General features: G+C 62.9%; 56 protein-coding genes, 1 pseudogene and 1 riboswitch (2 of these 58 only partly in view). Of the genes and pseudogenes, 27 read left to right on the top strand and 30 right to left on the bottom strand.

The annotated features are described in order from the left end of the window. The 5 genes from AYK65_RS30000 to AYK65_RS30020 all read left to right on the top strand — a co-directional run. Positions 1–1,206, top strand: partial view of an alpha-ketoacid dehydrogenase subunit alpha/beta gene (locus AYK65_RS30000; protein WP_081162979.1) — the 3' portion only. Its footprint begins 873 nt before the window's first position; 1,206 of the gene's 2,079 nt are visible here — the last part of the coding sequence; its start codon lies beyond the left edge, outside the window; it ends in the stop codon at positions 1,204–1,206. A 2-nt stretch (positions 1,207–1,208) separates the two neighbouring features. Beyond that, positions 1,209–2,420: a dihydrolipoamide acetyltransferase family protein gene (locus AYK65_RS30005; RefSeq protein ID WP_081162981.1), complete on the top strand. Its 1,212-nt coding sequence runs from the start codon at positions 1,209–1,211 to the stop codon at positions 2,418–2,420. A gap of 66 nt (positions 2,421–2,486) precedes the next feature. Then, positions 2,487–2,747, top strand: coding sequence for an AbrB/MazE/SpoVT family DNA-binding domain-containing protein (locus AYK65_RS30010; protein ID WP_026614676.1), 261 nt, complete (start codon positions 2,487–2,489; stop codon positions 2,745–2,747). Beyond that, a complete protein-coding gene (locus AYK65_RS30015) occupies positions 2,744–3,148 on the top strand; it encodes a type II toxin-antitoxin system VapC family toxin (protein ID WP_026614677.1) in 405 nt (134 codons plus the stop codon). The genes AYK65_RS30010 and AYK65_RS30015 overlap by 4 nt, the downstream gene beginning before the upstream one ends. An 89-nt stretch (positions 3,149–3,237) precedes the next feature. Further along, positions 3,238–3,705 (top strand): SRPBCC family protein, encoded by a 468-nt coding sequence (locus AYK65_RS30020; protein ID WP_081162983.1) that lies wholly within the window; start codon positions 3,238–3,240, stop codon positions 3,703–3,705. Positions 3,706–3,838: 133 nt separating this feature from the next. Here the strand turns inward: AYK65_RS30020 and melA (AYK65_RS30025) are convergent, their stop codons facing one another. The 6 genes from melA (AYK65_RS30025) to melA (AYK65_RS30050) all read right to left on the bottom strand — a co-directional run bounded on the left by melA (AYK65_RS30025) (position 3,839) and on the right by melA (AYK65_RS30050) (position 12,913). Continuing rightward, a complete protein-coding gene (gene melA, locus AYK65_RS30025; RefSeq protein ID WP_026614679.1) occupies positions 3,839–5,212 on the bottom strand; it encodes an alpha-glucosidase/alpha-galactosidase in 1,374 nt (457 codons plus the stop codon). Positions 5,213–5,233: 21 nt separating this feature from the next. Continuing rightward, a complete protein-coding gene (locus AYK65_RS30030) occupies positions 5,234–6,904 on the bottom strand; it encodes an ABC transporter ATP-binding protein (protein ID WP_139793391.1) in 1,671 nt (556 codons plus the stop codon). An 11-nt stretch (positions 6,905–6,915) separates the two neighbouring features. Continuing rightward, complete coding sequence (locus AYK65_RS30035) at positions 6,916–8,043, bottom strand: ABC transporter permease (protein WP_026614681.1); 1,128 nt, start codon at positions 8,041–8,043, stop codon at positions 6,916–6,918. Beyond that, a complete protein-coding gene (locus AYK65_RS30040; protein WP_026614682.1) occupies positions 8,040–9,053 on the bottom strand; it encodes an ABC transporter permease in 1,014 nt (337 codons plus the stop codon). The genes AYK65_RS30035 and AYK65_RS30040 overlap by 4 nt, the downstream gene beginning before the upstream one ends. Before the next feature lie 118 nt (positions 9,054–9,171). Next, the gene (locus tag AYK65_RS30045; protein WP_081162985.1) at positions 9,172–11,253 is read right to left on the bottom strand and encodes an ABC transporter substrate-binding protein; all 2,082 of its coding nucleotides are present in this window, start codon (positions 11,251–11,253) and stop codon (positions 9,172–9,174) included. Between the two features lie 187 nt (positions 11,254–11,440). Then, positions 11,441–12,913 carry an alpha-glucosidase/alpha-galactosidase gene (gene melA / locus AYK65_RS30050; protein WP_026614684.1) on the bottom strand — a complete coding sequence of 491 codons (1,473 nt, stop codon included), beginning with the start codon at positions 12,911–12,913 and terminating at the stop codon, positions 11,441–11,443. Positions 12,914–13,110: 197 nt separating this feature from the next. On the opposite strand from melA (AYK65_RS30050), the gene AYK65_RS30055 reads away from it, so the two are divergent. Both AYK65_RS30055 and AYK65_RS30060 read left to right on the top strand, forming a co-directional pair. Then, complete coding sequence (locus tag AYK65_RS30055) at positions 13,111–14,046, top strand: AraC family transcriptional regulator (protein ID WP_081162987.1); 936 nt, start codon at positions 13,111–13,113, stop codon at positions 14,044–14,046. 68 nt (positions 14,047–14,114) lie between these two features. Then, positions 14,115–15,173, top strand: coding sequence for a LacI family DNA-binding transcriptional regulator (locus AYK65_RS30060; protein WP_046117550.1), 1,059 nt, complete (start codon positions 14,115–14,117; stop codon positions 15,171–15,173). Positions 15,174–15,226: 53 nt separating this feature from the next. On the opposite strand, the gene AYK65_RS30065 is transcribed toward AYK65_RS30060, so the two are convergent. Then, positions 15,227–15,640, bottom strand: a complete 414-nt coding sequence (locus AYK65_RS30065; protein WP_081162989.1) for a type II toxin-antitoxin system VapC family toxin — start codon at positions 15,638–15,640, stop codon at positions 15,227–15,229. Further along, entirely contained in the window at positions 15,637–15,885 is a 249-nt protein-coding gene (locus tag AYK65_RS30070; RefSeq protein WP_077068112.1) for a type II toxin-antitoxin system VapB family antitoxin, read from the bottom strand. Before AYK65_RS30070 ends, AYK65_RS30065 begins: the two co-directional genes overlap by 4 nt. 198 nt (positions 15,886–16,083) lie before the next feature. Here AYK65_RS30070 and AYK65_RS30075 point away from each other — a divergent pair, with 198 nt between their 5' ends. The 11 genes from AYK65_RS30075 (at position 16,084) to AYK65_RS30125 (ending at position 28,135) form a co-directional block, all read left to right on the top strand. After that, on the top strand, positions 16,084–17,358 hold the full coding sequence (locus AYK65_RS30075) for an ABC transporter substrate-binding protein (RefSeq protein ID WP_081162992.1): 1,275 nt from the start codon (positions 16,084–16,086) through the stop codon (positions 17,356–17,358). Positions 17,359–17,435: 77 nt separating this feature from the next. After that, a complete protein-coding gene (locus AYK65_RS30080; protein ID WP_081162994.1) occupies positions 17,436–18,335 on the top strand; it encodes a carbohydrate ABC transporter permease in 900 nt (299 codons plus the stop codon). After that, entirely contained in the window at positions 18,332–19,153 is an 822-nt protein-coding gene (locus AYK65_RS30085; RefSeq protein ID WP_046117546.1) for a carbohydrate ABC transporter permease, read from the top strand. Before AYK65_RS30080 ends, AYK65_RS30085 begins: the two co-directional genes overlap by 4 nt. Before the next feature lie 8 nt (positions 19,154–19,161). Further along, complete coding sequence (locus tag AYK65_RS30090) at positions 19,162–21,426, top strand: glycoside hydrolase family 2 protein (RefSeq protein ID WP_081163121.1); 2,265 nt, start codon at positions 19,162–19,164, stop codon at positions 21,424–21,426. Further along, a complete protein-coding gene (locus AYK65_RS30095) occupies positions 21,423–22,499 on the top strand; it encodes an ABC transporter ATP-binding protein (RefSeq protein ID WP_026614692.1) in 1,077 nt (358 codons plus the stop codon). The genes AYK65_RS30090 and AYK65_RS30095 overlap by 4 nt, the downstream gene beginning before the upstream one ends. 80 nt (positions 22,500–22,579) lie before the next feature. Next, on the top strand, positions 22,580–23,449 hold the full coding sequence (locus AYK65_RS30100; protein ID WP_081162996.1) for an alpha/beta fold hydrolase: 870 nt from the start codon (positions 22,580–22,582) through the stop codon (positions 23,447–23,449). Between the two features lie 90 nt (positions 23,450–23,539). Beyond that, a riboswitch (TPP riboswitch) is annotated at positions 23,540–23,651 on the top strand. 98 nt (positions 23,652–23,749) lie between these two features. Continuing rightward, the gene (gene thiC, locus AYK65_RS30105; protein ID WP_081162999.1) at positions 23,750–25,582 is read left to right on the top strand and encodes a phosphomethylpyrimidine synthase ThiC; all 1,833 of its coding nucleotides are present in this window, start codon (positions 23,750–23,752) and stop codon (positions 25,580–25,582) included. A 2-nt stretch (positions 25,583–25,584) separates the two neighbouring features. After that, positions 25,585–26,562, top strand: a complete 978-nt coding sequence (locus tag AYK65_RS30110) for an FAD-dependent oxidoreductase (protein ID WP_081163002.1) — start codon at positions 25,585–25,587, stop codon at positions 26,560–26,562. After that, positions 26,559–26,756 (top strand): sulfur carrier protein ThiS, encoded by a 198-nt coding sequence (thiS, locus tag AYK65_RS30115; RefSeq protein WP_026614696.1) that lies wholly within the window; start codon positions 26,559–26,561, stop codon positions 26,754–26,756. Before AYK65_RS30110 ends, thiS begins: the two co-directional genes overlap by 4 nt. A gap of 3 nt (positions 26,757–26,759) precedes the next feature. Beyond that, positions 26,760–27,533 carry a thiazole synthase gene (locus AYK65_RS30120; RefSeq protein WP_026614697.1) on the top strand — a complete coding sequence of 258 codons (774 nt, stop codon included), beginning with the start codon at positions 26,760–26,762 and terminating at the stop codon, positions 27,531–27,533. Next, complete coding sequence (locus AYK65_RS30125) at positions 27,530–28,135, top strand: thiamine phosphate synthase (RefSeq protein ID WP_046117541.1); 606 nt, start codon at positions 27,530–27,532, stop codon at positions 28,133–28,135. Before AYK65_RS30120 ends, AYK65_RS30125 begins: the two co-directional genes overlap by 4 nt. Positions 28,136–28,193: 58 nt before the next feature. Here AYK65_RS30125 and AYK65_RS30130 read toward each other — a convergent pair whose 3' ends face one another. After that, on the bottom strand, positions 28,194–29,399 hold the full coding sequence (locus AYK65_RS30130) for an MFS transporter (protein WP_081163006.1): 1,206 nt from the start codon (positions 29,397–29,399) through the stop codon (positions 28,194–28,196). A 74-nt stretch (positions 29,400–29,473) separates the two neighbouring features. Between AYK65_RS30130 and AYK65_RS30135 the strand changes: the two genes are divergently transcribed. After that, positions 29,474–30,472, top strand: coding sequence for an AraC family transcriptional regulator (locus AYK65_RS30135; protein ID WP_026614700.1), 999 nt, complete (start codon positions 29,474–29,476; stop codon positions 30,470–30,472). A 105-nt stretch (positions 30,473–30,577) separates the two neighbouring features. On the opposite strand, the gene AYK65_RS30140 is transcribed toward AYK65_RS30135, so the two are convergent. Then, complete coding sequence (locus AYK65_RS30140; RefSeq protein WP_081163008.1) at positions 30,578–31,639, bottom strand: saccharopine dehydrogenase family protein; 1,062 nt, start codon at positions 31,637–31,639, stop codon at positions 30,578–30,580. 102 nt (positions 31,640–31,741) lie between these two features. Between AYK65_RS30140 and AYK65_RS30145 the strand changes: the two genes are divergently transcribed. Next, positions 31,742–32,335, top strand: a complete 594-nt coding sequence (locus AYK65_RS30145; RefSeq protein ID WP_081163011.1) for a TetR/AcrR family transcriptional regulator — start codon at positions 31,742–31,744, stop codon at positions 32,333–32,335. Between the two features lie 255 nt (positions 32,336–32,590). Further along, positions 32,591–32,989, top strand: a complete 399-nt coding sequence (locus tag AYK65_RS30150; protein WP_081163122.1) for a RidA family protein — start codon at positions 32,591–32,593, stop codon at positions 32,987–32,989. A 24-nt stretch (positions 32,990–33,013) separates the two neighbouring features. Here the strand turns inward: AYK65_RS30150 and AYK65_RS30155 are convergent, their stop codons facing one another. The 8 genes from AYK65_RS30155 to AYK65_RS30190 all read right to left on the bottom strand — a co-directional run bounded on the left by AYK65_RS30155 (position 33,014) and on the right by AYK65_RS30190 (position 41,690). Then, positions 33,014–33,568 carry an OmpA family protein gene (locus AYK65_RS30155; RefSeq protein WP_081163013.1) on the bottom strand — a complete coding sequence of 185 codons (555 nt, stop codon included), beginning with the start codon at positions 33,566–33,568 and terminating at the stop codon, positions 33,014–33,016. Then, positions 33,565–34,239, bottom strand: a complete 675-nt coding sequence (locus AYK65_RS30160) for a L,D-transpeptidase (RefSeq protein WP_081163016.1) — start codon at positions 34,237–34,239, stop codon at positions 33,565–33,567. Before AYK65_RS30160 ends, AYK65_RS30155 begins: the two co-directional genes overlap by 4 nt. 305 nt (positions 34,240–34,544) lie before the next feature. Then, positions 34,545–35,630, bottom strand: a complete 1,086-nt coding sequence (locus AYK65_RS30165) for an ABC transporter ATP-binding protein (RefSeq protein WP_081163018.1) — start codon at positions 35,628–35,630, stop codon at positions 34,545–34,547. A gap of 12 nt (positions 35,631–35,642) precedes the next feature. Continuing rightward, positions 35,643–37,565 (bottom strand): glycoside hydrolase family 127 protein, encoded by a 1,923-nt coding sequence (locus tag AYK65_RS30170; RefSeq protein WP_081163021.1) that lies wholly within the window; start codon positions 37,563–37,565, stop codon positions 35,643–35,645. A gap of 24 nt (positions 37,566–37,589) precedes the next feature. Then, positions 37,590–38,453 (bottom strand): carbohydrate ABC transporter permease, encoded by an 864-nt coding sequence (locus AYK65_RS30175; protein WP_081163023.1) that lies wholly within the window; start codon positions 38,451–38,453, stop codon positions 37,590–37,592. Further along, a complete protein-coding gene (locus AYK65_RS30180) occupies positions 38,450–39,367 on the bottom strand; it encodes a carbohydrate ABC transporter permease (protein WP_081163026.1) in 918 nt (305 codons plus the stop codon). The genes AYK65_RS30175 and AYK65_RS30180 overlap by 4 nt, the downstream gene beginning before the upstream one ends. A gap of 77 nt (positions 39,368–39,444) precedes the next feature. After that, entirely contained in the window at positions 39,445–40,680 is a 1,236-nt protein-coding gene (locus tag AYK65_RS30185; RefSeq protein WP_081163027.1) for an ABC transporter substrate-binding protein, read from the bottom strand. Between the two features lie 50 nt (positions 40,681–40,730). Further along, complete coding sequence (locus AYK65_RS30190) at positions 40,731–41,690, bottom strand: LacI family DNA-binding transcriptional regulator (RefSeq protein WP_244560156.1); 960 nt, start codon at positions 41,688–41,690, stop codon at positions 40,731–40,733. A gap of 467 nt (positions 41,691–42,157) precedes the next feature. Here AYK65_RS30190 and AYK65_RS30195 point away from each other — a divergent pair, with 467 nt between their 5' ends. Beyond that, the gene (locus tag AYK65_RS30195) at positions 42,158–43,357 is read left to right on the top strand and encodes an MFS transporter (protein WP_081163029.1); all 1,200 of its coding nucleotides are present in this window, start codon (positions 42,158–42,160) and stop codon (positions 43,355–43,357) included. 103 nt (positions 43,358–43,460) lie between these two features. On the opposite strand, the gene AYK65_RS30200 is transcribed toward AYK65_RS30195, so the two are convergent. Next, positions 43,461–43,670, bottom strand: a complete 210-nt coding sequence (locus AYK65_RS30200) for a dodecin (RefSeq protein ID WP_026614712.1) — start codon at positions 43,668–43,670, stop codon at positions 43,461–43,463. Positions 43,671–43,977: 307 nt separating this feature from the next. Between AYK65_RS30200 and AYK65_RS30205 the strand changes: the two genes are divergently transcribed. The 3 genes from AYK65_RS30205 to AYK65_RS30215 all read left to right on the top strand — a co-directional run bounded on the left by AYK65_RS30205 (position 43,978) and on the right by AYK65_RS30215 (position 46,122). Further along, positions 43,978–44,550 (top strand): dioxygenase family protein, encoded by a 573-nt coding sequence (locus AYK65_RS30205; protein ID WP_046117536.1) that lies wholly within the window; start codon positions 43,978–43,980, stop codon positions 44,548–44,550. A gap of 89 nt (positions 44,551–44,639) precedes the next feature. Further along, complete coding sequence (locus tag AYK65_RS30210) at positions 44,640–45,572, top strand: PfkB family carbohydrate kinase (RefSeq protein ID WP_081163031.1); 933 nt, start codon at positions 44,640–44,642, stop codon at positions 45,570–45,572. A 100-nt stretch (positions 45,573–45,672) separates the two neighbouring features. After that, positions 45,673–46,122, top strand: coding sequence for a PPC domain-containing DNA-binding protein (locus tag AYK65_RS30215; protein ID WP_081163125.1), 450 nt, complete (start codon positions 45,673–45,675; stop codon positions 46,120–46,122). Positions 46,123–46,125: 3 nt separating this feature from the next. Here the strand turns inward: AYK65_RS30215 and AYK65_RS30220 are convergent, their stop codons facing one another. The 3 genes from AYK65_RS30220 to AYK65_RS32220 all read right to left on the bottom strand — a co-directional run bounded on the left by AYK65_RS30220 (position 46,126) and on the right by AYK65_RS32220 (position 47,192). Beyond that, on the bottom strand, positions 46,126–46,311 hold the full coding sequence (locus AYK65_RS30220; RefSeq protein WP_026614716.1) for a hypothetical protein: 186 nt from the start codon (positions 46,309–46,311) through the stop codon (positions 46,126–46,128). Between the two features lie 158 nt (positions 46,312–46,469). Further along, positions 46,470–46,877 (bottom strand): hypothetical protein, encoded by a 408-nt coding sequence (locus AYK65_RS30225; protein WP_081163032.1) that lies wholly within the window; start codon positions 46,875–46,877, stop codon positions 46,470–46,472. Between the two features lie 123 nt (positions 46,878–47,000). Next, on the bottom strand, positions 47,001–47,192 hold the full coding sequence (locus tag AYK65_RS32220) for a hypothetical protein (RefSeq protein ID WP_139793393.1): 192 nt from the start codon (positions 47,190–47,192) through the stop codon (positions 47,001–47,003). 144 nt (positions 47,193–47,336) lie between these two features. On the opposite strand from AYK65_RS32220, the gene AYK65_RS30230 reads away from it, so the two are divergent. Beyond that, a complete protein-coding gene (locus AYK65_RS30230) occupies positions 47,337–47,606 on the top strand; it encodes a hypothetical protein (protein WP_081163034.1) in 270 nt (89 codons plus the stop codon). Positions 47,607–47,711: 105 nt separating this feature from the next. Then, a pseudogene (locus AYK65_RS30235) lies at positions 47,712–47,964 on the top strand (hypothetical protein). Between the two features lie 55 nt (positions 47,965–48,019). Here AYK65_RS30235 and AYK65_RS30240 read toward each other — a convergent pair. From AYK65_RS30240 to AYK65_RS30275, 8 genes are all read right to left on the bottom strand, one after another. After that, on the bottom strand, positions 48,020–48,226 hold the full coding sequence (locus tag AYK65_RS30240; protein WP_081163035.1) for a hypothetical protein: 207 nt from the start codon (positions 48,224–48,226) through the stop codon (positions 48,020–48,022). A gap of 218 nt (positions 48,227–48,444) precedes the next feature. Beyond that, entirely contained in the window at positions 48,445–48,831 is a 387-nt protein-coding gene (locus AYK65_RS30245; RefSeq protein WP_026614720.1) for a hypothetical protein, read from the bottom strand. A 353-nt stretch (positions 48,832–49,184) separates the two neighbouring features. Continuing rightward, the gene (locus AYK65_RS30250) at positions 49,185–51,146 is read right to left on the bottom strand and encodes an elongation factor G (RefSeq protein ID WP_026614721.1); all 1,962 of its coding nucleotides are present in this window, start codon (positions 51,144–51,146) and stop codon (positions 49,185–49,187) included. Between the two features lie 220 nt (positions 51,147–51,366). Further along, positions 51,367–52,074, bottom strand: a complete 708-nt coding sequence (hutC, locus tag AYK65_RS30255; RefSeq protein ID WP_081163036.1) for a histidine utilization repressor — start codon at positions 52,072–52,074, stop codon at positions 51,367–51,369. A 249-nt stretch (positions 52,075–52,323) separates the two neighbouring features. After that, positions 52,324–52,803, bottom strand: a complete 480-nt coding sequence (locus tag AYK65_RS30260) for a DUF302 domain-containing protein (protein WP_026614723.1) — start codon at positions 52,801–52,803, stop codon at positions 52,324–52,326. A 36-nt stretch (positions 52,804–52,839) separates the two neighbouring features. Continuing rightward, the gene (locus AYK65_RS30265) at positions 52,840–54,102 is read right to left on the bottom strand and encodes an MFS transporter (RefSeq protein ID WP_026614724.1); all 1,263 of its coding nucleotides are present in this window, start codon (positions 54,100–54,102) and stop codon (positions 52,840–52,842) included. Between the two features lie 82 nt (positions 54,103–54,184). Further along, complete coding sequence (locus tag AYK65_RS30270) at positions 54,185–54,676, bottom strand: cupin domain-containing protein (protein ID WP_026614725.1); 492 nt, start codon at positions 54,674–54,676, stop codon at positions 54,185–54,187. A gap of 283 nt (positions 54,677–54,959) precedes the next feature. After that, positions 54,960–55,786, bottom strand: the 3' portion of a protein-coding gene (locus AYK65_RS30275) for a LysR family transcriptional regulator (RefSeq protein WP_081163037.1). Its footprint extends 85 nt past the window's final position; 827 of the gene's 912 nt are visible here — the last part of the coding sequence; its start codon lies beyond the right edge, outside the window; its stop codon occupies positions 54,960–54,962.

Below are 55,786 nucleotides of genomic sequence, written 5' to 3' on the forward strand. Positions count from 1 at the left end.
CCGCGCCTGCGAGATTACCTGGTCCCTGCGGTCTTAGGGGAAGAGGAATGGCAGGAGGCCGTCAGCTCTGCCAGGACGGCCGCCGAACGGGCCCGTATCGAGGCCGAATCCCGACCGATCGCCGACCCTGAAACGGTCACCAGCAACGTCTTCTTCGAGGGCCCCATGCAGACCATGGGCGGCCAGTACCCGACCGGTTACCGGCCGCCTGAACCGACCGAGACGGCTGCAAGCGACGGCCAGCGGATCAACATGGTGACGGCGATCCGGCGCACGCTCGATCACGAAATGTCGATCAACGAAAGGGTCGTGCTCTTCGGCGAGGACATCGGCCCGAAGGGCGGCGTCCACGCCGTCACCCTCGGACTGCAGGAAAAATACGGCGCGACCCGCGTTTTCGACACGTCGCTTTCGGAAGAAGGCATCGTAGGCCGTGCGGTCGGCATGGCGCTTGCCGGCCTTGTACCCGTTCCGGAAATCCAGTTCCGCAAATATGCGGAGCCGGCGATCGAGCAGATCAATGATTGCGGCACGATCCGCTGGCGGACCAACAACCGCTTTGCCGCGCCGATCGTGCTGCGCATGCCGGGCGGTTTCTTCAAATGCGGCGATCCATGGCACAGCCAGACGAACGAGGTCGCCTTCGTTCATCAGCCCGGCTGGAAGGTCGCCGTCCCCTCCAATGCCGAGGATGCCGTCGGGCTCCTACGCACCTCGCTCAGAGGCAACGATCCGGTGATCTTCTTCGAGCATCGCGCCATGCTCGACCACCCCTGGGCGCGGCGGCCTTATCCGGGGGACGCCTTCGCGCTGCCCTTCGGCAAGGCGAAGTTCGTTCGCCAGGGCAACGACATCACCATCGTCACCTGGGGGGCGATGGTGCCCCGGTGCGAAGAGGCCGTCGACGGGATTTCCGCCGACGTCATCGATCTCAGGACCCTGATGCCGTGGGACCGGGACGCGGTTCTTTCCTCCGTACGCCGCACCCGCCGCTGCCTGATCGTGCACGAGGACCTGGGCACAGGCGGCTTCGGCGCGGAGATCGCCGCGGCGGTGGCGGACAAAGCCTTCATCGACCTCGACGCCCCGGTTTCGCGCTTGACCATGCCCGATATTCCAAGTCCCCATAATCCCGTCCTGCTCGACTGGGCGGTGCCCTCGGCGGAGCGGATCCGCCGGAAGATCACCGACCTCCTGGAGTATTGAGCATGGGCGACATCATCGACATCAACGCCCCTGTCGAACAGGAGGGGACCAAGGCGGTCGTGCGCAACTGGCTGAAGAAGATCGGCGAGGCCGTGAAGGAGGGTGATCCGCTGGTCGAGCTCGAGACCGACAAGGTGACGCAGGAGGTGGCCGCCCCCGCCGATGGAGTGCTCACGGAAATCCTCATGGACAACGGCGACAATGCAACGCCCGGCGCCGTTCTCGGCCGGCTCGGCAGCCATGCCGCCATCGCCGAACAGCCTGCCGCACCGTCACCGATCGTATCGTCCGCGCAGGGGCAGACCGCCCATTATTCGCCGGCCGTGCGTCATGCGGCGGAAGAATACGGCATAGACCCGGCGACCGTGACCGGCACTGGACGGGACGGACGCGTCACCCGCGCCGATATGGACCGGGCCTTCGCTGCCAAGACGGAGCGTTCCGCGGCGGGAGCGCCGGAACCGCGGACAGCTTTCGAACCGAGCCCCGCCCCGTCCGCCGATGTGGGAGGATCGCTCCTCTCGCGCAGGATACCCCACAGCGGCATGCGGGCCGCGATCGCGGACCACATGCTTAAGTCCGTCACCACCGCGCCGCATGTTACGGCCGTGTTCGAGGCGGATTTCTCGGCGGTCATGCGCCATCGGGATATGCACAGGCAGGAGTTCGCCGCGAAAGGCATCAATCTCTCCTACACGGCCTATGTCGTCTCGGCCTGCGTCTCGGCGATGCGGGCGGTCCCCGAGGTCAACAGCCGCTGGCATGACGATGCGCTCGAAATCTTCGATGACATCAATATCGGCGTCGGCATCGCGCTCGGCGACAAGGGGCTGATCGTGCCGGTCATCCACCAGACGCAGAACCTCACGCTTGCACAAATAGCGGCCAGACTGCAGGACCTGACGACGCGCGCTCGGGAAAACGCGCTGACGAGCGCCGACTTGAAAGGCGGAACCTTCACCATCTCCAATCACGGCGTCTCCGGATCGCTGCTTGCAGCACCGATCATCATCAACCAGCCCCAATCGGCGATCCTCGGCGTCGGAAAGCTCGAAAAGCGGGTGGTCGTCCGGGAGGTCGACGGTGCCGATACCATCCAGATCCGGCCGATGGCCTATGTATCGCTCACCATCGACCACCGTGCCCTCGACGGCCACCAGACGAATGCATGGCTCACGCATTTCGTTGAGGTGCTGGAAAGCTGGCCGCGGTAAGCCCTTGCAACGCTCGGGGACCGGGCGTATATACGTTGTAGTATATACATTCAAGGAGCCGGAACCATGCCCCATCTTGCGCGGGTATTTCAGTCGGGCAACTCACAAGCTGTCCGGTTGCCGAAGGAGTTCCGCTTCGATGTCGATCGGGTGGAAGTGACGCAGGAAGGCGATTCGCTGATCCTGCGTCCACATGTCGAGGACCGTCCGGCGTGGTCTTCCCTAAGGGCCGCATTGCAGCGCGGCGCGAGCGACGACTTCATGGCCGCCGGTCGCGAACAGCCGGATGCACAAGACCGGCCGGCGCTTGAGGAGACCTTCAAGTGATCTCGCACCTTCTGGACACGAATGCGGTGATTGTGCTTATCGGCCGCAAATCCGATGCACTCGTCGAACGTGTTCTGGCGTGTAAGCAAGGCAGCATCGGCATTTCCGCGATCGTCGCGCACGAGCTTTACTTCGGAGCACATAAGAGCGCAAAGGTCGCGTACAACTTGGAAACGGTACGGCTGCTGCTGGCGGACTTTCCGCTCCTGGAATTCGATCGCAATGATGCCTTTGTCGCCGGCGAAATTCGCGCAACCCTTGCGGTGAAAGGCACGCCGATCGGCCCATACGACGCCTTGATCGCCGGCCAGGCAAAAGCGCGCGGTCTAACGCTCGTCACGAATAATATGGGTGAGTTCCAGCGCGTCGACGGCCTGAGCATCGACGACTGGACGCGCTAGCCCGGACGGACGTGAACAAAAGCGCCCCGATGAAACTGTCAGAGTTCAAGGTTATACTAGGCGGTGGGAATTGGTAGCGTGGCGGTCCGATGTCTTCGACCGAGTTTCATCTTGTCACGAACTGGACCCTCGACGCTTCGGTCGAGGATGTTTGGCGGGTCCTGAGCACGCCCGAGACCTGGCCGGAGTGGTGGCCCTCGGTGAAGGAGGTCACGCCTCTGCGTGAAGGCGACGAGTTGGGCATCGGCGCCATCCGCCGCATGAAATGGTCCACTGCCCTACCCTATGACCTGGCCTTCGAAATGGAAACGATCAGGGTAGAACCGCTGTCCATTATCGAGGGGAGAGCTTACGGCGAGCTCGAAGGCGTTGGTCGATGGACGCTGCAACGGGATGGTTCGAAATGCAATGTGCGCTATGACTGGATCGTCAAGGTCACGAAACCTTGGATGGTGAGACTTTCATTCATCCTGAGGCCTGTCTTCAGTTGGAACCATGCGGTTGTCATGGAGCGCGGTCGGCGAGGTCTTGTGCGTCGCCTGGCGCGTGACATGTGAAGAACGTCACGTCTATGCTTGTCCTCACCTGTCCTGCCTGAGGCGATGTCGGGCGGCTTGCGCTCCAAGCGTAAAGAAAGCCCCGGAACCTCTGGGTTCCGGGGCCAGATGGTCGCCTGACCGGGAGAAGAAATCAGGCGGCCGCTACCTTTTTCGACACGCGGGCCCATTCCGGGATCCAGTCGCGATGGGCGACGAGTAGGTCGTCGACGAGCGACCAGATCTGGTCGAGATCGAGCTCGGCGGCCGTGTGCGGATCCATCATCGCCGCGTGATAGAGGTGCTCGCGTTCCTCGGTGACGAGCGCCTGAACCGTCAGTTCCTGCACGTTGATATTGGTGCGGATGAGTGCGGTGAGTTGCGGCGGCAGCGCGCCGATATAGGTCGGCTGGATGCCGGAGGCATCGACGAGGCAGGGGACTTCCGCGGCGCAATTTTCCGGCAGCGAGGTGATGCAACCATTGTTCCTGAGATTGCCGTAAATCACCGAAGGCTCGCCGGTCCAGACCGAATTCATGATCGAGGAGGCATATTCATGGCTCTCGGCCACCTCGATCGTCTCGGCCTCCTTGAAGGCGGTTGCCTGCTCCTTCCAACGCTCGATCTGCTCGATGCAGCGCTTCGGATATTCGTCGAGCGGAATGCCGAATTTCTCGATCAGGTCCGGGCGGCCGTCCTTGATGAAATAGGGCGTGTATTCGGCGAAATGCTCCGAACTTTCGGTGACGAAATAGCCGAGCCGCGTCAGCATCTCGTAGCGCACCTTGTTGGGGCAGCGCGGGTTCCAGTGGCTGGGCTTCGGGAAGCGCCCCTCGCGGTAGCCGCGGATCAGATCCGGATAGAGGTCGCGGTAGCTGCCGTCCTTCTGGCGGTGCTCGAACTTCAAATAGAAGGCCATGTGGTTGATGCCGGCGGCGCGGTAGCGGATTTCCTCGAGCGGGATCTCAAGGTCGCGGGCAAGCTCGAAGGCCGTGCCCTGCACCGAGTGGCAGAGGCCCACCTGCTTGATCGTCGGGTACTTCTCCGAGATCGCCCAGGTGTTGATCGCCATCGGGTTCACATATTGCAGGAGGATCGCCTCGGGGCAGACCTCGAGCATATCCTCGCAGATCTTCCAGAGATGCGGCACGGTGCGAAGTCCGCGCATGATGCCGCCGACGCCGAGCGTGTCGGCGATCGTCTGGCGCAGCCCATATTTCTTCGGCACCTCGAAATCGGTGACCGTGCAGGGCTCATAGCCGCCGATCTGGAAGGCGACGACGACGAAGTCTGCTCCTTCAAGCGCCTTGCGCTGGTTGGAATGGGTCTCGATTTTGGCCGTGACGCCGAGGGTGCGCACCAGCTTGCCGGCGACGATCTCGCTTTCTGCGAGGCGTTCCGGGTTCAGGTCCATCAGTGCGATGGTCGCGGCGGAAAGCGCCGGTCGCTGCAGCACATCGCCGATGATGTTCTTCATGAAGACGGTGGAGCCCGCGCCGATGAAGGTGATCTTGGGTTGTCTGGTCATGGAATAGCCTCTGTTTGAAGGTCATGCGGCCACTTCGAAGGCAGCTCTGACGAGCCGCTCCGTATAGGCAGTCTTGGGATTGCTAAGGATTTCGTTCACCGGCCCCTCTTCGACGATCTTGCCGTGTTGCATCACCACGACGCGATGGCAGAGCGCGCGCACGACCTTCAGGTCATGGGAGATGAAGAGGTAGCTCAAGCCCCGCTCGTCCTGGAGCTTGCGCAGGAGCTCGATGATCTGGGCCTGCACCGAGAGATCGAGCGCCGAGGTCGGCTCGTCGAGCAGGATGAATTCCGGTTCGAGCGCGATGGCGCGGGCAATCGCGATGCGCTGGCGCTGGCCGCCGGAGAATTCGTGCGGGAAGCGCGAGAGGATGTTGGCCGGCATGCCGGCGCTTAAGAGTGCGTCCTCGACCCGTGCCAGCCTGTCCTTGCGGTTCGCGCCGATGCCGTTGACGATCAAGCCCTCCTCGATGATCTGACCGATCGACATGCGCGGGTTGAGCGAGGAAAAGGGATCCTGGAAGACGATCTGGATCTTCGAGCGCAGCGGCCGCATGCCCTTGCGATCCTTGTTGTGGATCGGCTCGCCATCGAAGCGGATTTCCCCGCCGTCGGTGTTGATCAGCCGGATCAGCGCCTGGCCGAAGGTGGTCTTGCCGGAACCGGACTCGCCGACGAGGCCGAGCGTCTCGTGCCGGCGGAGGTTGAGACTGAGGCTGTCGACGGCGACGAGCTCCTTCAGTTCCGGCCTGAAGAAGCCGCCCTTCTTCAGCATGAACGAGACCCGGACGTTGCGGCCGTCGAGCATGACCGGCGAGTTGTCCGGCAGCGGCTTGGCTCTCCCCGAGGGCTCGGAGGCGAGCAGCCGGCGCGTATAGGCATGCTGCGGGTTGGCGAAGAGCGCCTCGGTCGTGTTGTGCTCCTTCACCTCGCCGAGCTGCATCACATAGACATAGTCGGAGAACTGCCGCACGACGGTCAGGTCGTGGGTGATCAGGATCACCGCCATGCCGAGCTCCTGCTGCAGCTTGCGGATGAGGTTCAAGATCTGCGCCTGCACGGTGACGTCGAGCGCCGTCGTCGGCTCGTCGGCGATCAGCACGTCCGGATCGTTGGCAAGCGCCATGGCGATCATTACACGCTGACGCTGGCCGCCGGAAAGCTGGTGCGGGTACTGATTGAGCCGCGCCTCCGGGTCTGGGATCTGCACGTGGCGCAAGAGTTCGAGCGCCCGCTCGGCGGCGGCCCGCCGGCTCATCCGGCGATGGGCGCGGATCGCCTCGATGATCTGGCTGCCGATCGTATAAACTGGGTTCAACGAACTCATCGGCTCCTGGAAGATCATCGAGATGCGGTCGCCGCGCAGCGCCCGGCGCTGCCGGGCGGAGAATTTCAGGACGTCGCGGCCGTCATATTCGATGCGCGAGTGCGAGGCGATGGTGGCACGCTTCGACAAAAGCCCCATGACAGTGCGTGCCGTCACGGATTTGCCGGAACCGGACTCGCCGACGATCGCGATCGTCTCTCCTCGGTAAAGCTGGAAGGAAACATCCTTTACCGCCTCGACCGTGCCGTTCTCGACCTTGAAGGTGACGGCAATCTTGCGGGCGTCGATGATCGGCCGCGTGTCCTTCGTTTGGCGGTCCCGCCGCTCTTCGGGTGCCGTGACGGTGCTTTCGATTGTTGCCATCAGCGTGCTCCTCAGTAGGGGTCGATTGCGTCGCGCAGACCGTCACCCAGCGCATTGAAGGCGAAGACGGTGACGAGCACGAAGGCGACGGGCGAGAGGATCCAGGGATAAGAGCCGATCGCCGAATAATTGGCCGTGTCCTGCAGCATCAGCCCCCAGGAGATGAGCGGCGGCTTGACCGCGAAGCCCAGGAACCCAAGGAAGGATTCGAGCAGAACCACCTGCGGGATGGCAAGCGTCACCGCGACGATCACGTGGCTCATCACGTTCGGGAAGATATGCTGGAAGATGATGCGCCGGTCGGTCGCGCCGATGGCGATCGCCGCCCGCACATAATCGATCCGCGCCAGCGCCAGCGTCTTGCCGCGGACTTCCCGCGACATCTGCGCCCAGCCGAGCGCCGACATCACGATGATGACGAAGGCGAGGAACACATTGGTCGGCGCTGTGACCGGGATCAGCGAGGCCAGCGCCAGATAGAGCGGCAATTGTGGGAAAGCAAGCACGAGCTCGACGAAGCGCTGCACCCAGGCGTCGAATCGCCCGCCGAAGTAGCCGGACACCATGCCGACCGTCGTACCGACCACGGTGACGATCGAGACGACGACAAGCGCGATCATCAGCGAGATGCGCGAGCCGTACAGAATACGCGAGAGCACATCACGGCCGAATTTGTCGGTGCCGAGCAGATGCACCGGCGTGCCGTCGACGGCGCCGAAGAGATGGCGCTCGGCCGGTATCAGCCCGAAGAGCCTATAGGGCGCGCCCTTGACGAGGAAACCGAGGACCTGCGGATTGTCGTAGTCGGGACCGATCATCGGCTGGAAGGTGATCGGGTCGAGCTCTTCCCCCTCCCGAAGTGGATAGCTGCGCGGCGGAAAGACGAAATTGCCTTCCTTGTCTCGGAAGCTGATCGTCTGCGGCTGCGCGAAGGCGACCCCGGTCGCCTTCGGATCGACGGGCGAGAGGAAATCGGCGAAGACCGCCATGAGGATCAGAAGGCTGACGAGGATGAGGCCGAGCAGGCCGGTCCAGGAGCGCTTCAGCCGCCGCCAGACCAGGGCGGTATAGCTCTCGTGATGATGCTTTTCTTCCGGCTCGATCGCGACCGGAACGGTGCTGTGGGCTTCGATGCTCATGCGTAGGCCCCTCCTCCCATGCGCACGCGCGGATCGAGCGCGGCGAGAAGCATGTCGGCGATGATGTTGCCGACGATCAGCGTTGCTGAGAGAACCAGCATGAAGGTCGCGGTCACATAGACGTCGCCCACCCACATGGAGCCGACGATCGCCGGGCCGACGGTCGGCAGCGCGAAGATGATCGCCGTCTCGATCTCGCCGGTCAGCATGTAGGGAAGCACGACGCCCTGATACATGATGAGCGGGTGCAGCGCATTGGGAACGGCATGCCGCATCACCACGGCGCCCTCGCTCAAGCCCTTGGCGCGCGCCGTCTCGACGTACTGGGCGTTCAGCGTGTCGAGCAGGTTGCCGCGCATGACGCGCATATTGTAGGCGAGCCCGCCGAAGGTGGCGATCGCCACGACCGGCCAGACATGCTTCACCAGGTCGACGAACTTGTCCCAGGACCAGGGCGCACCGCCATAGCGGGCGGAATGGAAACTGTTGATCTCGCTCACATTGAAATGGAAGACGAGGATATAGACGATGATCAGCGCCATCAGGAAGCGCGGCACCGTCATGCCGAGGAAGGAAACGGTCGAAAGCAGGCTGTCGACCCAGGAATATTGCCGCGTCGCGGCAAGAATGCCGAAACCGATGCCGATGACGGAGGCGAGGATGTGGCAGACGAGCGCCAGCGCCAGCGTGCGCGGCAGGCGTTCGCCGACGACATCGGCAACCGGCTTGTTGTAGTAGAGGCTGTGGCCGAAATCCCCGCGCGTCACGATGCCGGTGACCCAATTGACGTATTGGAGCGGCAGCGGCTGGTCGAGACCATGCTCCTTGCGATAGGCCTGGGCCTGGGCATCCGCCTCCTCGAAAGAGGCCCCACCCTGGTTGATGAGCTGCGAGCGGATGTAGTCGCTATAGTCTCCGGGCGGCGCCTGGATGATGGCGAAGGTCACCACGCTCAAGACGAAGAGCACCGGTATGGCAGAGGCGACGCGGACCAGCAGAAATCTGAGCATGGCCGTTTCCTTCTGTCGGTTTTACGAGGGCGATGCCGGTGTTGCCGGCATCGCCGCCGAGTGAAATGGCATCGCCTCCCGATTCCGCGGCTTCGGAGCCGGGAGGCGCGGTTCAGTTTCAGTTGATCGGACCGGCGTCGCCGGGCTTGCCGGGAAGCTGCTCAGGATAGAGCTCGTAGTCGCCCTGCTTGTCGGCCGCGACGAAGACCCGCTCGCGGATGATCGTGTCTTCCGCCCAGTTGAACATGAAGATCGGCGCGCCCGGAGGAATGTTCGAGAAGCGCTTGTTGATGATCAGCGCACCCGGATATTCGGTAAGACCGACCGTGTCGACATTGGTCGTCGAGATCTTCTGGAACTGTTTCATGAGTTCCGCCCGCTCTTCGTTATCTTGGCTGGCGATGAACTTGTTGACGATGTCAACGAGCTCCTTCTCGTGCGGCAGGAGATCGACCTGGCCGCTTTCCGGCGCACGATGATGCCAGCTCGTACGGGGACCGGTCGGCGCAAGCTGCGTCGTGTTCTGCACGACGGAGGTCAGCTCCTGGTCGTTGCGGCGGATGAGCCAGTCGAACTTGCCCGCATATTGCGTCGCGTCGCGCTTGGTGCCGTCAACCGCGTTCAGGACCACCTTGAGGCCGAGCTGTTCCATCTGGCCGATCAGGCCTTCCGCGAGGTTGCGGTCGGTGCCGTAGTCCGAATTGACGAGCATCACGATCTGCACGTCGGCACCACCGGCGGTCCCTTCCGGGAAGTTCACGACGCCGTTGCCGTCCGTGTCCTTCAAGCCGACCTTTTCAAGGAGCGCCTTGGCGCCTTCGAGGTCATAGGGATAATAGACGGTCGAGTTCCGGTCGTAGAAGCTCGTGCCGGAGGAAAGCCCGCCCGGATAGATCGCCGTGAAGGGCCCCTTCACCAGCGCCTCGCCGAGCTTCTTGCGATCGACCGCCATAGTCACGGCCTTGCGGAAGTCGAGGTTGCGGTTGAGCTCCCGCACCGCTTGGCCACGTTCGTCCGGCTCGCCCCAGCCATTGGCCGAGTAGTTCATGCGCAGATTGTAGCCGATGACGCGCGGACCGAAGGCGAGCCGCGCCGGGGCCGATTCATTGGCCGCGCGCTTCAGCGACTCCACGAAGTTTTCAGGCTGTTCGAGGTTCGAGAAGTCACCCGAACCGGCGATGGCCTGCACGTCGCGGTCGGCCCAGGTCGAGAGCTTGTAATGGACCTCGTTCAGATAGGGGAGCTGGTTACCGGCCTCGTCCACCTTCCAGTAATAGGGGTTGCGGCGAAGCACGATGATGTCGTCCGGCCGGTAGGCGACCGGAACCCAGGCACCCATCACCGGAAGGTTCATGTATTCCGGCGGGAAACCGTTCTTATACTGGTCATAGGTGGTGCCGGCATATTTCGGATGCTTGGTCTTCAGGATATGTGACGGGCCGGGGCAGAAGGTGCCGTAGGCCATGGCATAGAGATGCTGACGCGGAAAGGCGTCCTTGAAGGTCCACTCGATCGTGTACTGGTCGATCTTCTTGAGCGTGGTTCCCTCGCCGAAGGTCTCGGGCGTGGCGCCGTTCAGTGGCGAAACGTTCGGGTCGACGACATTGTCGTCCCAGTAGAACATCACGTCGTCGGCGTCGAAGGGATCGCCGTCCGACCATTTTGCGCCCTCGATCAGATGCATGGTGAGCCTGTGCCCGTCCTCGGACCATTCCCAGCTCCTGGCGAGATTCGGCAGCGGTTCGACGTCGGAGGCCTCGACCTGGAAGAGCGGTGCGGTGCGGGTCAGGCATTCGAACATGCCGATATCGATGCCGCCCCACCCTTGCGTCTGGCCGGCGCTGTAGTTCCAGCCCTCCGGCCGGCCGCCGATGACATGGCGCATGACGTCGCCATAGACGCCCATTCCGTCCGGCATGTTGCCGGTCTTGAAGACCATCGGCTCCTTCGGCAGGCGCTCGGCGACGGGCGGCAGCTTGCCGGTCTCGACGAATTTCTCCGTCACCCATTCCGGTTCCTTGTATTCGGACAATGCCTTGAACTCGAGAATGGAATCGCGTGGCACATAGGTGATCTTGCCCTGCGCCGGGACTGGCGGCTGCTCGGGCACGACGGTCGGTTCGGACGCAAAGGCCTGCACGGCGAAGGCGGATATGCCGATCAGCAGGCTCGCCGTTGTTTTCAGTCGGTGCGTTTTCATTGCCTCAGGTTCTCCCTCCTGTATTCGCCAGGCCAAGGCGGCTGGCGCTCCTCCATTGGCCACGAGCACCCGCGTCTCCTTACGCAGATGTCCTCGCGGCGTTAAATCAATATGCGCACCGGCGGTTTGCCCCTCTGCGGCCAGAGGGGGTGACGCCCGTCGCCATTTTCTCCTCTATCCAAAGGACCTAGCCGGCGGCGCGCAGCTTTGCCGCTTCCTTCTCGGCGCGGATCTCCTCGATCGAACGCACATCGCGTCGCGCGGCACCTTTCCAGTCGCGGGTTTTCACCGTCGCGCGGGCGAGTCGTTCCTTTGCCGCGTCGACCGCGTGGGCATATTGCGGCAGCCACTTCGCTTGGGCGACGACCATCTCGTCGACCATCTGCCAGACCTCCTCCGGCGTGCAGATCGCGCCGACCAGCGGGTCGTGCAGCACCGCAAGCTTCAGGAGATCGATGTCGCCGGTGATCGCCGCATGGACGGACATGCGCTGGACATTGATCGACGAGATGCAGGTGGCGGCACAGGCTTCCGGCAGCGTGATGCCGGATACCATGTTGATGCCGAAGCGGTCGACGAAGCCGGGCGACTCGATGATCGCATCCGCCGGCAGATTGGTGATCACACCATTGTTCTTCACGTTGAAGTGGCCGCGATAGACGCGCCCCGTCTCGAGCGCCTCGAGAATGTGGCTCGCATGTTCGTTCGAGCGCTTGATCGTCTCGAGCGGTCTGCCGGCCTCTTCGAGGAAGCGCGGATATTCCGTCTCGAACCAGTTGCGGGTCTCGGTCGAGTAACGCAGATAACCGCCGGTCTCGCCGTGGATCCAGTCCGACATGTCGATCCATTTGGTGATCTCGTCCGGACGCTTGCGGTACCAGGGCAGGTATTCGGAAAGATGCCCATTGCTTTCGGTCGAGTATACGCCGAAGCGCTTCAGGACGTCGATCCGGAGCTTCTCCTGCTTGGAGAAGACCGGATGCGCCTCGAAGGCTGCGACGAGTTCGTCCTTGCCGATCTTGCGGCCCTTCACCCGCACGTCGATGAACCAGGTCTGGTGATTGATGCCGGAGCAGATGTAATCGAGCTCACCTTCCCCGGCACCGAGAATCTCGGCGATCTGCTCGGCCCCGTGCTGGACGCCGTGGCAGAGACCGATCGTGTCGACCTTGCCGTATTCGATTGCCGCCCAGGTGTTCATCGCCATCGGATTGGCATAATTCAGGAACTTCGCGCCCGGCTCCGCCACTTCGCGGATATCCTTGCAGAAATCGAGGATCACCGGGATGTTGCGCTGGCCATAGAGTATGCCGCCGGCACAGATGGTGTCGCCGACGCATTGGTCGACACCGTATTTCAGCGGAATGCGGATATCTTCGGCATAGGCTTCGAGCCCGCCGACCCGCACGCAGCTGATGATATAGCGCGCGCCTTCGAGCGCCTTGCGGCGCTCGGTGGTTGCCGTCACGCGCGTCGGCAGCCCGTTTGCCTCGACGATCCGGTCGAGGATCGTCTTGATCATGTTAAGATTATGCTCGCTCACGTCGGTCAAGGCGAACTCGACGTCCCGCAGCTCCGGCACGGACAGGATGTCGGTGAAAAGCTTCTTGGTGAAACCCACGCTGCCGGCGCCGATAATGGCGATCTTGAAGCTGCCCATGGTACTCTTTTCCCTCCTCGTCATGCGTAATTCGCGCTATAAGGGTAAAATCAATTCATCGAATTGATTGGGGGCATCGATGCGGCCCCTTCCTCGCCAAAACCCAGCTTCAGACGCCGGATAACCCCGGCATCTTGCGCGATCTGTGGGCATTATGTGCATAATCGGCGACGCGACTAGAGAGGTATTGTGCTTTCATGGGTAATTCTGTGCTGCAACAATTGATCCATCGGGGGCCGGTGATGCGGACCGTCTCGCTGCCGCGCGGACGCCAGAGCCTGCACACCATGCCGACAAGCACGGGCTACGAGATTAGGACCGATGCGAATTACGATTGGGACGGGCGAAAGCGCGGCCAGACGCCCTTTACCGTGCTGCAGCACACGATCGGCGGCGCCGGCAACTTACGTTACGAAAGCCGCACCTACCGCTTGCGGCCGGGCGAGACGCTGCTCCTGCTCGTGCCGCACAATCACCGCTACTGGCTGGAGGAAGGCGGGCGCTGGGAGTTCTTCTGGATCTCGATGAACGGCGAGGAGGCGCTCAGAATTCATCGGGCCATTCTCGCCGTCACCGGCCCTGTTCTGAAGCTCCAGCCGGAGACGGTCGAGCATCTCGCCGACTGCAGTCTGCGTCTCATCACCGGCGGCGAGACACCGGGCCGCGCCTCGGCAATCGCCTATGAGGCGGCGATGGCGCTCTATGACGATGTCTTCGGGTCGCACCCGGTCTTCAGCGAGGAGTACCGGAAGATGCAGCACGTCATCGATCACATTCTGGCCAATTTGGAAAAACCGCTGCCGGTCGAGGAACTCGCCCGCGTCTCGGGCCTGAGCCGTGCGCATTTCTCCCGGGTCTTCGCCGCGAGCGAAGGCATGCCGCCGGCCGAATTCGTGCTGCAGAAGAGGCTGCAGCGGGCGGTGAAGCTTCTGACCAAGACCGCGGACCTGCCGGTCAAGGAAGTGGCTATCATGTCCGGCTTCGAGGATCCCAACTATTTCGCCAAGGTCTTCCGCCGCGTCTTCGGCGCCAGCCCGACCGAGTTCCGCACCACCGGAATGTATGCAAGCGTACCCGCCAAAACTTCGAAGGCCAGCGAATCCGTGACCACGCTTGCTGCTGCTTGCGATTGAAAAAGTGGCGATAAAATTTTACTAAACGAGTGATACACTGCGCGGCTACAGGCGGGACTTAAAAAAGAATGGTCACAATCAAGGAAATCGCATCGGCCGTCGGCGTGTCGTCAGCAACCGTCTCGCGGGTCTTGAACTACGATCCGACACTGTCGATCTCGACCAAGAAACGCCAGGCGATCATCGAGACGGCCGAGGCGCTGAACTATGCGACGCCGCGCAACCGCAGCCGCGCCGCGGCTCAAGCGGGCGGCGCAGGGCTGAAGATCGCGCTCGTGCATTTCCTCGATCCCGCTCAGGAACTGGCCGATCCCTACTATGTCGGCGTCCGCCTCGGCATCGAAAGCCGCTGTCAGGCGCTGAAGAGCGAGGTCGTCAAGGTCTTCCTCACCGGGAGTTCGCCGGAAGCGGCGATGCTGGAGGGTGCCTCGGGCGTGGTGGCCGTCGGCCACTATTATGGCGACGAGCTCGAATGGCTGCGCCGCCACAGCCGCCACCTGGTCTTTGCCGATTATGCACCTGCGGGAGACGCGGACGATGCCGTGCTAAGCGACGTTTCCCTCGCCATGACCCGGCTCCTTGAAGCCGTTCACGGCATGGGCTATCGCCGGATCGGCTTCATCGGCTGGATCGACGCCTTTTATGGGCCCGACAACATCCATTCGGAGCGCCGCTGCCGCGCTTACATCGACTGGATGAGCAAGGCGGGCTTCTATGATCCCGAACTCTGCATGGTCGAGCGCATGACACCCGACAGCGGCTATACGCTCACCAAGGCGATGCTGTCGAAGCCCAATCCGCCGAGAATTGTGATCACCTGCAACGACAACATGGCGCTCGGTGCCTACAGGGCGATTCACGAGTTGGGCCTAAGTATCCCCGGCGACGTCGCGGTAGCAAGCTTCAACGACATTCCGGTCGCGCAGTTTCTGGGGCCCCCGCTGACAACTGTGAAGATCCCGGCGGAACTGATCGGGGAAACGGCGGTCGACCTGCTGCTCGAGCGGCTTTCGGGACGCGAAGTCGCCAAGAAGGTGGTTCTCGGAACCGAGATCGTCTGGCGCGGCAGCACCCCCCAGACCGAGACTACGGCGGGGGTCGAGGCTACGGCGCCCGGTGCGCTCTAGAAGTGAGCGCGGGATGCGGGCCGAAAGCCGCGCATATGTTTCCTCATCCCGCCCTAAAAGTCCCAGGGTGAAATCAACTCGAGACCCGTCGTTGCGAAATCCGCGATATTACGCGTAGCCAGGCGCCCGCCGTTGATCCGGGCTATGGCGGCGATCATTCCATCGGGAGCCGACATGAGACGGCCTTGCCGCGACGCAGCGCCCATGATCTCGCCATAAGCAATCGCCGCCTCCTCGGTGAGACCGAATACCCGATCGGCGAAGCGTTGCCTCCACTCGGCGAGTCCCTGCTGCAGCCGTTGAGCGCGCTGATCTGGCAAGATCTTTTCGATGCCGTACGCTATTTCGGCAATCGTAACGGTCGGAAGTGCGAGCTCCGCATCGTAGCGCACGAGCCAGGCGATAACAGCCTCGGAAGGGGTCTTGCGCAGCGTTTCCGATACGACGTTGGTGTCTACAAAAATCAAAGCTCAGGACCTGTATGCCCTTTCCGCTCCTCTCTAATCACCGCCTCAAGGTCGACATCGGTGCCGTAGCTTTTGGACAAGCGCTTGTAAAACGCCGCGGCGGGCTCTCGCCCGGCCTCTCGAACTTCATACAATTCGAGAGCACGTTCCACCACGTCGGCGATCGAGCGGTTCTCGCGCCGTGCCAGCCGATGAGCGAGTTCACGCGCCTTAGCACTTCGAACGGAAAGTTGCGGGGCAGCCATTGGTAACTCCTTTTTTAACAATATAGTCCACGGCGGGTATGCCATCAAGATGGCAGCAGCTATCTGGATGGCTCATGGGGCGGGCACAAATCGGCGGTAAAAATTTACTGAAAATATTGCCTCCTGCAGAATTTTGAGAAATACTCGGCCGCGAGACAGAGAGGATGTCTCGGGGAACAAACCTTGAGGGAGGAATCAATGGACATTTTAGCGCGTGCCTATCTGCCGCGTATCGCCGGCCTCGCTTTGGCGAGCGCAAGCTTCTTGGCGGTGACTGCCGCCGAGGCGAAGGAAATCACCATCTGGTGCTGGGACCCGAACTTCAACGTCGCGATCATGAAGGAAGCCGGCGCCCGTTATACCAAGAAGCACGCTGACGTCACTTTTAATGTCGTCGATTTCGCCAAGACCGACGTCGAGCAGAAGCTGCAGACGGGCCTTGCTTCCGGCACCGCCGACGCGCTGCCCGACATCGTTCTCATCGAGGACTATGGCGCGCAGAAATATCTCCAGTCTTTCCCCGGCGCCTTCGCGCCCCTTTCCGGCACCGTCGATTATTCCGGTTTCGCCCCCTACAAGGTCGAGGTGATGACCTTGGACGGTCAGGTCTACGGCATGCCCTTCGATTCCGGTGTCACCGGGCTCTACTATCGTAAGGATTACCTCGAGCAGGCCGGCTTCAAGCCCGAGGACATGCAGAACCTCACCTGGGACCGCTTCATCGAAATCGGCAGGCAAGTGGAGACCAAGACCGGCAAGAAGATGATGGGCCTCGACCCGAACGATGCCGGGCTGGTGCGCATCATGATGCAATCGGCCGGGCAATGGTATTTCGACAAGGAAGGCAAGACGAACATCACCGGCAATGCGGCACTGAAGGCGGCGCTCGAGACGGTCGGCAAAATCATGCAGGCCGATATCTACAAGGCCGCCAACGGCTGGTCCGACTGGGTCGGCACCTTCACATCCGGTGATGTCGCGACAGTGATGGCCGGCGTCTGGATCACGGGCACCGTCAAAGCGCAGCCGGACCAGGCCGGGAAATGGGGCGTGGCGCCCATTCCGACGCTCGGCATCGAAGGTGCGACGCATGCCTCCAACCTCGGCGGCTCGAGCTGGTACGTGCTTGAAAGCTCGGCGGAAAAAGCGGAAGCGATCGACTTCCTGAACGAGATCTACGCCAAAGACATCGATTTCTATCAGAAGATCCTGCAGGAGCGTGGCGCCGTCGGTTCGCTGCTCGCCGCCCGCGGTGGTGCGGCCTACGAAGCGGCCGATCCGTTCTTCGGCGGCGAAAAGGTCTGGCAGAACTTCTCCGATTGGCTGGCGAAGGTTCCGTCGGTCAATTACGGCGTCTTCACCAACGAGGCGGACCTCGCGGTCACCGCGCAGCTGCCGGCGCTAACCCAAGGGATGCCGGTCGACGAGGCGCTGAAGGCGATCGAGTCCGAGATCAGCGGCCAGATCCAATAGGACGGTGATTCCTTCACCGCTCGCGGGCCGTGGCGACTTGAGCCACGGCCAACATTCCCGCATCCATGAGGTTGACGATGGCTCACGCGCGCCGCGGCGGCATCGGCCGATATTATGACGTCAATGGCTGGCTCTTCGTCGCGCCGGCCCTCGGGCTGATCGCCCTCTTCATGATCTATCCGATCCTCTGGTCGCTCTGGATGTCCTTCCAGTCCGGCCGTGGCATGATGATGAAGTTCGCCGGCTTCGCAAACATCGTCCGCCTTTGGAACGACCCGGTCTTCATCAAGGCGCTCACCAACACGATGACCTATTTCGTCGTGCAGGTGCCGATCATGATCCTGCTCGCGCTGATCCTGGCGTCGCTCCTCAACAATCCGCGCCTTGTCGGCCGGGGGCTTTTCCGTACCGCCATCTTCCTGCCCTGCGTCACCTCGCTCGTCGCCTATTCCGTGTTGTTCAAGGGCATGTTCGCGCCCGACGGTATCGTCAACTCGACGCTCCAGGCGATCGGCATCATCGCCTCGCCCATCCCGTGGCTTACGAACGCCTTCTGGGCGAAGACGCTGGTCATCATCGCCATCACCTGGCGCTGGACCGGCTACAACATGATCTTCTATCTGGCGGCGCTGCAGAACATCGACAAGTCGATCTACGAGGTGGCCCGCATCGACGGCGTGCCTGCCTGGGCGCGCTTCACCCACATCACCATACCGCTTTTGAAACCGGTCATCCTCTTCACTACGGTGATATCGACGATCGGCACGCTGCAGCTCTTCGACGAGGTCTATAATCTCACCGAAGGCAAGGGCGGACCGTCCAATGCGACGCTGACCTTGTCGCTCTATATCTATAATCTCACCTTCCGCTTCATGCCGAATTTCGGCTACGCGGCGACGGTCTCCTACGTTATCGTCGTCCTCGTCGCGCTGCTCGCCTTCGTCCAGTTCTTCGCAGCAAGGGAGCGCGACCGATGAACACCAGCGTCACGCGCAACGCATCGGCGGTCTTCACCTATGGCTTTCTCGGGCTGATGGCCTTCCTCTCGGTCTTCCCGTTCATCTGGATGGTGCTCGGCGCCACCAATTCCTCGATCGACATCATCAAGGGCAACCTTCTGCCGGGCGAGGCGCTCGCGACGAATGTCGGCAATTTCTTCACGCTCGTGAACGTGCCGCTCGTCTTCTGGAACTCGGCGAAGGTCACCATTCTTGCGACGGTGCTGACGCTCGCGGTGTCGTCGCTCGCCGGCTACGGTTTCGAGATGTTCCGCTCGCGCCAGCGCGAGCGGGTCTACCGCGTCATGCTGTTGACGCTGATGATCCCCTTTGCGGCGCTGATGATCCCGCTCTTCATCATGATGGGCAAGTCAGGCCTCATCAACACGCATTTGGCAGTCGTTCTGCCCTCGATCGGCTCGGCCTTCGTCATCTTCTATTTCCGGCAGAGCACCAAGGCTTTTCCGTCGGAATTGCGCGACGCCGCCAAGGTCGACGGGCTCAAGGAATGGCAGATCTTCCTCTTCATCTACGTGCCGGTGATGCGGTCAACTTACGCGGCGGCCTTCATCATCGTCTTCATGACGGCATGGAACAATTATCTCTGGCCGCTGATCGTGCTGCAGTCGAACGAGACCAAGACCATCACGCTGGTCATCTCGTCGCTCGCCTCCGCCTACTACCCCGACTACGGCGTGGTTATGGTCGGCACGATCCTCGCGACGCTGCCGACACTTGCCGTTTTCTTCTTCATGCAACGCCAATTCGTCCAGGGCATGCTGGGCTCAGTGAAATAGGAAAGATGATGCGCTCTGTTACTTCCTTCAACGATTCATGGGTGTTCTCCGAAGGCTTCGTCGCCGCGGACGCCGGCCGACTCAAAGCCGGGCAGGCCGTGAGCCTGCCGCACAACGCCGTCGAGCTCCCCTTCAACTATTTCGACGAGACGTCCTATCAGCGCGCCTTCACCTATCAGAAGGTCATCGGATGGCATCGCGACTTCGCCGGCCGCGAGGTCTCGCTCGTCTTCGACGCCGCGATGGCGGACGCCGTCGTTTATCTCAACGGCGAGGAGATCGTCGCCCATAAGGACGGCTATACGCCCTTCGAAGCGCGCCTCACCGGCAAGCTCCGCGAGGGCGACAATCTGATCACCGTCAAGATCGACGGCAGCGAGAATCCGGAGATCCCGCCCTTCGGCGGCCGGATCGACTATCTCACCTATGCCGGCATCTATCGCAACGTCTGGCTCAAGGTCACCGACCCGGTCTCGATCGCCAACATCAAGATCGAGACCCGCGACGTGCTGAGCGACGCCAAGTCGGTCACTGTCCGCTGCGACCTTTCCAATCCGCAGAGGCTCGCTTTCGCCGGCACGGTGACGGCGCTCTTGAGGGATGGCGAAGGCGAACTCCTCGCCGAAGCGGTCGGCGAGACGAGCGGCGAAAGTGTCACGCTCAAAATGACCGGCATCAAGGGGCTATCGCTCTGGGACATCGACGCCCCGGTTCTTTACCAGGTGGAAGTGCAGCTTCGGACCGACCAGGGCCGCGACCGCCTGTCCTCGCATTTCGGCTTCCGCACGGCGGAATTCACCGTGGACGGCTTCCGGCTCAACGGCCGGCCGTTGAAGATTCGAGGGCTCAACCGCCACCAGGCCTTCCCCTATGTCGGCTATGCCATGGGGCGCCGGGCGCAGGAGCGCGACGCGGAACTGCTCAAGCACAAGCTCCACTGCAATCTCGTACGCACCTCGCATTATCCGCAGTCGAAGTGGTTCCTCGACCATTGCGACCGCATCGGCCTGCTCGTCTTCGAGGAAATTCCGGGCTGGCAGCACATCGGCGGCGAGGCATGGAAGGAGGAGGCGATCCTCAACGTCCGCCGGATGATCGAGCGCGACTGGAACCATCCCTCGATCGTCATCTGGGGCGTGCGCATCAACGAGTCGCAGGATTCGCACGACTTCTATGTCGAGACCAATCGCCTCGCCCGCGAGCTCGACCCGACCCGGCAGACGGGCGGCGTGCGCTACATCACCGATAGCGAGCTTTTGGAAGACGTCTATACGATGAACGACTTCATCCTCGGCAACGAAGAACTGCCGGGGTCAAACCGCCCGCGCACTGCGCTCAGGCCACAGCAGGAATGCACCGGGCTTTCGCGCAAGGTACCCTATCTCATCACAGAGTTCGGCGGCCACATGTACCCGACGAAGATCTACGACCAGGAGCAGCGGCAGGCCGAGCATGTGCGCCGCCACCTCGAGGTGCTGAATGCCGCCCATGAGGACCCGAGCATCTCCGGCGCGATCGGCTGGTGCATGTTCGACTACAACACCCACAAGGATTTCGGCTCCGGCGACCGCATCTGCTATCACGGCGTCATGGACATGTTCCGCGAACCGAAGTTCGCGGCTTACGTATACGCAAGCCAATGCGACCCGTCGGAGGAGGTGGTGATGAAGCCCGTCACCTTCTGGGCGCGCGGCGAGCGCAACATCGGCGGCGTACTGCCGCTGATCGTGCTCACCAATTGCGACGAGATCGAACTCAAATACGGGTCTCTCGTGAAGCGCGTCGGCCCCGACCGCGAGAACTTCCCGCATCTGCCGCATGCGCCCGTCGTCATCGACCACCGCCATTTCACCAAGGACGAGCTCGGGGTCTGGGGCATGAAGTGGGAGAGCGCCGAATTCACCGGCTTCACCGGCGGCAAGAGGGTCGCCAATCTCCGCATGGTCGCTGATCCCGTGCCGACGACGCTTCAAATCGAGGCCGATGGCAAGACGATCAGAGCCGAGGGCCGCGACAGCGTTCGCGTCATCGTCCGTGCGCTCGACCAGGCCGGCAACATCCTGCCGTTCCTGAACGATGCGGTCGATGTCGAGGTCCAAGGCCCGGCACGGCTCATCGGCCCCGCACACCTCGTCTTTCAGGGTGGCACGACCGGCTTCTGGCTGGAGTCGGTCGGCAGCGCCGGCGATGTCGCCGTCATCGTCACGTCGTGGCGTCTCGGCGCGGCAAAGCTGGACCTCGTGGCGTCGGCCGAAGGAGCGGCAACTGCATGAGCGAGCTGCAACTCAGCGACGTCCGCAAATCCTATGGCGGCCTGGAAGTCATCAAGGGTGTCGATCTCGACATCAAGTCGGGCGAGTTCGTCGTCTTCGTCGGCCCCTCCGGCTGCGGCAAGTCCACCCTCCTCCGGATGATCGCGGGGCTCGAGGAGATCACCTCGGGTGACCTGACGATCGACGACATTCGGATGAACGATGTCGACCCGTCGAAACGCGGCATCGCCATGGTCTTCCAGTCCTATGCGCTCTACCCGCACATGACGGTGCGGGAGAACATGGGCTTCGCCTTGCGCTTTGCCGGCGTTCCCAAAGCCGAGATCGAGAAACGGGTGAACGAGGCGGCCAGCATCCTCGAGCTCGGCCCCCTGCTCGACCGCAAGCCGAAGCAGCTTTCGGGCGGCCAGCGCCAGCGCGTGGCGATCGGCCGCGCGATCGTCCGCCATCCGAAGATCTTCCTCTTCGACGAGCCGCTTTCAAACCTCGATGCGGAGTTGCGCGTGCACATGCGCATAGAGATCGCGAGGCTGCACAAGCAGCTCTCCGCGACGATCGTCTATGTGACTCACGATCAGGTGGAGGCCATGACGCTCGCCGACAAGATCGTGGTGATGCGCGGCGGCGTGGTCGAGCAGGTCGGCTCGCCGCTGGAACTCTATGACGACCCCGCCAATCTCTTCGTCGCCGGCTTCATCGGCTCACCGAAGATGAACTTCCTCAGGGGCGTGATCGAGCCCGGCGATGGCGGAGAGCCTCACGCCCGCCTGCCCGACTACGGCGACGCGAAGATCCCCATAAAGCTGAAGCAGGCGGTGCCGGGGGCCGAGGTCACCATCGGCATCCGGCCCGAGCATTTCAACGAGAGCGGCTCGGCAATCCTCGATCTGACGATCGACATGCTGGAGCATCTCGGCGGCGAGACCTTCGCCTATGCCCGCCACGGCAAAGGCGAATTGGTCGTGATCGAAACGAAGAACGGCCGCGGCCTGAAATCCGGCGACCGCGTCGCCGCCCGCTTCGACCCCGCCTGCGCCCTGATATTCGATGCGAGTGGCAAGCGGCTGCGGTAGCGCGCGACGGATCAAAAGATGGAACCGTAAAGCCCGCACCAGTGTTCGGCCTTGATCAACCGAAACGAGGTGCGGCAACAATGATCCCAACAGTGAAACACCGCTTCGTCGAGTTGGACGGCATCGGCGTCTTCTATCGCGAAGCGGGCCGCGAGGATGCGCCGGTCGTCCTGCTTCCCCATGGCTACCCGTGCTCGTCCTACGAGTTCCGCAACTTCATGCCGCTACTGGCCGATCGGTGGCGGCTCATCGCGCCGGATTTTCCGGGGGCGGGATACAGCGACACGCCGGACGACTTCGCCTATGACTTCGACGGCTTCACCGATTTCCTCGACGCATTCCTCCGCCGCCTCGGTGTCGATCGCTTCGCACTTTATCTGCACGACTTCGGCTCCCAGATCGGTCTCCGGTTGGCAATCCGCCGGCCGGAACGGATCGCCACGCTCATCATCCAGAACGGCGACATCTATGAGGATGTGCTGGGTCCGAAATACGCGTCGCTTAAGGAGTATTTCCGCAATCCCACCGCCGAGGTCCGAGCCAAGCTCGGCGAAGCGGTAAACGAGGAAGGCTACCGGGACGAATTCCTGAATGATGTTCGGCCCGAGCTTGCCGAGCGGATTCCGCCCGATCTCTGGAAACTGCATTGGTCGCTGACAACGCCCCGGCGACGGGAGATCGCCATAGACATCATCGCAGGTCTGCGGGAGAACCTTGACTGGTTCCCTCGCTACCAGGCCTATTTGCGCGAACATCAGCCGCCAACGCTGATCGTCTGGGGACCGCAGGACGGCTACATGCCCGAGGCTTCGGCACGCGCCTATCTCCGCGACCTGCCGAAGGCCGAATTGCACCTCTTCGACGGTGGACATTGGCTGCTTGAGACGAACCTCCAGGAGGTCGCCGCGGTCACACGGGACTTTCTCTTGCGAATGTCTCCGGCCTTCTGAGCCACGACGGGCGCGGCCACCAATCAGCCGCGGGGGCGACCAGACTGCATAAACGCTCTTGACGGCGCGGCGATATCCGTCACTATTTGCGTCATTCACCAGGGGGGTCCCGGCAAGGGGCTGAGATACTGCTAAAGCGCGCAGTGACCCGTTGAACCTGATCCAGTTCATACTGGCGTAGGGACGGTGCGGGCGTTTGAAAGCCAGGATTCCGTGTTCACGCGATCCATCGGCGATACGTCTTTTCATCCTTCCGGCTTCAGAACTGGGTCTCCAACGCGAAAACTTTGGAGCCTCAAGATGAATCTATTCAAGCCTTTCGCTGCGCCGTCGGTCACTCAAGGACCGCTTCCGGTTTCCCGCAAGGTCTATAAGCCGGGCGAGATCCATCCCGACATCCGGGTGCCGATGCGCGAGATCGCCCTGCATCCGACCTCCGGCGAGCCGCCGGTCACCGTCTACGATTCCTCCGGTCCCTATACGCTGGAAGATGCCGACATCCGCATCGACGAGGGCCTGCCGCGCCTTCGCCGCGACTGGATTCTCGCGCGCGGCGACGTCGAGAGCTACGACGGCCGCGCGGTCAAGGCGGAGGATAACGGCTTTGCGACCGGCGAGAGACTGACGCCGGAATTCCCGGTGCGCCATCAGCCGCTCAAGGCCAAGTCCGGCCAAGCCGTCACCCAGCTCGCCTATGCGCGTGCCGGCATCATCACGCCTGAGATGGAGTTCATCGCCATCCGCGAGAACCTCGGCCGCAAGGCCGCAAAGGAAGCGCTCGCCCGCGACGGCGAAAGCTTTGGCGCTTCGGTCCCCGATTTCGTGACGCCGGAATTCGTCCGCCAGGAGGTGGCTAGCGGCCGCGCGATCATCCCGGCCAATATCAACCACCCGGAATCCGAGCCGATGATTATCGGCCGGAATTTCCTGGTGAAGATCAACGCCAATATCGGCAACTCCGCCGTCACCTCGTCGATGGCGGAGGAAGTCGAGAAGATGGTCTGGGCGACGCGCTGGGGTGCGGACACGGTCATGGACCTTTCGACCGGCCGCAACATCCACAATATCCGCGAATGGATCATCCGCAATTCGCCGGTGCCGATCGGCACAGTGCCGCTCTACCAGGCGCTCGAAAAGGTCGGCGGCATCGCCGAGGACCTCACTTGGGAGGTCTATCGCGACACCCTCATCGAGCAGGCCGAGCAGGGCGTCGACTATTTCACCATCCATGCGGGCGTCAGGCTGCACTACATTCCGCTCACGGTCGACCGCGTCACCGGCATCGTCTCGCGCGGCGGCTCGATCATGGCCAAGTGGTGCCTCCATCACCACCGCGAAAGCTTCCTCTATGAGCACTTCGAGGAAATCTGCGACATCTGCCGCGCCTATGACGTCTCCTTCTCGCTCGGCGACGGCCTGCGTCCGGGCTCGATTGCCGACGCCAACGACCGGGCGCAGTTCGCCGAGCTTGAGACGCTCGGCGAACTGACCAAGGTCGCCTGGGCGAAGGACTGCCAGGTCATGATCGAGGGCCCCGGCCATGTGCCGATGCACAAGATCAAGGAGAACATGGACAAGCAGCTTGAAGTCTGCGGCGAGGCGCCCTTCTACACGCTCGGGCCGCTGACGACCGACATCGCGCCCGGCTACGACCACATCACCTCCGGCATCGGCGCCGCGATGATCGGCTGGTTCGGCACCGCCATGCTCTGCTACGTGACGCCGAAGGAGCACCTGGGCCTGCCCGATCGCAACGACGTCAAGACGGGCGTCATCACCTACAAGATCGCCGCCCACGCCGCCGATCTCGCCAAGGGGCACCCCGCCGCCCGCATCCGCGACGACGCGCTGTCACGCGCCCGCTTCGAGTTCCGCTGGGAGGACCAGTTCAACCTGTCGCTCGATCCGGAGACCGCCCGCAGCTTCCACGACGAGACGCTGCCGAAAGAGGCGCACAAGGTCGCGCATTTCTGCTCCATGTGCGGCCCGAAATTCTGTTCGATGCGGATTTCCCACGATATCCGCGCCGAGGCGCAGAAGGAGGGCCTCGAGGCCATGGCCGCCAAATACCGCGACAGCGGCGATCTCTATATGCCGGTCGGCGACGGCGCTGCCCAGGCTGCCGGAGAATAGGCATGCGCGTGCTGATCAAAGGGGCCGGCGTCGCCGGCCTCACGGCCGCCCATGAGCTCGTCGCCCGCGGTGCGGAGGTGACGGTGGCGGAACATTCCCGAGGCCTCGCCGGCGCCGCCTCCTGGTATGCCGGGGGGATGCTCGCGCCCTGGTGCGAACGCGAGAGCGCCGAGGAGGTAGTCCTGACGTACGGCATCGGCGCCGCCGATTGGTGGGAAGCCGCCCTTCCCGCCGATTCCGTGCATCGCAATGGCACGCTCGTGGTGGCCCAGCCGCGCGACAGTGCAGAGCTCAAGCGCTTCGCTTCGCGCACCTCCGGCTTCCGCTGGCTCGGTGCGGAGGAGATCGCGGCGCTCGAACCAGCGCTTGCCGGCCGCTTTCGGCAGGCGCTGTTCTTTGCCGAGGAAGCCCATCTCGATCCGCGCAAGGCGCTCTCGACGCTCCGGCAAGGCCTCGTGGCGCGGGGCGTGGTATTCCGCGCCAGCGAGATCGACGAAGGCGGCTTTGCACTCACCGTCGATTGCACCGGCGCCGCCAGGATCGGCGAAGTCGAGGGGCTGCGCGGCGTTCGCGGAGAGATGATCTATCTCCAGACGCACGAGGTCACGCTCTCCCGTCCCGTGCGCCTGCTGCACCCGCGCATTCCGCTTTATACCGTGCCGCGCGGCGGTGGGCTCTTCATGTGCGGAGCGACGATGATCGAAAGCGACGATGGCGGCCCGATCACTGCCCGCTCGCTGATGGATTTCCTGAACACCGCCTATGCGCTGCATCCCGCCTTTGCCGAGGCCCGTCTCGTCGAGACGGGCGCGGGCGTGCGCCCGGCCTTTGCCGACAACCTGCCGCGGGTCTCGCGGCGCGAAAACACCATCTCCGTCAACGGCCTCTACCGGCACGGCTTCCTTCTGTCGCCGGCGACGGCCAGGCAAGCAGCGGCGCTGGCCTTCGACGAACAATCAGGAAGAGGACATGTCCGATGAAGCTGACAGTGAACGGCGAAGAGCATGAGCTTCAGGCTGCGACGCTCGCCGACTTGCTCGCTCTGCTCGACTACGAAGGCGAGTGGCTCGCGACCGCCGTCAACGGCGAACTGGTGCACAGGACCGATCGCAGCCGTCATCACCTAAAGGACAGCGACCGCATCGAAATCCTGTCGCCAATGCAGGGAGGCTGAGCCATGCCGGTATTTTACGGAAGCGAACTCCGCTCGCGGCTGCTGCTTGGAACCGCGCGTTATCCCTCGCCGGCCGTGCTCGCCGAGGCCGTGCGGCGGTCGGGCACCGACATCGTCACGGTTTCGCTTCGCCGCGAGACGGCGGGCGGGCGCCAGGGCGGCGCCTTCTTCGAGCTGATCCGCGAGCTCGGCGTGCGCGTGCTGCCGAACACGGCCGGCTGCCACTCGGTCTCGGAAGCCGTGCTGACGGCGAAGATGGCGCGCGAGATCTTCGCCACGGACTGGATCAAGCTCGAAGTGATCGGCCACCACGAGACGTTGCAGCCGGATGTCTTTGGCCTCGTCGAGGCAGCGCGCATCCTCGCTGGCGAAGGATTCGAGGTCTTCCCCTACACGACCGACGATCTCGTCGTTGCCGAACGGCTGCTGGAGGCCGGCTGCAAGGTGCTGATGCCCTGGTGTGCGCCGATCGGCAGCGCCATGGGGCCGCAGAACGTGCCGAGCTTGCGCGCCATGCGCGCCGAATTTCCCGACGTGCCGCTGATCGTCGACGCCGGCATCGGCCGCCCGTCGCATGCGGCGGCCGTCATGGAGCTCGGCTATGACGCGGTGCTGCTCAACACGGCCGTCGCGGGTGCCGGCGAGCCCGTCGCCATGGCGGAAGCCTTCGCCAAGGCAATCGCGGCCGGGCACATCGCCTATCACGCCGGCATGTTGGAACCGCGCGACATGGCCGTCCCTTCGACGCCCGTTATCGGAAAGGCCGTCTTCTCATGAAGCTTGATCCCTTCTATCTCATCGTCGACAGCGCCGCCTGGATCGAGCGCCTGGTCCCGCTCGGGGTCAAGCTCGTTCAGCTCAGGATCAAGGACAGGACCGAAGACGACCTCCGCGGCGAGATCCGCGCCGCCCAGGCGATCTGCGCCGAGCATCGCTGCCAGTTAATCATCAACGATTACTGGCGGCTTGCGATCGAGGAGCGCTGCGATTTCGTCCATCTCGGCCAGGAGGATCTGGCCGAGGCCGACCTCGGCGCGATCCGTGCCGCCGGGTTGAAGCTCGGGCTTAGCACCCATGACGAGGCAGAACTCAGATCGGCGCTGGCAGCCGAGCCGGACTATGTCGCGCTCGGCCCGATCTATCCGACGATCTTCAAGAAGATGAGATGGGCGCCGCAGGGACTGGAGCGGCTTGCCGCCTGGAGCGAGCGTATTCGCCCGCTGCCCCTCGTCGCGATCGGCGGGCTCAATCCGGAGCGGATCGAAGGCGTCTTCGCCCACGGCGCCGATAGCGCCGCCGTCGTCACCGACATCACGCTCAACGCCGATCCGGAGGGAAGGACGAAGGAGTGGATTCGGAAGACGGAGGCGTGGAGATAGGGCCGCTTGCCCGGCCCATTCCTCACTCCAGCGTCTGTTCGGTTCCGCAGGGATCCACTCAGACCGCTATGCGCCCCCGGGAGCTGAAGACGTAGAGCGCACTCGCAAGCGTCGCGACAGCGCAGTAGCTGATGGCGCCGAGCGGGCCGAAGCCATCCACGAAGAGACCACCCAGTATCGCGCCACTGGCGATGCCGACCTGGAAGGTTGCGACGATGAGGCCGCCCGTGCTTTCCGCATGCTCGGGCGCGGCGCGCACCATCCACGTCTGGACGGCGACGGGCAGCGCACCGAATGCGAAGCCCCAGGTGGTCACCGCAACGGCCGACACGACGTCGATCGAGCCGAAGATCACGAGGGCGAAGGCCATCGCCGCGATGAGCAGCGTACCGAGGCTGACAGCCGCCGTGATGCTGCGTTCGATGATGAGGCCCCCGGCAAGATTGCCGAAGAAACCGCCAACGCCGTAAGCGAGCAGGATCAGCGAGATCGCCTCGATGCCGAATTCGGGCACCTTCTCCAGGAACGGGCGCACATAGGTGAAACCGGCAAAGTGCCCCGAGACGAAGAGCAGCACCGTTATAATGCCGATGCGGATGCTCGGCATGCGTATGAAGTCGAACAGGAGCTTGAGGCTCGGTGCGGATTGCGGCGGCAGCCGCGGTATGCTCACCATCTGCACGATGAGCGTCAACGCCCCGACCGCGGCGGCCATCAGGAAAGCGGCGCGCCAGCCCCAGAGATCGCCGATATAGGCGCCAACCGGCGCCGCGCAGACGGTCGCAACCGATACGCCGGTGAAGACGATCGACATGGCGCGCGGCACGAGAGACATCGGCACGAGACGCAAGGCGATCGCGGCCATCATCGACCAGAAGCCGCCGAGCCCGATGCCGAGGACGACGCGAGCCGCAAGCAGCATGGCGAGATTGGTGGCAAAGGCGGCGGTGAGGCTGGAAGCTATCAGCGCAAGGGTGAACCCCCAGAGCACCAACCGGCGATCGAATCGGCGCGTGGCGATCGCTACCGTCAGCCCCGCAACCGCGCCGACTACGGCAGTCGCCGTGACCGCCTGGCCCGCCGTGCCCGTGCTGATGCCGAGATCGGCCGCCATCGGGGTCAGAATGCTGACGGGAAGGAACTCGGCCGTGACGAGGCCGAACACGCCAAGCGCGAGGGAGGCGACGCCGGCCCAGGCGGGGTCGCTTCGCTCGTCGCTTGCCGGTATAAGTCCGGCATCCAGTGTTGTCGCTGTATCTGTCATGAGAGCGGTCTCCTTGATCGGTCCGGCTTAGATAAGGCGTGACGCTCTGGACATTCCATGCTAGAAATTCCGCAATGCTTGATCGTTCGTCCAAAAATTCTTCTGTCGTTTCGGAAGACTTCCTGACCGAGCTCTTGCGCGGCCTGCGCCTCGACGGCGTCGATTACGTCCGCTGTGAGTTGGCAGGCCCGTGGGGCATTTCATTCCCGGTGCAGGAGACGGCGCGGTTCCATTTCATCTGTGGGAACTGCTGGCTGCGTGGTCCGGGCGGCGACTGGATCGAATTGAAGCGTGGCGACGCCGTGCTTCTGCCACGCGGCGGCGAGCATGCGCTGGCAAGCTCCCCGGACGAGAAATTGTCTTCGCTGGAGACCTATTCCCTCCAACAGGTATGCGATTGCGTCTACAACGTCTGCGGCGGCGGGCGCGGCGAGATGACCATCCTTTTCTGCGGCAGCCTCAAGTTCAACATGGATGCCATGCATCCCTTGCTGCGCATGATGCCGGACGTGATGCGCATCGACGCGCTCACCGCCAGCGAACCGGCGATCCCGCACCTGCTCGACGCCATGGCGCGCGAAGTCGGCGCGAGCCGCGTCGGCTCGGGCGGCGTCCTGGCGCGGCTTGCCGATGTGCTGGCCGCGCTGATCATCCGCTCCTGGGTGGAGCACGGGTGCGGCAACACGAGCGGCTGGGTGGCCGCAGTCCGGCATCCTTCCATTGGCCGGGTGATCGCGGCTATGCATCTCGATCCGGAAAAGAACTGGACGGTCGACTCTCTCGCCAAACTCATGGGCGCCTCGCGCTCGGGCTTCGCCCAGCAGTTCGCTGCCGTGGTCGGCGAGACACCGGCGCGTTACCTCACGCAGGTGCGCATGCACCAGGCGCGCCAGTGGCTCGCCCGCGACCGCATGCGCATCTCGGTCGTGGCGCGGCGCCTCGGTTACGATTCCGAGGCCTCCTTCAGCCGCGCCTTCAAGCGCGTCATCGGCGCGCCGCCAAGCCACTATCGCGGTGCCGAGACGCCGGGCGCGCAGACATTCGGAGACGAGGTCTTAGAGCACCGGCGTTGATTGCTGTTAGATCACGATGATTTCAGGTCGGATCGACCTGAAATATCGTGATCGATTCCAGCAAGTTAGCGCGGGATGCGGGCGAAAAACCGCTCACACTTTTCCTCATCCCACGCTAGGCAGCTGGCCACCCGCCACGACGAATGACAGATGATGTTGCGCTGCCAAGGCGTCCAGATAGTCGCGGGCATCAAAAACGGCACCCGGGGCCTGAGCTCCACTCAGCCGCGCCTTGCCGTCAAGCATGCGCTGTACGGCTTCACAGATGAGTGGCGCGGAGAAGGCGTAGATGTCTTGCCCCTGGGCGGCGATCCGCCGGACATGCTCGCCGTTTCGCACGGTCGCCTCGACCAGAAAGGTCTGCGCGGACCGGCCGTTTTCATCCGCAGGCTCCGGCGGTGGCGTCGCCGGGTCCCGAACGTCACCGAGGGCGGTACGATTGAGATAGGTGCGGAGCTCGGATGACCGCGTGTGTCGCGCAATCACGACGATCTCTGAAAAGGGGAGCTCGACGACCTTCTGCCGCGCAAACGGCTCCGGGAAATCCCAATCCATCTCGGCGGCTGGCTGAAGCACCGGCGTAAGCCTTCCGTTCGCAACTATCATGCGCCGCGCGGTGTTCTTCTTGCCGGTTACTCGAGTGCCTCGCGTGGGATGCCAACTGTCGAGCGCGATCCCTACCCTGATCTCGTCGGCGAAATGCCAGTCACCCATGACGGTTGTCACGAGCAGGTCGGCAAAGCCGCCGTAAAAGCCCATGGCCGGAATGACGAGCACGCCGGCATCGCGCGCCGCCTTGTCGAATTTGTCATAGGTCGCCTGTGCGCTCGGCTGCTCGGCCGTCACATCGAGATAGTGGATTCCCGCGCGAAGGGCAGCGGAAGCCACGGCATCGGCGGTGTCGAGAAAGGGACCGGCACAGTTGATGACCGCGGCCGCGCCCTCGAATGCGCGATCGAGCGAGCCCGGGTTCTCTACCGAAGCACCCCGCACCTCGATGCCAAGATCCGCGAACCCCGCCAGCTTCGCCGCGTCCCGCGCGACAGCAATCGGGGTCATGCCTCGACGCACGAGTTCTAAGACGACGAAACGCCCCGTATGCCCGGCAGCGCCGAACACGGCGACAGCCCGATCCTGCTTCGCAGCTCTTGTTGTGTAAACAGCCATCGATTCCTCCACGCTACAGACCTGTTTGTTTGATACAGCTACAAACAAGTCTGTAGCGTGTCAAGCATGCTTGTGCTAAGTTCCTGACATTGGAGGTGAGTGATGACGAAAAGCGCGGCCAAAGCGAACGACCACGATACTGTAGATGTGAGGGACAGGATCCTCGAAACCGCATCGACACTCTTCTATGAACGAGGCGTGCGCGCTGTGGGGGTTGACCTCGTGGTCGCGGAGGCAGGGGTCGCCAAGACCAGTCTCTATCGGCATTTCGGCACGAAGGACGACCTCATCGCCGCCTTTCTCGCCCGGGAGGACGAGGATTTCTGGGGCACATGGGACGGTGTGGCTGAAAAACACAAGGACGACGCTCAGGCGGAACTCGACGCGCACCTGGAATGGATCGGCGAGCGGGTCGGGCGACCGAACTACCGCGGTTGCCCGCAGATCAATGTCGCCGCGGAGTTCCCGGAAGCCGACCACCCCGCGCGCAAAGTCGCGGCTGCTCACAAGCGTGAAATGCGGCGTCGGCTGAAGGGGATCGCGGAGCGGCTGAGTGTTCGCCGTCCGGACGAACTTGCCGGTCAGCTCGCATTGCTCATCAACGGCGCATTCGTCAGTTCGCAGGTTCTTGAAGCGGGCGAAGCCATTCCGCTCCTGCGGCAAACCGCGCACGCGCTGATTGCCGCCGGCCGCTAACGCAAAATCGGAATTCCTCTCTCTGCGGCCGCCCCGTTCCGTGCAGCGCCGTGCGTCTTCATCTCGACGCGTCGCCTTGCCATCATCATTGCTCCTGCATCCACATACGTGACGTATATGGATTGACATACGTCGCGTATGTACGCTATTCACATACGTGGCGTATATTTGATGATGCAGCAGCGTGTGAAGCTCCCGAAGCTTGGCGCTTCACTCATTGAGCGCCACTCCGCGACGATGAAAAGGAAGCAAAAAATGGCGCAGCGCGAACCGATTTTTCCTGCCAACAGGCATGCACTCTATGAGGCCCATGGCTATTCGGCCGCGATCCGCTCCGGCGACCTCCTATTCGTCTCCGGGCAGGTCGGCAGCCGTTCCGATGGCACTCCCGAACCCGATTTCGGGCGCCAGGTCCAGCTGGCTTTCGACAATCTCCGGGCCACACTGCAAGCGGCGGGCTGCAGCTTCGACGATATCGTCGATGTGACCACGTTCCACACAGATCCTGAAAACCAGTTCGAGACCATTATGGCGGTCAAGAACCGGATCTTCCCTAACCCGCCCTATCCCAACTGGACCGCAATCGGTGTGAACTGGCTCGCCGGTTTCGATTTCGAGATCAAGGTCATCGCTCGTGTTCCTGAAGAGGCGTAGACCTATCCGCAAGGCATCCTGCGATCAGAGTGAGTCGCGCTCGGTGCGCAGATTGGAGACGACGCGCCGGTTCTGCACCTTGCAGGAGCGGTCCGTGCAGTCACGGACCTCGCGGTCGTTGCCGTAACCCTTGGCCCACATGCGGTTGGCATCTACGCCCTTTGAGACGAGATAGGCCATTGCCGCGTCAGCGCGTTTCTGCGACAGCGTTCCCATGTCTGACGCGGACCCGGAATCGTCGGCAAATCCCTGCAGCTTGACCAGCCAGCGCGGGTTGCTGTTGAGCCAGATGGCCTGCTTATCCAACGTTGCCATGGCGACTGAATCGAGTGTAGCCGAGTCCTTCGTGAAGTAGGTCCGTCGGCCGACATTCAGGATGAAATCCTCTTCGCTGCCGGCCGTGACATTCTCGAAACCAGGCGCCGGATCGTTGGTTTGTCCGGTCATCGGCGTGGCGGCCGGCTCTTCCAACGCCGCGATTTCAGTGGTGTTGCAGGCGGCGAGTGTCAGGAGCATGGCCACGCCAACAAGCAGCCTCGTATATCCGGTCAAAGCAGACATCAGGGTGATATTCCTTATTCGACCGGGGTTGCTTGACTGACCTGAGCGGCACTTTCAGCCTGATCGGCAATGTGCGGCAGTACTTGCACCGCGGTGCCGATGGGGCAACGCTGATAAAGATCAATCGCATCTTCATTGAACATGCGGATGCAACCGCTAGAGGCGTCCTTACCGATGCTGCCCGGCTCCAGCGTACCGTGCAAGCGGTAGCCGGTATCCACACCATCGCGAAGCAGGTACATGGCGCGCGGGCCAAGCGGGTTCTTCGGCGAACCTCCCTCGACCGATTGAGGCAGTTCGGGGTGGCGCTCGCGCATCTCCGGCGGCGGCGTCCAGCGTGGCCAGAGCGATTTCCGGTCGATCGTGGCGCGGCCATACCATTTGAAGCCCTCGCGGCCGACACCGACGCCATAGCGGATGGCAGTCTTGTTCTCCATGATCAGGTAGAGAAAATGGTGCCTGGTGTCGACTACGACGGTGCCAATCGGCTCGCTGCTAAAATATTTGACAACTTGGCGGCGCCACTTCTTGTCGATCTTGGCAAAGTTGGTGCTGCGGAACATTACGCCATTGTCGACGGCGGTGCCGGAAAAATAGGAAGACGCCGCTGCGAGTGTGGGTTTCTGGACCGCCACGGTGCCAAATGACGCTAAACCACCAAGCACAATACCCCTGCGCGTCCACCCCATCGGCAATATCCCCCGAAAAGCCAAGTAGCGAAGCGGCAGTAAATCAGATTTTTCATTTGCCACAACACAAAACTTTCAGCGTTCTCAAGTAGAACGCTATTTGGTCTCTCTCGGGATAGCGTGCGCTCTACCGCTCAACCGTCGGAGCCATTTTGGCTTAGGTAAATTACCAAAAAGATTGATCGCTGTGTCATGGCCACAATGGGCCGGTTCCAGCCGCAAGCGCCCGGGATGCCGAGCAAGCCCATCCCTGCAAGTAGTCTTGCCACCTGTCGGTGGTGAACCTTGGCCGACCTCCGGCTGATCTACCGCAGGCGCCGGCCGTCCTTGGCGAAGAAGCGCCTGCGCTCCTCGGGCGCGGCGAAGGAAAGCTTCTCCCCCGCCTGCCAATCCGGACCGTCGCGCTGTTCGACGACGAGGCTCTGGCCGTCCTCGAGCTGGCAATAAAGATAGCGGGTGCCGCCGAGATATTCCGAAAACTCGACCTGCGCCGTGATGTGTTCGGGCCCCGGGTCCGCAACCGCGATGTGCTCCGGCCTGATCCCGAGGAGCAGGTGCTCGCCGGCGGTCAGACCGCTGCCGTCGATTGCGGTGCGCATCGCCGCATTGCCGACCCGGATCATCCCCTCGCCCAGCCATTCGGCTTCGAGGAAATTCATGCGCGGCGAGCCGATGAAGCCTGCGACGAAGATATTAGCCGGGTCCTCGTAGACGTCGCGGGGGCTGCCCGCCTGCTCGATCCGCCCGTCCCGGAGCACGACGATCTGATCGGCAAGCGTCATCGCCTCCGTCTGGTCGTGGGTGACATAGATCATGGTGTTGCCGAGCTCGCGATGCAGGCGGGCAATCTCGATGCGCATCGAGACGCGAAGCTCCGCGTCGAGATTGGAGAGCGGCTCGTCGAACAGGAAGACGTCCGGCTCGCGCACGATCGCGCGGCCGATCGCCACGCGCTGCCGCTGGCCGCCCGAAAGCTGGCCCGGCCGGCGGTCGAGCAGATGGTCGATCTTGAGGATCGCGGACGCTTGCGCGACGCGTCGCTCGATATCGGCCGCAGCCGTGCGCGCCATCTTCAGCCCGAAGGCGAGATTTTCTCGCACGCTCATATGCGGGTAGAGCGCATAGGACTGGAAGACCATGGCAATGCCGCGCTCGGAAGGGTCGAGGTCGGTCACGTCCCTGCCCTTGATGGCGATCTCGCCTTCGGTCACCTCTTCGAGTCCCGCGATCATCCGGAGAAGCGTCGATTTCCCGCAGCCGGACGGGCCGACGAAGACGACGAAATCGCCCTCCTCGATCGTCAGGTCGATGCCATGGATCACCTGCAGGCCGCCATAGCTCTTGCGCACGTCGCTGAGCACGACGCTCTTGTTACTGCTACCGTTCGCCATCCTCGAGATCGCCTACTTGTCCGACTGCACCCAGACGAGCATTTCGCCCGGCGCACGGTTGTCCCAGAGATGATAGGGCACGAAGCGCGCCCTGGCAGGCCGGCGCTTGGCCGGTTCCTTGCGGTAGAGCGCCTTGCCCCAGTTCTCCGTCTCCTCGCGCTCGACCGCGACGTCTATGGCAACGGCGTCGTTCAGGTCCTTCAGCACCGTCGTCTCCGCAGCCGGGAGCTCGCGGGGAAGAACGATCGCGTTCAGATCTTCGCCACTGTCCGTCGCCTCGACGCAATAGACGAGCGGTCCGCGCATCAGCGCGACACGGCCGGCATCCTGCCTGACCTTCGGATTGGCATATTGCGGACGAAGCTCGAGCGGCAGGTCGAGCTCGACGCGGTCGCCGTCCGCCCATTCGCGCTCGATGCGGGCATAGCCGTCGGAGACAACGGTCGAAAGATCGATCATCGTTCCGTTGACACTCAAGATCGCCCCATCCGCCCATTCCGGTATGCGCAGCGACAGCGCGAATTTCGCCGGCCGCTCGAGCTTCGCCGTGAAGGCGATCGCGCCTTCCCAGGGATAGTTGCTCGTCTGCCTGAGCTCGACATTGGCGCCGTTCGCGAGCTTCAGACGCGCCGTGCTTTCCCCATAGAGATGCACGGCGATCTCGTCCTCGGCGACCGCATACATGTAGGAACCGATCGAGGTGACGAGGCGGGCGATGTTGGGCGGGCAGCAGGGGCAATGGTGCCATTTCCAGCGATGGTGCTTGCCGGAGCTTTCGAGCGGATTGTCGTAGAAGAAGGTCCTGCCGTCGATGGAAAGGCCCGGCAGCGCGCCGTTATAGAGTGCCTGTTCCATGATGTCGGCGTAGCGGCGATCCGGACCGCGGCCGAGCATGCGGCTCGCCCAGAAGACGAGGCCGACGGAGGCGCAGGTCTCGGCGTAGGCCGTGTCGTTCGGCAGGTCGTAGTAGTCGGTGAAGCCCTCGTTCGAGGCGGACGGCCCGATGCCGCCGGTGATGTACATCTGCTTCGCGGTGAGGTCGTCCCACAGCGTTTCGAGCGCCGCCGTCAGGCTGTCGTCGTTGTATTCCGTGGCGATGTCGGCCATGCCGGAATAGAGATACATGGCGCGCACGGCGTGGCCGACGACTTGTCTCTGCTCGCGCACCGGCTGGTGCGCCTGGCCGTATTCATAGGTCTTCTGGATGAAATTCTCCGGATCGCGGCCGTCGCGTTTCGCTTCCTCGGTGAAGAAATGCGGCTCGGTCCCGCGCTCATCGATGAAGAATTTCGAGAGATCAAGATACTTCTTCTCGCCGGTGACGCGGGCGAGCTTGACGAGCGCGAGCTCGATTTCCTCATGGCCGCAATAGCCCGGAATCTGTCCCTCGCCGTGGCCGAAGACGGTGACCATGTAGTCGGCGTAGCGGCACATGATGTCGAGCAGCTTGCGCTTGCCGGTTGCCTGGTAATAGGCAACCGCGGCTTCGATCAGATGGCCGGCGCAATAGAGTTCGTGATGGTCGCGCAGGTTCGTCCAGCGGCGCTCGGGCTGCACGCGCTGGAACCAGGCGTTCAAATAACCGTCCTTGTCCTGCAGCTTCTCATACATGTCGATGATCCGGTCAGCGCGCGCTTCGAGTTCCGGATTGGGGCGGCGGTAGAGCGAATAGGCGATCGTCTCGATCGACTTGCCGAGGTCGGAATCCCAAAACATCTGCGTCGTGCCGCCCCAGGGCTGGATCGGAATGACGATGCCGGGGCTCGGCTGGGCGATATCAATCGCCTTCAGCATGCCCGCTTCGACGCAGCGGTCGAGCAAGGTTTCGGCGGTGGATTGGCAGACGGCATCCTGCCATTTGCCCCAGAAGCCGCCGAGTTCGACGTCGGGAACGGCAACGGGGCGGAACTGGCGATCTTTTCTGGTCCTGGTCATGGGATCACTTTCGCTCTCTTGAGATCATTTCACCGCGCCGGCCATCAGCCCGCGCATGTAGTAGCGTTGCAGAAGAAGGAAGACGAAGAGGCAGGGCACCACCATCACCGCGACACCGGCCTGCACCGCGCCCCAATTGATCGCGCCGAGGCGGCCGGCGCGCACGGCGGTCATCAGCACCGGCAGCGTGTAGTTGTCGTTGCTCGACAGCAGGACGAGAGCGGCGAAGAACTCGTTCCAGGCATTGAGGAAGGCGAAGATCGACACCGTCGCGATGCCCGGCATGACGAGCGGCAGCAGCACCCGGACGAGCAGCTTCAGATCACGCGCGCCGTCGATGCGGGCGGCCTCCTCGATCTCCTTCGGCACCGCGTCGAAGGCGTTGCGCATCATGAAAACCGAGAAGGGAAGCTGCAGCGTCACATAGACGAGCATCAGTCCGACGAGCGAATTGTTGAGGCCCAGCCGCGCCAGGATGATGAAGAGCGGCGTCAGGATCGACTGGAACGGGATCATCAGCGTGGCGATGATCAGCACGAAGAGCACGTTCTTGAACGGGAAGCGGTAGCGCGAGAAGCCATAGCCGGCGAGCACGCTGACGGCGACCGTCAGGATGACCGTCCCCACGGACACGACAAGCGAGTTGAACATATGCTGCCAGATGCCGGCGCCGAATGCATCGAGCGCGCGATAGGCATCAAAGCTTACCCCCGAGCTCGGCCATGGCGGCAGCGGCGGCGAGCCGGATTCGCTGTTCGGCCGGAAGGAGGCGAGCAAGGTGACGACAAAGGGCGCCAGGAAGAAGAAGGCCGTGCCGAGGCCGATGCCGTGATAGGTGATCTTGTCCCGGAGCGTCTTGCGGGCGCGGATCTCGCGGCGCGTCCTCATGGGCGTTCATCCCCCACCTTGAGCAGCCAGAGCTGGAGCACGCTCAGCGTGACCAGGATTACGAGAAGCGCGATCGACAGCGCCGCGCCATAGCCGAGATTGAAGGACACGAAGGACTGGTTGAAGATGTAGTAGACGACCGAGATCATCTTGTTCTGCGGTCCGCCGCTGGTCATGATGTAGAACTGATCGAAGGCGAGGATCGAGCCGGTCACGGAGAGGATCAGCGCGAGCGCCATCGTCCGCCGCATCAAGGGCAGCGTCAGGTGCCGGAAGCGCTGCCAGCGCCCGGCGCCATCGATACGGGCAGCCTCGGTCAGTTCCGTCGGGATCGCCTGCAGGCCGGTCAAGAGGATGATCATGGTGAAGCCGGCGATCTTCCACACCACCATGACGATGATCGTCAGAAAGGCCGTGTCGAACTTTGCAAGCAGGTTGATCCGCCCGGAGGTCAAGCCGAGCATCTGGAAAAGCGGTGAGAAGAGTCCGCTGTCGACATTGGCAAGCCAGACCCAAAGCAGCGAGGCGGAAGCGAGCCCCACCACGACCGGCAGGAAGATGATGGTGCGATAGGCCGAGACGAGCGGCCTCTGCTTCTCGACGAAGATCGCCAGCGGGAAGGCGACCGCGAAAATGGCGATGGTGACGACGAGCGTATAATGCGCGGTGAAACCAAGGGTGTTGAGGAACCGCGCGTCGGTGAACATGCGTGTGTAATTGCCGAGGCCTATCCAGGCCGGTGCGCCGAGCAGCGGCCATTTGTGCAGACTCATCCATACCGTGAAGAGCACGGGCAGCACGAAGAAGAGGCTGACGAGCGCCATGGCCGGCGCGATATAGAGCAGTCCGCGCCATCCGGATTGCCGTCTAGGGCGGCGCCGGTGCGGGGTCGATGTGAGGCCTGCCGTCGTCATGGATGCACTTTTTCACGCAGTTCGGGGACGCTGCCGGGAGGACGCCTGCCCTCCCGGTCATTCGGATCGGCTGGGTCTTACTGCCCAGCATCGATGATGGACTGCATCTCCGCCTGCGCATTGGAGAAGGCACCATCCACATCATCGCCATAGATCGCAGCATTGGTGAAGGTCGCCCACGGGCCGTTGGCGCTGTTGATCAGGTCGTTGAACTGCAACGTGTAGGGGGTCTTGGCGACGGCGATCGCGTCGATGCCGACCTTCAGGCGCGGGTCGAGACCTTCGAGCACCTCATTGGCGATATCGCCGCGCGTCGGCAGGCTGCCGTATTTCGCCATGATCTTCTGGCCTTCCATCGAATAGGTATATTCGAGGAACTCCTTGACCTCCGCCAGCTTCGGCGTGCCCTTGGTGACGACGAAGTTGTCGCCGCCGGCAAAGGATGAGGGCTTGCCGTCGACGCCCGGGATCAGCGTCACGCCAAAATTGATCTCGGGATGCTGGGTCACCAGCGTGCCTATGGCGAAGGCGCCGATGCTCTGCTGGCCGATCTTGCCGTTGGTGAAGCTCAGGAAATTCACCCCGTTGTCGCTCGCGGCACCCGCGGGCACCAGGTCCTTCTTGACCATGTTGCGATAGATGTCGACGGCCTTGCGCATCTCGGGCGTGTCGAGCGTCGCGGTCTTGCTGTCGGCCGAGAGAATATCGGCGCCGGCGCCCCAGACGAGGGGGGTGAAGGTGAAGATCATGCAGCCGCCGCAGCCGCCGCCCGAGAAATAGAAGCCGTAGGTATCACCGCCGAGCGCCCGGATCTTCTCGGCATTGGCCGTGATCTCCTCCCAGGTCTTAGGCGCCTTTTCCGGATCGAGACCGGCCTTTTTATAGAGGTCCTTGTTCCAAGCGAAGATCGAGGTCTCGACCGAAAGCGGCAGGCCGTAGATCTTGTCCTGATAGGTGCCGAGCTTCACATGCGACGGCGAGAGCGAATTGAAATAGGGCAGCGCCTTCGCCCAGTCGCTCAGGTCCTCGAGCTGCCCGGCGGCTGCGAAAGCGGGCGTGTAGATGAGATCGAGCGACAGCGCATCCGGCGCCTGACCGCCGGCAATGGCGGTAGCATATTTCTGCACGAGCTCGGCGAAGGGCACTTCAGTCAGTTCGACCTTGTTCTCGTGGCCGGCATTGTAGGCCTTCACCACTTCCTTGGAGGAGTCGCCGATGCCCGAGCGCACCCACATGGTGATCGTCTCGGCCGAAGCGGTCGAGATCATGCCGGCCGATATGAGAGCCGTCGCAGCCATTAGCTTCTTCAACATTTCGCATTCCTCCCAAAATGCGGGGCCACCGGCGGTGTGCCCCCTCCTCTTCAGTTCCTACGATCCGTGCCTCCGCAGGATTCCCTTACGACGAGCTTGCAGGGCAGCTTGCGCAGCCCCGGTTCGATTGCGCGTCCCTCCGCAAGCGCGAGCACCATCAGCCCGGCCTCCCGGCCGAGCTCCTTGAGATTCATGTCGACGGTCGTAAGCGGCGGCCGCGTCTGCGCCGCCATGATCTCCCAATTGTCGAAACCGATGACGGAGACATCGTCCGGCACTTTCACGCCGCGCTCGCGCAAAGCGTCGACGACGCCGCGGGCGATCTGGTCGTTGCCGCAGAAGATGCCGTCGGGCTTCTCGTCACCCTCGTTCCAGATCCGCTCGATCGCTTCGTGGCCCCAGGCCTCGGACCAGACGCCGTGCAGAACCGGCGCATCGCGGCCCGCCGCCTCCCGAAACGCCTCGGCGCGTTCGACGGCGGAGACGAAATCCTTGGGCCCGCTGATGTGCAACAGCCGCTTGCGGCCGATTTCCTTGAGCCATTTCGTCGCGAGTGTGGCACCATGGCGATCATCCGCGGTCAGCGTCACGCTTCCGGGTTCCCCCTTGGTGAAGGCATAGACCACAGGCACCGGCAGACGAGCGAGATCGACTGGGAGAGACCTGTCGACCCGCTTGCCTGTCGCGATGATGCCGTCCACCTGCTTGTCCAGCATGGCGTCGACATGGACTTTTCCGAGCGCCGGATCGTCTTCGATGGCGCAGAGGAAGACCGATACGCCATGGTCCACCAGCGCCTCGGAAATGCCGGCCATGACCGGCAGGGTGAAGCGGCCATAGGTGTCGTTGGTCAAAAGGCCGACGGTGAAGCTGCGGTTGCTGAGGAGCCCCCGCGCCAGCGCATTCGGCCGAAAGCCGATCTCCGCCGCCATCCTCTTGATCCGCTCACGCGTGTCATCCGCCATGCGGCCATTGCCGTTGAGCGCCTTCGACACGGTCGAAACGCTCACGCCGGCGACCCTCGCCAGATCGTGAATGGTGACACGATGCCCCTTGCTGCGCTGCGAGCTCAGTTTGGCCTCCTCCCAGAAACTAGTCATGAGAAAACCTTTTCTCATTTGACGAGTCAATAAGAGAAAAGGTTTTCTCATGAAAAAATATGATTATTGCTCCGGCGAGTGAAGCGACGAGGAGGGAACTGGCAGGTCACCGCGAGTCTCCCTCGCCCCGCTTGCGGGGAGAAGGTGGCCGGCAGGCCGGATGAGGGGCGGCCCCACCCAGGCCGAAACTCGCCGTCGACGAAGAGCAGTCACGTATAAACACCATTGATGAATTTCATTCACAGGCGTTGCGACCGGCGACGTGCTTATCATCGCGCCCGGCCGCCAACATATTGCACCGCGGAAAACGTCAACACCATCGCCAACGTCTTGAGCCCGCTTCGCATCGCGAACCCGCGGGCGGAAACGGATTTGTCATGCCCCTCGCCATATTTGCATTGACGATCGCGGCCTATGCGATCGGAACCACCGAATTCGTCATCGTCGGCCTTCTGCCGACGGTCGCTGCGGACCTCGACATCACGCTGCCGCTCGCCGGCCTCATCGTCAGCGTCTACGCGCTCGGCGTCACCTTCGGCGCTCCGACCCTGACGGCGCTGACCGGCCGGATCGAACGCAAGCCGCTGCTCCTCGGGCTGATGGCGCTGTTCGCCGTCGGCAACACGGCGGCGGCACTGTCGCCGAGCTACGAGGTGCTGCTCGTCGCCCGCGTGCTTTCCGCCTTCGCCCACGGCGTCTTCTTCTCCGTCGGCTCGACGATTGCCGCCGATCTCGTGCCGGAGAACCGCCGAGCCTCGGCCATCGCCATGATGTTCATGGGGCTCACCGTCGCGATCGTCACCGGCGTGCCGATCGGCACCTATATCGGCCAGGTCTTCGGCTGGCGCGCCACCTTCTGGGCGGTTGCCGCGCTCGGCGTGGTCGCCTTCGCCGGCATCGCGACGCTGCTTCCCGGCACGCTTTCCAAGGCCGCCCCGGCTGGCCTCCTCGACCAGGTTCGCGTGCTCGGCTCCGGCCGCCTCCTCATCGTCTTCGCCATGACCGCGCTCGGCTATGGCGGCACCTTCGTCGCCTTCACCTTTCTCGCGCCGATCCTGCAAGAGATCACCGGCTTCTCCGAGGAGAGCGTCAGCCTGATCCTCGTGCTCTATGGCGTGGCCATCGCCATCGGCAACGTCGCCGGCGGCAAGATCGCCAACCACAATCCTGTCAAAGCCCTGGTTGGCCTCTTCCTCCTCCAGGCGCTGGTGCTCGCCATCTTTTCCTTCACCGCCGCCTCGCCGGTTCTGACGCTGGTCACGCTTGCCGCGCTCGGCTTCCTGTCCTTCGCCAATGTTCCGGGCCTGCAGCTCTATGTCGTGCAGCTTGCCAAGGAGCATCGTCCCGGTGCCGTCGACGTCGCCTCGGCGCTCAACATCGCCGCCTTCAACCTCGGCATCGCGCTCGGCGCCTGGCTCGGCGGCACCATCGTCGACTCCTCGCTCGGCCTCGCCGCGACCCCCTGGGTCGGCGCCATCCTCGTCGCCGTCGCCCTGCTGCTCACGCTTTGGAGCGGCGCCCTCGACCGGCGCACTGCAGCGCCGTGCGTCTTTTCAGACGCACGAAGGTCGGTGTAGCACTTTTGAAACCGCAGGCGGCCTGACGAAAAAAGGCCCGGCAAGGGCCGGGCCTTACCCTTGCAAATCCGTTGGAGCTTCGGCTCCGAGGCGCTGCCGCGCCTCATTCCTCGATCCGGAAACCGACCTTCATCACCACCTGATAATGCGCCACCTTGCCATTGGCGATCTGTCCGCGAATCTCGTCGACTTCGAACCAATCGAGATTCCGCATGGTCTTCGAGGCGCGCGAAATGGCAGTCTCTATGGCTTCGTTCACCGAGACCGGCGAACTTCCGATCAGTTCCACCTTCTTGTAGACGTGTCCGCTCACGATTTTCCTCCTGAAGGGTTTCTTTGATCCTTGCGCCTCGCCGGCTTAGGGGGGCGAAGCCGTCGCAGTTAGCGGCAAACATCACCGCTGCCGACGATCATGCGCCCGTCGGGCGGGAACTGCCAGCGGGGCTGCGCGAAATCCGGCAATCACCGACCGGGTGGCAGAGAAAATCCCTGTTCCGGCGGCACAGATGTCTTATCCTTCAGGTCGCGCTAAATGCCGCCGCGCGCTCAGCGGCACCGGGCGAGCGCTGTCGAGCGGCGACCGCAAGCGCGTGAGTGAGCCCGATGAGAAGGAGGCTATCATGCTGCCAACCCGACGTTCGCTGTTGACCGCCTTTCTAGCCCTGCCCGCCCTGCCCCTCGCCGAGCGCGCCGCGGCCCAAAGGCTGCCTTTGACGCCCGCCTGCGGCGACGACCACGACCTGACGCCCGCGTTGACGGCAGGCCCTTTCTACAAGCCCAATGCGCCGCTCAGGCACGAGCTCTTCGGTGATGCTCCCCGTGGCGAGCGCATCACCCTTGCCGGCTACGTGCTCGATACCCGTTGCCGCCCGCTCGCCGGCAGTCTCGTGGAGATCTGGCATGCGGACGAAACCGGCGCCTACGACACGCGCGGCTTCAACCTGCGGGGCCACCAAATGACCGACGAGCGCGGCCGCTGGTGGTTCAGCACGATTGTCCCGGCTCGCTATCCGGGTCGCACCCGCCACTATCACTTCAGGGTGCGCCGCCCAACTGCTGCGATTTTGACGACCCAGCTCTTCTTCCCGAACGAGCCGCAGAACGCCCGCGACCGCCTGTATATGCCGGAATTGCTCATGGAACTTCGCGACACCGCTGACGGCAAATTCGGGCGCTTCGACTTCGTCGTTTGAGCTTGCTAGCCTGCCGGGAAACATTTCGGAGACGCCCGAGTTTGGCATCAGGAAGGAACGGGGCCTGCCCTGCGGCCCCGCGCGACGCCATGAGCACTCCCATGATCCTGTCGCTTGGCAGCATCAACTCCGACCTCGAATTCCGCGGCGTCGCTTCTCTCGGCGGCGGCACCGTCCGCACGGCGGGCTTCACCGAGCGGGCCGGGGGCAAAGCCGCCAATGTCGCCGTTTTCACCCACCGGCTTGGCATTGCGACGCGGCTCCTCGGCCGCATCGGCAACGATTACTACGCCAAGGTCGCCACCGACCCGCTTCGCAAGGCGGGCGTCGATCTCAACGGCGTGACCTCCACCGACAAGGCTCAGACGGGCATTGCCATCGTCATCGTTCAGAAGAACGGCGACAAGACGATGCTGAATGCCTCCAATGCCAACATGGAATGGGGGAGCGAGGCGACCGCACTCGCTCGTGACATGATCGAGGCGGCACCGGAGAATTCCCTTCTCGTGGCCGACTTCGAAGTCCCGAGGAACGTCCTGGAAATCGCCTTTTCGAGTGCCGAGCGCCGCCGCCTGAAAATATTGGTCGACCCGACCTTCCCCGAGGAAGTCGAACTGCCGCTTCTCGAACGCTTCCATGCGATTACGCCGAACGAGCAGGAAGCCGAAGGACTCCTGAAGCGCGAGATCCGAACCGAGGACGACGCCGCCGAGGCGGCGCGCGCCCTCAACGAGCGCGGCGTCGAAATCGCCTGCGTCAAACTTCGGCAGGGCGGTTGCGCCGTGTGCTGCAAGGGTCAGGTCTCGATGCTTGCCGCACCGGACGTCGAGGTGGTGGACAAGACCGGCGCAGGCGACGCCTTCATGGGCGCCTTCGCAGCCGCACTGGCCGAGGGTCGACCGCCTCTGGAGGCGGCCCGTTGGGGTGTTGCAGCCTCCTCCTTCTCGGTGGGCAGAGCGGGTGCTCAGGCATCCTATCCCACCCGCGAGGAATTCCTGCGTTTCCTCGACAGCATCCGCTGAGTTGGCCGGCGCAGTTTCGGCTGGAACCCGGAACAGATCACACCCATGCCGGTTCTTGGGAGACACTCTGCAGGTTTTCAAAAAAGACGAGGTCCAATCGATGAAGCAAAAACTCCTGGCGGAAGATGCGGGCGAGCGCACCTTCATCCTGGTTCTCGAGGAAGGCGACGAAGCCTTTTCGGCGATCTCGGCGTTCGCGGCGCAAGAGAACATCGCGGGCGCGTCGCTGACGGCGATCGGCGCGTTCAGCCGCGCCACGGTCGGGTTCTTCAGGATCGAAGGCAAAAACTACAGCAAGATTCCCGTCGCGGAACAGTCAGAGGTCCTGAGCGCGATCGGCGACATCGGCCGCGATGATGCCGGCAAACCGAGCTTACATTTGCATGCGGTGCTGGGCCTCGAGGACGGCTCGACACGCGGCGGGCATCTTCTGGAAGGCTACGTGCGCCCGACGCTGGAGGTGATCATTCGAGAAAGCCCGACGGCGTTGCGCCGGCGCAAGCGACCGGACCTCGGCATAGCGCTCATCGATCTCGACGCCGCCAGCTGACGTTCACGTTTTCGCACTCGAATTCGGATTGCGCTTGTCGTCTTTGGTCACCGAGCCCTTCGACGCCTTTGAGCCGCCGCCCCATTCCTGGGCCTTGCGCGCCTCATCGCCGCCGACGTGGCCCGGCTGGTTTTTCTTCGCGGTACCGCTTTCGCCCTTGCTTTTGGGACGATCCGACTTGTTTTGCATCTGGAGCTCCATCCGTTCTGCCGGCAGGTGCCGCGGCGTCGATAACGACGGTCAGGCACATCCTGCCGGTGTGTCCCGAACAATCGAGTGGGCGATCGGTTCCTGATGCGCGCTCAGGTTCTCGCCGGCTCTGTGCGAGCCGGCACAATGAGACCTTGCTACCAGGCCCGCCAGCCGCTTGACCAATAATGGTCCTTCAGATCACTCAGCCGATCTTCGATATCGGAGATCATGTCCTCGATCCGTGAGGAGCGCCGCGTGTACCAGCGCGAGCGGCCCGAGCTCGCGACGATGAGGCCGATGAGACCGAGCAAGGCGAGGGTCGTCCAGGCGGGATGTTCCCTTGCCATATCGCCAGCTCTGCGGCCCGTATCTCTGACCGTGCTCGCAACGGCTCTGCCTGACGAAATACCCAGTTCGGAAATCGACGCACTCAGCGCACTGACCTGCTCGCGCAGCGATCTGATCTGCTCTTCGACGGCCTCGTTCGCCGCGCCGACTGTACCCTTGCTTGTATCGACGACCCCGCGCGGTACGGCGGAACCGAGCGGCCTTTCCTGTGCCATGTCCAGATCCTCCTCTCTTGTCCAATTCGTCACAGACATCACACCATGGAAACGGCGGCCGGGGCCCAGAGTTCCTTGTCGCCGGAAATAGGCGTCAGTGGCGCCAAATCGCGCAGTCGGTGGCTATTTTCTCGCGATGTCGAGCGCATTACCGCTGAACGGTTTTACTTCGGTGAGCACGAAGGTCTTCTGCATCTCCTTGATCCACTCCAAATCACAACGTGATCGCAAACCGCCGGCTCTTCTTACACGCCTGCCATGATCAGCATCAGTAATTATCGGCGCACCACATTCGCTTTGCCCGGATGGGCTCATCCAGCGGGCTCCTTTTCCTGTCATCGCACGTCTGGTTATTCCGCTGCTAGATCAGCAGCTTCCGGCTGCTCTTCATTGTTCTTACTGGAACTTAAATCCGCCGTGGCGGTTTCTTGAAGAGCATGAATATGAAGGAGAACTTTAATGGCTGATAGAGGACCAACAGTCGTCAATACTGGCGGAAGCGGGGGTGGCTGGGCCATCGCGATAATCCTGGTGCTGGTAATCGTTGGAGCGTTGTTCCTGTTTGGTGGCGATCTCCTGGATGGCGCCGGCGGTCGCGGTGGAGGTACCGACGTCGACGTGAACGTGCCGAACGTCGAAGCGCCGCAGGCACCTTCAGGCGGACAGGGGACACAGCAGGCGCCTTCGGGCGGCGCACAACCAGCCCCTTCGGGTGGCGCACAACAATAGTGTTGAACGACCTCGGTCGAGAGCGGCGGCTCCTCGGCCGGGGCGCGGCCTTGTGCCGGCGGTGGCCTCATTTAAGCCGTTTGCTTCGGTTCGTGTTCAGGAACGATTCGAAACGACACGCGTCTCCGATGCGCTTTGGCTTTCGCCGGCTGTGCAGGAAGCGCACTGGCCGATCCCTGGAAATACGAAAGCGGCCACGGGCGCTGGCGCGGCTATGACTATGAGCCGCGTTACCGCGTTCAAGGAAGAATATCGTAGAGGCCGCTGCAAGATCGAGCGCAAATGGGATGACGACGAGTATAAGGAGGAGATCAAGTGCAAGCGCGGCCGCCCCGTCTATGGCTACTACCGTTACTGAACCTCCGGATGAGCCGTTAGGCGTGCCTCCAGCATAAGCCTCCGCTCTCCTGCCGTCAGGCCGCCTTTGCCATCTTTTGCAGAAGCCTCTTCTCGCGTACGCCGGTCTGGTAGAGGAAGATCAGTCTCTTAGCCAGGTTTTCCGCCTCCTCCGAATCGCTCGAAAGATGTTTGTCGGCGAGCATCTGCTTGAGAACCTCGTCAAGCATGGCGACCCCATCAGGCAAAATGGCGTCGGATGAAAAATCGTCGGATGGACACATGTCGCGACCTCCTCGCATTTGGGCGAAAGCGCGTTACATCTTCCAGTCGGAGACGCCCGTTTCTTCTGCCACCGACAGCGGGCAGCCTAGACCTTGAATGTGTCATTTATGATGTCGATGCCGTGTCACGGGAAGCCCCAGAGCGACCGTGCCCAGAAGGGACGATCATTGGGGCGTCGCCCCGGGGCCCCCGCGCGGATCCGTGGCGGCAGCGGCGGCTAGCCGCCACGGACCCGCGATCTCTTGCTTCGGCAGCGCTCGGCCAACGAGTTCCTGTCCAGTTGCCGCGCTCCGCTTGTAAACTTCAGCCTCCAACCGTTGCCGCTGACCTGCCAATCGCCGGCGGAGGAGATTTGCCCGATCGAACCGGAACGATCCATGTCGCGTGCTCTGGTTTTCGCGAACAGTTCCGGTGGATCGGCAATCAGCACCGATAGGAACACGATCGGCACGAGGATGTATGCCGGGACACCCGTCGACACGCCGGCAAAAGCAGCAATCGAAACGGCAAGCACAATGTAGATCAGATTTGAGAGCGGGTGGGATATCGTCCTGAAACAGGCTTCGGAAAGAGTATTCTTTCGTCCGTTGTCTGACACTGCCATAGGCAAGATCCCGTTCGACTGTTTTGGCTGGTCGCTCGTCGGCGTGATTGCTTTGATATGTGTCGAGAGAAGCGTTCCGCAACCGGCCTAGGACCTTTGCCGTACCGCATCGGACCAAGGTCTTATGGATCGATCCTCGTGATCGGTTCTCGAAGAGGTCAGCTCGGGATTCGGGCGGAAAACAATGCGCTCGGCAAAATGCGAGTGCCCGCGCAGGGAACGACGCGGGCACTGCAACAGGTTTGAAACCTGAATGTCGCTGGGGGACAGAAGCGACCTCAGTTAATTCATGAGATGCTAATTTGTTCCGTTCGCATCCGGCGATGCCGCCGCCCGACACGCGCCTTCTGCGATCACTGACCGTTCTGATGCGTTCCATGCGCGGAGACGATCGCCTGCGCCTCCTTGCCGTAAAGCTCCTCGAAATGATCGAAGCTCTTGGAAAAATAGCCGATGCCCTGGGTCGCCGATCTGAGCGATCGCGCCAGCTCGTCGAGTGCGGCTCCGGGGATGAGGGCGCGGAAGATGTCCCAGCCCTTTGCCGCCTCGTCGCGGTCGAAGCCGAGGACCTGGCCCTTCAGCGAGGCGACGATCGGCACGAGGTTTCCGGAATAGTTCGAAGGGAGATGGATCTCCACCCGAAAGATCGGCTGCATCAACACCGCTGCCGCCTGCGACAGGGCTTGGCGCACGCCCATCTTCCCCGCAGTTCGGAAAGCATATTCCGAACTGTCGACGGAGTGATGCTGGCCGTCGGTCAAAAGCACGCCGACGTCGATGACCTTGAAACCGAGCGGCCCCTTGTCCATCGCCTCGCGGGCCCCCGCCTCCACCGCCGGAATGAAGTTGCGCGGCACCGCGCCGCCCTTGACGGTTTCGGCAAAGGAAAAGCCTTCACCCCGGCCGTTGGGGTGAACGCTGAGCTTCACGTCCGCGAATTGCCCGGCGCCGCCGGTCTGCTTGCGATGGCGGTAATGGACTTCCGAGGATTTCGATATGGTCTCGCGGTAGATCGGGCTCGGCGGGCGCTCGCTCACCTCGACATGGAAGACTTCCGACAGCGTCCTTGAGAGTTCGCGCAGGTGCACCGGCCCCTGGGCACAAACGAGCTGCGCGCCCGTCCCCTCCTCCTGCATGACCTTCAGGCCGCGATCGGCTTCGGCGAGTTTCGCCAGCGTTTCGGAGAGCTTGGTCTCGTCGCGCTCGCTCGCCGGCACCAGGATGCGCTCGAGCATCGGCGTCGGCGGTGTCGTCCACTCGGGCGGAGCAAGCGGCGCATTGGCGGTAAGCAAGGCCGGCACGGGCAGGTGGTCGGATTTGACCGCGGCGAAGATCTGTCCGGCCTCGGTCACGCCCGAGGCAATCGCCCGGCCGCTCGCGGGATCCTGCAGCGAGCCGAGGCCGGCGCCGCCGAGCGTGGCCCCCTGTTTCACGCCGTTCTGCAGGGCGCGGCCGAGAACCGTCTTGCCGATGCTCTGGCGGAAATGGGCGTGGAAGCTGACGGCGGCAAGCGAAGCGGCGTCGGTCCCGGCTGCGGTCGCGAGGCGCTTCCTCAGTACCTCGACGCGCGGCGCCTCATGACGGAGCGCCTTCATCAGCCGCATGATGCCGTTGCTGTGGCTTGCCGAGCCGAGGAGCACCGGGATGATCCTGTTCTCGCTCAAGACCCGGGTCGAGATCGCATAGATTGCGTCGCTCGCCGGCTCGCGGTCCTCGATGAGCTCCTCCAGCAGCCAGTCGTCGAATTCCGAAAGATGCTCCAGAAGCTCCGCACGCGCCTCGTGCTCGCGTTCGACCGCGCTCTCCGGAATCTCGAACAGGGACGAGGGCTGCCCCTCGCGGTAGCGCCAGGCGCGCTCTGAAATCAGATCGCAACTGCCGATTATCTTGTCGCCGTCGCGGATCGGAATCTGCCTGAGGATAAGCGGGCGGCTGCAATAGTCCTGAAGTGCGGCGACGACATCTCGCAAGCGACCCCGCGGCTCGTCCATACGGTTGACGAAGAGGATGCAGGGCGTGCCGGATGCCTCGATCACGCGCAGATAGGGCGCAGCGAGAACGGCCTCGTCGACCACCGGCGAGACGCAGAGCACACAGGCATCGCTCGCGAGAAGCGCGTGCTGCGCATGCACGAAGGACTCGTTGTTGCCGGGAACATCGAGTGCGCACCAGGACTCACCGCCGAACTCGAATTCGGTGATGCCTAATCCATACGGAGAAACTGATTTTTTCGGCTCGCCTCCCAGCGAGCCCAACCTTTCCACGAGCGTGGTTTTTCCGATCTGCGAAGGACCGAGTACAGTGAAGCAGCGCATCGGCGTTCCTCCCTCTGCCAAGACGACCATGACAGGATGCCCCTCGAAGAGGCAAAGCGCCAGAGATTGCTGCATTTTTGTTGCAGCGACGACGACTTTGCGCGCTTATTTGCCCTCTCATCCGAATTGCCGGCCACCTTCTTGGGTGTTGAATCTCCCGCATGATGGCCGGCGCTGCGGGCCGTCATCCCGCGTCTCCACTCCGTAAGGGCAAAGGAACCTAACCCGCCGCGCTTGGCGCGAACTCGGCGATGAGTTCGTGGCGATCGCCCGGATAGGTGAGCCTGACGCTCGTCACCGGCGCGCCGCCGCTCCAGGTTCGCCGCTCGATGACGAGGCAGGGCGCACCGGTCGCGATCCCGAGCGCTTGCGCCGCTTGGCGGCTTGCCGCCACCGCCTTGATGCGATGCTCCGCCGTGCTCCAGGGCACCTTGCCGAGCAGCCAAGACCCGGGAGCGACGGTATCGAAGCTCTCCATTTCGGCCTCCGGCACGGCGATAAGATTGATCAGGCGCTCTTCGAGGCAGAAGACGCGGCCGCCGGCGAAATGGCGGCAGGTGATATCGAGCAGCCGGGAAGCTGCCGGCAGGTCGATGCGCCCGGCATCGGCGGCATTCATCTTGCGCAGCTTTCTCTCGTCGAGGCGGTAGGCGTAATCTAGCCCGAGTGCCTGAACCTCGCGCTTGACGTCGTGGATCTCCATCACCGCCGACTGGACCTGAGGAAAGCTGACATAGCTTCCGGACTTGCGCCGCCGCTCGATCAAGCCGCGCTTGACGAGCTCGGAAAGCGCCTTGTTCACGGTCATCCGCGAGCAGCCGTATTGATCCGTGAGTTCATGCTCGAAGGGTATGCGGTATCCCGGCGGCCACTCGCCGGACAGGATACGCCCCTCGACCTCGCTTAGAATTCGCTGATGCAGCGACATCGGCGGTTCCTGAGGCGGCTCCTGGCGGTTTTGCTCGTCGGAAGGATGCTTGTTGGAAATGGCGTGATCCTCATTCCTGCAGGTTTCCTTAAATCCTAGCCGATTTAAGGATAAAACATGCAGCAGTTCAAAGTGCTACAGCGACCTTTGCACGCCTCATTGAATTCGATTGAACACAACGCGCTTTAGGAGATCGGGGTGGCCCTCCCCACACGATACCACTCATAGGGAGGGGCCTTTGGCCGCGCCTTACTCTTTAACGGTTGCGGTGACCGCCTCGATGACCTGCGATGCCATGGCGAATTGGCGCTCCCGACTCGAAATTCGATGCCGCTTTGCGATCCAGCCGAAGTCGGTGTAGGCGGCGTAGACGGATCCGTCCTTCGCCTGATAGACGAGGACCCGGACGGGCCAGTCGAGTCCGGCGAGAGGATTGGCGGTGATAAAAGTCGTGCCGAGTGCCGGATTGCCGAACATCACCAGGCGCGACGGACGCACCTCGTTGCCAGCGGCGTTGCCGAGCTTGGCCTGGTCGATGACGCCGAAGAGGGTGATCCCCTTATCCTCGACGCTGCGCTTGATGCGGTCCACTGTCTCGCTCACCGAATAGCGGCTCTTGACCGTGACGATGCCGTCCCTGTCTGCCGCTTCAGCCATCGAAACTTGAGCCAGTGCCGTCATTGTGGTGAGCAAGGCTGCCGATAGTATCGCATTGCTGATCTTCATCATTTCAAAGCTCCTCTCTATAGCCCCCGATGGGCTCATTCAAGGATGCGGCTCGCCATCGCGATTTGATAATGCCGTCTCTTGTCCATTTCGATAACCGGACCTCATGGCGCGCAGCGGCACGGCAAAGAACATGGCGAGCACCACCATTGCGACGAGCATCAGCACTGAAGTGCTCCATCCGAAACGATCGTAGATCTGGCCGATCACCAGGCTGCCGAAGAGCCCGCCCGTGTAATAGGAGGCGAGGTAGGCGCCGCTTGCTGTTGCCTTCTCCGTCTCGGCGATGTGGCCGACCTGGCTGGTTGCAAGCGCCTGCGCGAGAAACGTGCCGACGGCGACCATGGCGAGGCCGGCAAGCACAACGGCGAGGCTACTGCTCAGAAGGGCGACGAGCCCGAGCGCAGCGCATAGGAGCGTCAGCACAATGCCGGCCCCGGCGCCGAGGCGACGCGCGATATACCCGCCGAGCGGCGTCGTGAACAGCGATGGCAGGAATACCAGATAGACGAGGCCGAGCTGCATCGGCGACAGCCCGAGCTCGACCAGCCGGAAGTTGACATAAGTGAATGTCCCTATGAAGACGAAGAGGATCAGGAAGCCGATGGCGAGCACGCTCTGCAGGCGTCGATTGCCGAGCACCGAGCGCCAGTTTCCGCTCCTGCTTCGCCTGGCCCGGTCCGACATCATGCGTTCCGTCCGCTTCAACGTGGTCCAGACGAGGGCCGCGCCCGCCAGGTTGAGCAACGCGAAAGTCTGGAAGTTGATGGACAATCCGCCGAGGTCGGCAACTGCCGCCGAGAGAATGCGACCGAAGAGGTTGCTCGCGACATTGCCGGTGACATAGGCCGCAAGCGCGCCCGTGGCCCGCTCGGCTGGGAAACGCTCCGAAAGATAGGCCATGGTGAGCGTGAAGGCGGTCGCCATGCACAGGCCCTGCGCCACGCGCAGGCCGGCAAAGGTCGCAATCTCCCGGGTCGTCGAGAGCAACACGGTCGGCACGGCAAGCAGTGCGAGACTGATCCAGATGCCGTTTCGCCGATCCAGGTTGCGCCCGAAGATACCGACGGCAAGACCAGCGGCCGCCATGCCGAAGGTGCTGGCATTGACCGCGAGGCCCATTGTAGCGCGGCTCACCCCGAACTCTCGCTGCAGCGATGGCAGGATCGCCTGGGCGGCGAAGAGGTCGACGAGGGTCAGGAATGCGATGAGCGCAATGATGCCGAAATGCCAGCGGTCGGCTACGGGGTTTGCCAGAACGGAGATGGACGCCGGCGGCGAGGCATGGTCGAGGTTCGCCATCGCTTGTCCTCCTATGAATGTGGACGTTTCCCGCCAGCGGCCGGAAACGTCCGCGATGGTTGCGGTGCTGTCGCCTTGCGGCTCACATGGCGTGATCGTCTTTCGACATCGGCGGCAGGATATCGGCCGAGTAGAGCACGGCCGGCTTGGAGCCGTTGTTCTTCCACCAGTGGGCAAGCTCGCCGAACTCGGCGGTGACTTCGCCCGCCTTGTGCTCGATCGGAACCTTGCAGTTGCTGCGATATTCGGTGATCGTGCCTTCGAGGATCAGGATGTTGGCGGGACGTGCTTCATGCGAATGCCACGGCACGACGCCGCCCGGCTGGACGACGAGCTTGCGAAAACGCAGCGCGCTTCCTTTCCAGTCGCCGCCCCTGGAGGAGAGATCGATCGAGGCGAGGACGTCATCGGTGACGCCGTCCGGTGCGGTTGCGCCCGGCGCCATGGCGCCTGCCGCCACCTGATCGGCCGGGCATTCCCCGGCAAGAGCGGGCACGGTGGCCAAGGTGGAGGCAAAAAGGCCGAGCGTTGCAAGGGCGAGCGGCAGGCGGCCCGCAGTGAACTTCTGAGGCATGTCGGGTTCTCCTTCGTCGGTAACGCCGGAGAAATTCCGGCGGCACAAGGAGATTGCGGGAGATTCCGCCGACAAAGAAATGCCGCCTGCTTTTGAATTCCATAGCTCAGAGCTATTGCGGGCGAGAGGACGCGCGGCCGCGGCCGTAGCCGTCGGGACCCGCCGTGCGCGCTACTGCATGTCTCCCTGAATCGACCTCGATTTAAGGACAAAGACATGCAGCAATTCAAAGTGCCTCAGCGACTTTGCGTGTCTGATAAGACGCGCGGCGCTGCAAGCAGGCTCAGGCTATGCGCCGCATGTCTATTCCTGAATGCGGGGCGGCCCAGCCATAGGATTTCACGGCGCTGACGAATGTCGCCATGGCGGGCGAAAACCGCCTGCCGGCGACGGTCACGAGACAGACCTCCCGGCTCACTTCCGGATCGGTGACGGGACGCACCTGGAGGCCCGGGATCACGGCGCTGTATTCGGGCAGGAAGCAGATGCCGAGGCCGCCGGCGACCATGTTCTGGATCCAGTCCTCCCGCTCGCTCGAATAGGAATCCTGGGTGCGCACTCCGCAGGCATCGCAGACATCGGAAAGATAGTCGTTGAATTCGCAGTTGACCCGCCTGAGATAGACTTCGCCGTCGATAGCCGAGATGGGGATTGCCTCATACTGGCTCAAGCGGTGCCCGGCTGGGAAGGCCAGCATGAACCGCTCGCGAAACAGCGGCGTGACATCGAAACGCTCGGGGAACTGGTCGCTGCTTGCCATGATCGCCACATCGATCTCGCCTGCCTCCAGCAGTTCGGAAAGACCGAGAGGCACGCCTTCGACGAGCTGAAGCTGAATGCCGCGATGACGCATGTTGAAGTCGGTGAGCAGGCCGGTGAAACGGCGCGGTCCGATGGTGCACATGATGCCGACCTTCACATGCGCATCCTCGAGACAAAGAAAGCGCGACGCCTCCTGCCGGACGCCCGACAACTCGTCGACGATCGACTGGAAGCGCGGCCTCAGCAGGTTTCCGAGGTCGGTCAGATGAGTGAGGTTGCGCTCGCGCCGGAACAACAGGCCGCCGACCTCGTCCTCGAGTTGCTGGATTGCGCGGCTCAATGCCGGCT

The sequence above is a fragment of the Ensifer aridi genome (genome assembly GCF_002078505.1).
Taxonomy (GTDB): Bacteria; Pseudomonadota; Alphaproteobacteria; order Rhizobiales; family Rhizobiaceae; genus Sinorhizobium; species Sinorhizobium aridi.

Bases quoted from the DNA above. Each gene is read 5' to 3' on its own strand.
- AYK65_RS30005 (WP_081162981.1), top strand. From the start codon at position 1,209: ATGGGCGACATCATCGACATCAACGCCCCTGTCGAACAGGAGGGGACC.
- AYK65_RS30010 (WP_026614676.1), top strand. From the start codon at position 2,487: ATGCCCCATCTTGCGCGGGTATTTCAGTCGGGCAACTCACAAGCTGTC.
- AYK65_RS30020 (WP_081162983.1), top strand. From the start codon at position 3,238: ATGTCTTCGACCGAGTTTCATCTTGTCACGAACTGGACCCTCGACGCT.
- melA (WP_026614679.1), bottom strand. From the start codon at position 5,212: ATGACCAGACAACCCAAGATCACCTTCATCGGCGCGGGCTCCACCGTC.
- AYK65_RS30030 (WP_139793391.1), bottom strand. From the start codon at position 6,904: ATGGCAACAATCGAAAGCACCGTCACGGCACCCGAAGAGCGGCGGGAC.
- AYK65_RS30035 (WP_026614681.1), bottom strand. From the start codon at position 8,043: ATGAGCATCGAAGCCCACAGCACCGTTCCGGTCGCGATCGAGCCGGAA.
- AYK65_RS30040 (WP_026614682.1), bottom strand. From the start codon at position 9,053: ATGCTCAGATTTCTGCTGGTCCGCGTCGCCTCTGCCATACCGGTGCTC.
- AYK65_RS30045 (WP_081162985.1), bottom strand. From the start codon at position 11,253: ATGAAAACGCACCGACTGAAAACAACGGCGAGCCTGCTGATCGGCATA.
- melA (WP_026614684.1), bottom strand. From the start codon at position 12,913: ATGGGCAGCTTCAAGATCGCCATTATCGGCGCCGGCAGCGTGGGTTTC.
- AYK65_RS30055 (WP_081162987.1), top strand. From the start codon at position 13,111: ATGGGTAATTCTGTGCTGCAACAATTGATCCATCGGGGGCCGGTGATG.
- AYK65_RS30060 (WP_046117550.1), top strand. From the start codon at position 14,115: ATGGTCACAATCAAGGAAATCGCATCGGCCGTCGGCGTGTCGTCAGCA.
- AYK65_RS30070 (WP_077068112.1), bottom strand. From the start codon at position 15,885: ATGGCTGCCCCGCAACTTTCCGTTCGAAGTGCTAAGGCGCGTGAACTC.
- AYK65_RS30075 (WP_081162992.1), top strand. From the start codon at position 16,084: ATGGACATTTTAGCGCGTGCCTATCTGCCGCGTATCGCCGGCCTCGCT.
- AYK65_RS30080 (WP_081162994.1), top strand. From the start codon at position 17,436: ATGGCTCACGCGCGCCGCGGCGGCATCGGCCGATATTATGACGTCAAT.
- AYK65_RS30085 (WP_046117546.1), top strand. From the start codon at position 18,332: ATGAACACCAGCGTCACGCGCAACGCATCGGCGGTCTTCACCTATGGC.
- AYK65_RS30090 (WP_081163121.1), top strand. From the start codon at position 19,162: ATGCGCTCTGTTACTTCCTTCAACGATTCATGGGTGTTCTCCGAAGGC.
- AYK65_RS30095 (WP_026614692.1), top strand. From the start codon at position 21,423: ATGAGCGAGCTGCAACTCAGCGACGTCCGCAAATCCTATGGCGGCCTG.
- AYK65_RS30100 (WP_081162996.1), top strand. From the start codon at position 22,580: ATGATCCCAACAGTGAAACACCGCTTCGTCGAGTTGGACGGCATCGGC.
- thiC (WP_081162999.1), top strand. From the start codon at position 23,750: ATGAATCTATTCAAGCCTTTCGCTGCGCCGTCGGTCACTCAAGGACCG.
- AYK65_RS30110 (WP_081163002.1), top strand. From the start codon at position 25,585: ATGCGCGTGCTGATCAAAGGGGCCGGCGTCGCCGGCCTCACGGCCGCC.
- thiS (WP_026614696.1), top strand. From the start codon at position 26,559: ATGAAGCTGACAGTGAACGGCGAAGAGCATGAGCTTCAGGCTGCGACG.
- AYK65_RS30120 (WP_026614697.1), top strand. From the start codon at position 26,760: ATGCCGGTATTTTACGGAAGCGAACTCCGCTCGCGGCTGCTGCTTGGA.
- AYK65_RS30125 (WP_046117541.1), top strand. From the start codon at position 27,530: ATGAAGCTTGATCCCTTCTATCTCATCGTCGACAGCGCCGCCTGGATC.
- AYK65_RS30130 (WP_081163006.1), bottom strand. From the start codon at position 29,399: ATGACAGATACAGCGACAACACTGGATGCCGGACTTATACCGGCAAGC.
- AYK65_RS30135 (WP_026614700.1), top strand. From the start codon at position 29,474: ATGCTTGATCGTTCGTCCAAAAATTCTTCTGTCGTTTCGGAAGACTTC.
- AYK65_RS30140 (WP_081163008.1), bottom strand. From the start codon at position 31,639: ATGGCTGTTTACACAACAAGAGCTGCGAAGCAGGATCGGGCTGTCGCC.
- AYK65_RS30145 (WP_081163011.1), top strand. From the start codon at position 31,742: ATGACGAAAAGCGCGGCCAAAGCGAACGACCACGATACTGTAGATGTG.
- AYK65_RS30150 (WP_081163122.1), top strand. From the start codon at position 32,591: ATGGCGCAGCGCGAACCGATTTTTCCTGCCAACAGGCATGCACTCTAT.
- AYK65_RS30160 (WP_081163016.1), bottom strand. From the start codon at position 34,239: ATGGGGTGGACGCGCAGGGGTATTGTGCTTGGTGGTTTAGCGTCATTT.
- AYK65_RS30165 (WP_081163018.1), bottom strand. From the start codon at position 35,630: ATGGCGAACGGTAGCAGTAACAAGAGCGTCGTGCTCAGCGACGTGCGC.
- AYK65_RS30170 (WP_081163021.1), bottom strand. From the start codon at position 37,565: ATGACCAGGACCAGAAAAGATCGCCAGTTCCGCCCCGTTGCCGTTCCC.
- AYK65_RS30175 (WP_081163023.1), bottom strand. From the start codon at position 38,453: ATGAGGACGCGCCGCGAGATCCGCGCCCGCAAGACGCTCCGGGACAAG.
- AYK65_RS30180 (WP_081163026.1), bottom strand. From the start codon at position 39,367: ATGACGACGGCAGGCCTCACATCGACCCCGCACCGGCGCCGCCCTAGA.
- AYK65_RS30185 (WP_081163027.1), bottom strand. From the start codon at position 40,680: ATGTTGAAGAAGCTAATGGCTGCGACGGCTCTCATATCGGCCGGCATG.
- AYK65_RS30195 (WP_081163029.1), top strand. From the start codon at position 42,158: ATGCCCCTCGCCATATTTGCATTGACGATCGCGGCCTATGCGATCGGA.
- AYK65_RS30205 (WP_046117536.1), top strand. From the start codon at position 43,978: ATGCTGCCAACCCGACGTTCGCTGTTGACCGCCTTTCTAGCCCTGCCC.
- AYK65_RS30210 (WP_081163031.1), top strand. From the start codon at position 44,640: ATGAGCACTCCCATGATCCTGTCGCTTGGCAGCATCAACTCCGACCTC.
- AYK65_RS30215 (WP_081163125.1), top strand. From the start codon at position 45,673: ATGAAGCAAAAACTCCTGGCGGAAGATGCGGGCGAGCGCACCTTCATC.
- AYK65_RS30220 (WP_026614716.1), bottom strand. From the start codon at position 46,311: ATGCAAAACAAGTCGGATCGTCCCAAAAGCAAGGGCGAAAGCGGTACC.
- AYK65_RS30225 (WP_081163032.1), bottom strand. From the start codon at position 46,877: ATGGCACAGGAAAGGCCGCTCGGTTCCGCCGTACCGCGCGGGGTCGTC.
- AYK65_RS32220 (WP_139793393.1), bottom strand. From the start codon at position 47,192: ATGAGCCCATCCGGGCAAAGCGAATGTGGTGCGCCGATAATTACTGAT.
- AYK65_RS30230 (WP_081163034.1), top strand. From the start codon at position 47,337: ATGGCTGATAGAGGACCAACAGTCGTCAATACTGGCGGAAGCGGGGGT.
- AYK65_RS30240 (WP_081163035.1), bottom strand. From the start codon at position 48,226: ATGTGTCCATCCGACGATTTTTCATCCGACGCCATTTTGCCTGATGGG.
- AYK65_RS30245 (WP_026614720.1), bottom strand. From the start codon at position 48,831: ATGGCAGTGTCAGACAACGGACGAAAGAATACTCTTTCCGAAGCCTGT.
- AYK65_RS30250 (WP_026614721.1), bottom strand. From the start codon at position 51,146: ATGCGCTGCTTCACTGTACTCGGTCCTTCGCAGATCGGAAAAACCACG.
- hutC (WP_081163036.1), bottom strand. From the start codon at position 52,074: ATGTCGCTGCATCAGCGAATTCTAAGCGAGGTCGAGGGGCGTATCCTG.
- AYK65_RS30260 (WP_026614723.1), bottom strand. From the start codon at position 52,803: ATGATGAAGATCAGCAATGCGATACTATCGGCAGCCTTGCTCACCACA.
- AYK65_RS30265 (WP_026614724.1), bottom strand. From the start codon at position 54,102: ATGGCGAACCTCGACCATGCCTCGCCGCCGGCGTCCATCTCCGTTCTG.
- AYK65_RS30270 (WP_026614725.1), bottom strand. From the start codon at position 54,676: ATGCCTCAGAAGTTCACTGCGGGCCGCCTGCCGCTCGCCCTTGCAACG.